The sequence below is a fragment of the Bacillus sp. P4_D3 genome (assembly GCF_056401855.1).
Map to the genome: position 1 here is coordinate 1 of NZ_JBFUIN010000009.1, position 56,338 is coordinate 56,338.

Genomic DNA, 56,338 nt, shown 5'->3' on the forward strand with positions numbered 1-56,338 from the left:
GTTATCTAGTTTTGAAGGAATATGCCTTCAATAGTTTGGTGATGATGGCAGAGAGGTCACACCCGTTCCCATACCGAACACGGAAGTTAAGCTCTCTAGCGCCGATGGTAGTTGGGACCTTGTCCCTGTGAGAGTAGGACGTCGCCAAGCAACTAAAACACGAGTCAAATGACTCGTGTTTTTTCGTGTTTCTTTTTATAATTCATAGTAATTTAAAAAATCTTTACTTAAAGAATCGTCCTTTTGATTAAAGACTGGGAAATGTGGCTAGGATAGTGAATAAGCAAAAGAGTTGCAAATTTTTTTAATACGTATATAATTAAAGTCAAAGATAGTCAAAGTCAATAAAGGTGGCGGATAAATGAGAAATATATCTGATATCATTGAGAAATATCTAAAGCAAGTTATTGACTTAAGCAATAATAATGCGATTGAAATCAAGAGGAATGAGGTCGCTGATCGATTCGATTGTGTGCCGTCTCAAATCAACTATGTAATCAATACCCGTTTTACGTTAGAAAGAGGATTCGTAGTAGAAAGTAAACGAGGTGGAGGAGGTTACATTCGCATTATAAAAGTCAAACTGCATGATGATATAGACATTATTGATCAAATGCTTCATATGATTGATCATAGCGTTGCACAAGGAAATGCAGAAAGCATGATTATACGTTTAATAGAAGAGGGTATTATAACAAATCGTGAAGCTAAACTTATGTTAAGTGTACTAGATCGTTCTGTATTATTAATGGATGTTCCTTCTCGAGATGAACTTAGGGCTCGAATATTATGCGCAATGTTAAGAACACTGAAATATAAATAAATATAACTTTTGTTAAGAATGATAACTAAGATAATGCAGTTTAATATTGTAGGGATTTTGAAAGATGACATGTGCTTTTACTAAATGGATTAAGGAAAGAGAACAATCTAGTAATGTATGAAAAGTATCATGAGATAGATCGTTCCTGTTGTAAAGGTGGGGGATAGCGATGACTTGTCAAAACTGTAATATAAGACCAGCAACTTTACATTATACAAAAGTAATCAACGAAAAAAAGGCGGAAGTTCATCTTTGCGAGCAATGTGCAGAACAAAGTGGCTATACGTCTTTCTTTCAATCACCGCAGTCTAATTTTTCATTCCATGACCTATTAGCCGGATTATTGCATGGTGAACCAGCAATGTTTGAAGAAGGGCAAGATGCATTTTCAGATACAAATATATCAAGATGTCCGAATTGTAAGATGACATATGAACAATTTACAAAAGTGGGACGCTTTGGATGTGCTTCTTGTTACGATACATTTAAGGGGCATTTAAAACCATTRTTAAAACGTCTTCACGGTGGGCATACAGATCATTGTGGAAAAATTCCTGAACGTATAGAAGGAAATATCTACTTAAAGAAAGAATTAGATGAACTAAAACTCAATCTGAAACAATATGTACAGAAAGAGGAATTTGAGAAAGCGGCTGAAGTACGAGATAAAATTCGATGTCTTGTAAATCAGCTTAGTGAGCATAGAGAGGGGGAATAGTTCTATGTCACTGGACAGAATTATGAATGAAGCGATTAGTCCATGGATGAAGGGGGATGGCCCTGATTCTGATATTGTTTTAAGTAGTCGAATTCGTTTGGCTCGTAACTTTAAAAAATATCAATTCTCTACTATGCAAAACGAGGAAGAAGCTAAACAGATTCATGAGTTATTTAAGAAGAAGTTTATAAATAAACCTGTAGAACCTTTTGGGGAGTTTGAACTATTAAAAATGAATGAATTAAATCCTCTTCAAAGGAGAGTTTTAGTTGAGAAGCATTTAATTAGTCCAAATCTTGCAGGAACAGAATACGGAGCATGCCTACTATCAGAAAGTGAACATATAAGTATCATGCTTAATGAAGAGGATCATGTTAGGATTCAGTGCCTATTTTCAGGTTTACAGTTATCAGAGGCGCTTCAAAGTGCCAATCAAATAGATAACTGGATCGAGGAACAGGTTGAATATGCTTTTGATGAATCGCTTGGATATATTACGAGTTGCCCCACTAACGTCGGTACAGGATTAAGGGCTTCGGTAATGATTCATTTGCCGGGACTGGTTTTAACGAAAAGAATTAACCGTATTATACAAGTAATTCAAAAATTAGGGCTAGTAGTAAGAGGAATATACGGTGAAGGTAGCGAAGCGTTAGGTAATATATTTCAAGTGTCAAATCAAATGACACTAGGGAAGTCAGAAGAAGATATTATTGCAGATTTAAAGAGTGTCATTCAACAAATCATCCATCAAGAAAAAATGGCTAGAGAATTAATTGTACAAAATTCAAGTATTGAGCTTGAAGATAAAGTATATCGTTCTTACGGAATACTAGCTAACAGTCGTTTAATTCAATCTGCAGAAGCAGCTACTTGCTTATCAGATGTACGACTTGGTATTGACTTAGGATATATACAAGGTATATCGAGAAATATTTTAACTGAGTTAATGGTTCTTACTCAGCCGGGCATTTTGCAACAATATGCAGGAGGACCTCTAGGACCAGAAGAAAGAGATTATCGAAGAGCAACCTTAATCCGTGAGCGATTACGAATTGAACAAAATTAAGCGCAAGTAGGAGGCGATTTCTATGATGTTTGGAAGATTTACAGAACGAGCACAGAAAGTATTAGCTTTATCTCAAGAGGAAGCAATTCGCATTGGGCATAATAATATTGGAACAGAACATATTTTACTTGGGCTTGTACGCGAAGGTGAAGGAATTGCAGCAAAAGCGTTAATTGCTCTTGGATTAAGTCCAGAGAAAGTTCAAAAAGAGGTAGAAGCATTAATTGGACGTGGAACGGAAGCTTCTCAAACAGTACATTACACACCTCGTGCTAAAAAAGTTATTGAGTTGTCTATGGACGAAGCTCGTAAATTGGGCCATTCCTACGTTGGAACAGAACATATTTTACTTGGTTTAATCCGTGAAGGTGAAGGTGTAGCAGCACGTGTTTTAAATAATTTAGGTGTAAGCCTAAACAAAGCAAGGCAACAAGTGTTACAACTTCTTGGAAGTAATGAAGCTAGTTCAGGTCACCAAGGTGGTTCATCAACAAATGCGAATACACCTACACTTGACAGTCTAGCACGTGATTTAACAGTTGTTGCACGTGAAAATCGTTTAGATCCTGTTATTGGGCGTAGTAAAGAAATTCAACGTGTAATTGAAGTGTTAAGCCGTAGAACAAAAAACAATCCAGTATTAATTGGAGAACCTGGTGTAGGTAAGACAGCAATTGCGGAAGGATTAGCACAGCAAATTGTAAATAATGAAGTTCCTGAAACTTTAAGAGATAAGCGTGTTATGACATTAGATATGGGTACAGTTGTTGCTGGAACAAAATATCGTGGTGAATTTGAGGATCGTTTAAAGAAAGTGATGGATGAGATTCGCCAAGCTGGTAACATCATTCTATTTATTGATGAGCTTCATACGTTAATTGGTGCAGGAGGGGCGGAAGGTGCAATTGATGCATCGAATATTTTAAAACCATCTTTAGCACGTGGTGAATTACAATGTATTGGTGCAACAACTTTAGACGAATATCGTAAATATATTGAAAAGGATGCGGCATTAGAAAGACGTTTCCAACCAATTCATGTTGATGAACCAAACTTAGAAGAATCAGTTCAAATTTTAAAAGGTTTACGTGACCGTTATGAGGCGCATCACCGCGTATCTATTACAGATGATGCAATCGATGCGGCTGTAAAACTTTCAGATCGTTACATTACAGACCGTTTTTTACCTGATAAAGCAATCGATTTAATTGATGAGGCTGCATCAAAAGTGCGCTTACGTTCTTATACAACACCGCCAAACTTAAAAGAGCTTGAAGTGAAGCTTGAGGAAATTAGAAAAGAAAAAGATGCAGCTGTACAGAGCCAAGAATTTGAAAAAGCTGCTTCCTTACGTGATATGGAACAACGTTTACGTGAAAAGTTAGAAGATACAAAGCGTCAGTGGAAAGAGAAACAAGGACAAGAAAACTCAGAAGTAACAGTAGAAGATATTGCAAATGTCGTTTCCACATGGACACGTATTCCAGTTTCTAAACTTGCACAAACAGAGACAGATAAATTATTAAACTTGGAATCAATTTTACATGATCGTTTAATTGGGCAGGATGAAGCAGTTGTAGCTGTGGCAAAAGCTGTTCGTCGTGCGAGAGCGGGATTAAAAGATCCGAAACGTCCAATTGGCTCATTTATTTTCCTAGGACCGACTGGTGTAGGTAAAACAGAACTAGCGAGGGCGTTAGCGGAATCTATGTTCGGTGATGAGGATGCAATGATCCGCATCGATATGTCTGAGTACATGGAAAAGCATTCTACTTCTCGCTTAGTTGGATCTCCTCCAGGATATGTTGGATATGAAGAAGGTGGACAATTAACAGAGAAAGTTCGTCGTAAGCCATATTCAGTTGTCTTATTAGATGAAGTAGAGAAAGCTCATCCGGATGTGTTTAATATTTTACTACAAGTATTAGAAGATGGCCGTTTAACAGATTCTAAAGGACGTACAGTTGATTTCCGTAATACAATTGTTATTATGACGTCTAATGTTGGTGCAGACGCATTAAAACGTAATAAACATCTTGGATTTAACGTACAAGATGAGAGCCGCGATTATTCAGATATGAAAGGTAAAGTAATGGATGAATTGAAAAAGGCATTTCGTCCAGAATTTTTAAACCGTATTGATGAAATTATCGTGTTCCATATGCTTGAGAAAAAACATATTCAAGAAATTGTAACTCTTATGGTGAATCAGTTGGTGAATCGCTTAAAAGAACAAGAGATTGAATTGCACTTAACAGAAGGAGCAATTTCAGCAATTGCTGATAAAGGATTTGATCGAGAGTACGGTGCTCGTCCGCTTCGTAGAGCAATTCAAAAACATGTAGAAGATAGACTATCAGAAGAACTGTTAAAAGGTGCTATTGAGAAAGGGCAAAAAGTTATCTTTGATATAGAAGGAGAATCATTTGTCATTCATAGTGCGGAAAAGGTAAAATAAGTATAGACAAACAAAGAGGGCTACGCGATAGCCCTCTTTCTTGTACGAGAAGGATAAACGTTTGTAGATGAAAGTGAAGTGAACTATAAAAGATATGGCTAAAAAGAAAACAAAATTCACATGTCAAGAGTGTGGTTATCAGTCGCCAAAATATATGGGGAAATGTCCTGGATGTGGTAAATGGAATACGCTTGTTGAAGAGATGGAACCAGTTGTATCATCAAGGCGCCTTAATTATGTCAATGCAATTCAATCAGAAGTAACAAAACCAAGACGCTTAACAGAGGTAGAAACAAATTCTGAGGCGCGTATTGAAACGAAATTTCAAGAGTTTAACCGTGTACTTGGTGGCGGGATTGTAGATGGATCTTTAGTACTTATTGGTGGAGACCCTGGGATTGGAAAATCAACATTGTTATTACAAATTTCATCGCAATTAGCAGATTCTTCATATGATGTACTATACATATCAGGCGAGGAGTCAGCAAAGCAGATTAAACTTCGTGCAGATCGTTTGCATGTAAAGGGTAGTAATCTATTTGTTGTAGCAGAAACTGATCTACAGCGAATTGCAGCGCACATTGAAGAGATGAATCCAGCTTTTGTTGTTATTGACTCTATTCAAACGATACATTTACCTGAAGTGACGTCAGCCCCAGGAAGTGTAGCGCAAGTACGTGAATGTACAGCGGAATTAATGAAGCTTGCAAAGACGAAAGGGATTCCTATTTTTATCGTCGGACATGTGACAAAAGAAGGGGCAATTGCAGGACCACGTATGCTAGAACATATGGTTGATGCAGTTCTTTACTTTGAAGGAGATCGTCACCATACATATCGTATTTTGCGAGCTGTGAAGAACCGTTTTGGTTCCACAAATGAAATGGGTATCTTTGAAATGAAGGAACTAGGTCTTGCAGAAGTACTAAATCCTTCTGAAATTTTCCTTGAGGAACGTCCAGTTGGAGTTGCAGGATCCACAGTGGTTGCTTCAATGGAAGGAACCAGACCGGTTTTAGTAGAAATACAAGCATTAATCTCCCCTACTAGTTTTGGAAATCCTCGAAGAATGGCGACAGGAATTGATCATAACCGCGTTTCACTTATTATGGCAGTGCTAGAAAAAAGAACAGGTTTATTGTTGCAAAATCAAGACGCATATTTAAAGGTCGCGGGTGGCTTGAAATTAGATGAACCAGCAATCGATTTAGCTGTTGCCTTAAGTATTGCTTCAAGTTTCAGAGATAAAGCTACTGCACCAACCGATGCGGTAATAGGAGAAGTAGGCCTAACTGGAGAAATAAGAAGAGTATCAAGAATTGAACAACGTGTACAAGAAGCAGCAAAATTAGGATTTCAACGTGCTATTATTCCTAGAAAAAATTTGGGAGGATGGACAATTCCAGATGGGATTGAGGTAGTAGGTGTTTCTAATTTAGGAGAGGCGCTTCGTTTGACATTAGGAGGCTAGGCTATGGAGGAAAACAAGCAACGTGTCAAAAGTATGATTAACATTCTACAGCTCGTTGCCCCAGGAACACCACTACGCGAAGGGATAGATAACGTACTTCGTGCGCAAACTGGAGGGCTAATTGTTCTTGGGTATAATGAGCAGATTAAAAGTATTGTTGATGGAGGATTTCACATTAATTGTGCATTCTCACCGGCTAGTTTATATGAATTAGCAAAAATGGATGGGGCACTTATTTTAAATGAAACTGGGAGCAAAATTTTAATTGCAAATGCACAATTAGTTCCAGATCCATCCATTGATTCTATTGAAACAGGTATGCGTCACCGAACGGCAGAGCGTGTAGCAAAGCAGACGGCTAGCCTTGTTGTGGCTATTTCACAAAGACGTAACGTAATTACACTATATCAAGGGAACTTACGTTATACACTAAAAGATATAGGTGTAATTTTAACAAAGGCAAACCAAGCTATTCAAACGTTAGAAAAATATAAAGCTGTATGGAATGATGGGATTACGAATTTGGGCATTCTAGAATTTGAAGAGGTCGTTACAATGTCCGAGGTAGTTCACGTTTTACATAGTGTTGAAATGGTACTGCGTATTAAAAATGAAATAGTGAGCTACATTCATGAGTTAGGAACGGAAGGAAGGTTAATTCGTTTACAACTTACAGAATTACTAGCCGACTTAGAAGCAGAGGCAGCGTTATTAATTAAGGATTATTATCAAGAAAAAACGCAGGATCACCATCAAATTTTGAAAAAGTTACAAGATCTTGCAAATACACAGCTTTTAGAGGATAGCGATTTAGTTAAATTGCTTGGCTATCCAGGGCAAATGAGCTTAGAAGAAAGCGTGACACCGAGGGGATACCGAATCGCAAGCAAAATTTCTCGTGTTCCACCACTTATCATTGAAAATTTAATTAATCGATTTAAAACGCTACAAGGTGTTTGTCGTGCAACTATTAATGAATTGGATGATGTGGAAGGAATTGGGGAAGTTAGGGCGAAGAAAATACGAGAGGGCCTAAAAAGAATTCAAGAGCATCTCTATATGAGTAGACACAATTAAGAATATTACATTGATTCCATAATATAACGACACTAGAACATTTTTGGTATATGATATGGTATATTGGTAAATAAAACTATTTATATAAAAAAAACACGTCCGCTTTTGCATTCGGCGTTTTGATTAGCAAAACAATGGTTAATAATGAGTAGGAGGTGGTTGGATGTTAAAAAGGATCGTACAGCTCTTCTTTTTAGTGATCGGGGGAGCGTTAGGGATTTTTCTAATCCCAAAAGTTATTAATGTATTGGACGTCGGTGCTGTTCCTTGGCTTGAGGGATCGTACGTTCGTGCAATTATTGGTGCAATTATTTTATTTTTAACAACATTTTGGCTTGTGGATTATATTGTTCAACTTATTAAACATATCGAAGAAGCCCTTGTAAAGGCACCGGTAGCGGATGTTTTATTTGGTACATTAGGGTTGATCTCTGGTCTTATTGTTGCATATTTAATTTTGATACCAATTCGTGAATTCACGATTCCAGTCATTAGTACAGTATTACAAGTGTTCTTTACTCTTTTACTTGGTTATTTAGGATTCCAAGTAGGATTTAAAAAGAGAAATGAATTGCTAGGATTATTTACATTACCCCAGCGCGGAGGTAAGAAGAAAAACAATAGCGAGAACGAAGAGGTAGAGGTAGAAAAATCTACAACTCATTGGAAAATTCTCGATACAAGTGTAATTATTGATGGACGTATTGCGGATATTTGCCAAACGAAGTTTTTAGAAGGAACAATTGTGATTCCACAATTCGTATTAGAAGAGCTTCAGCATATTGCCGATTCTTCTGATGCTTTAAAGCGTAATCGTGGTCGCAGAGGATTAGACATTTTAAATCGTATTCAAAAAGAGCTACTAATTCCGGTGGAAATTTATGAAGGCGATTTTGAGGATATCCAAGAGGTGGATAGCAAGCTTGTAAAGTTAGCTAAAATCACTGGTGGAACTGTTGTAACAAATGATTTCAACTTAAACAAAGTTTCTGAACTACAAGGAGTAACAGTGTTGAACATTAACGATTTAGCAAATGCAATTAAACCAGTCGTACTCCCTGGTGAAGAATTAAGTGTTTATGTTGTGAAAGATGGTAAAGAACAAAATCAAGGTGTTGCATACTTAGATGATGGCACGATGATTGTAGTAGAAGACGGTAGAGAATATGTCGGTTCGCAACTTAATGTACTAGTTACAAGTGTGTTGCAAACATCGGCTGGTCGTATGATTTTCGCAAAACGTAAATTATTAGAAAAAGCATTATAAGTAGAGGATTATTAATATGTATACATTAATTATTCCGGCAGCGGGTCAAGGGAAACGGATGGGTGCTGGTAAAAACAAGTTGTTCTTACTTATAAATGGAGTACCTATCATTGTGCATACATTACGTGCTTTTGAAAAAGATAAAGCATGTAAACGTATTATCATGGCAATTAACGAAGAGGAACGTCCTTATTTTGAGGAGTTAATACAGAAGTACCCGGTTGAAAAGCAGGTGCAATTTATTCAAGGCGGGGCTGAAAGACAAGATAGTGTGTATAATGCGCTTCAGTATGTGAGCGGAGTTGAGTATGTTCTCGTACACGATGGTGCGCGCCCGTTCGTAACGAATAAGATGATGCAAGATGTATTAACTGTAGCAGAGAAATATGGAGCTTCCATTTGTGCAGTGCCAGTGAAGGATACAATTAAGAAAGTAGAACAGGGTGTTGTTGTTGAAACGGTAGAACGTTCTCAGCTTAAAGCGGTTCAAACACCGCAAGGATTTTCTGTTCCTCTTTTATTAGAAGCTCATAGAAGTGCAAAGCAAAGTTGTTTTCTTGGTACAGATGATGCAAGTCTCGTAGAACGTGTCGGGAAGCAAGTAGGCGTGGTAGAGGGGAGTTACTATAATATTAAAGTGACGACTCCAGAGGATTTACTAATTGCTGAAAGTTTCCTTCATGTTCAGAAGAAATAGAAGTGATGGTATTATAGTAAAGAAAAGCTCGGCAGTTGCCGAGCTTTTCTTTATAGAGATAGCAATATAATATAGAATTCATAAAGTAGTTTAGATTGAGGAGGATGTAAAGAATGTTTCGAATTGGACAAGGTTTTGATGTACATGAATTTGCGGAAGGTAGACCGTTAATTATCGGCGGAATTACAATTCCTCATGAAAAAGGATTAATCGGTCACTCGGATGCAGATGTATTGTTACATACGATTGCTGACGCATGTCTAGGAGCAATTGCAGCAGGAGATATTGGAAAACATTTTCCTGATACAGATCCTGCCTTTAAAGATGCGGATTCAGCTGTATTGTTACAAAAGGTTTGGGAATTTGTGTGTGAACAAGGTTATGAGCTAGGGAACCTAGATTGTACAATTATTGCCCAAAAGCCAAAAATGGCACCGCATATTGAAAGCATGCGTAAACGCATTAGTGAACTACTAGAAACGTCTATTGATAATATTAATGTAAAGGCAACAACAACAGAAAAATTAGGATTTACAGGTAGAGAAGAAGGGATTGCTTCTCAAGCGGTTGTTTTATTACAGAAAAAATAGTGATTTTTAATTCGTAAGATGGATAATCACGTTTTTTTGGTGTACAATTATAGAATGTGTTGACATTAAGATTGGAAGGTGTACCAACTATGGAAAAGCAAGTGAGAGTGCGCTATGCGCCAAGTCCAACAGGACACTTACATATCGGAAATGCGCGTACGGCATTATTTAATTATTTATTTGCTCGTCATCAAGATGGTAAGTTTATTATTCGTATTGAAGATACTGATGTGAAACGTAATGTTGCTGGTGGAGAAGAAAGCCAATTAAAATACTTGAAATGGCTCGGTATGGACTGGGATGAAGGTGTTGATGTTGGTGGTGAATTTGGACCATATCGTCAAACAGAGCGTTTAGATATTTATAAAAAATTATATGAAGATTTATTAGAGCGTGATTTAGCTTACAAATGTTATATGACAGAAGAAGAGCTAGAGGCAGAGCGTGAAGGACAAATCGCTCGTGGTGAAACACCGCGTTATGCAGGAAACCACCGTGATTTAACTGAGGAGCAAATTAAAGGATTTGAGGCTGAAGGCCGTATTCCAAGTATTCGCTTCCGTGTGCCGGCTGATAGCGACTTCACGTTTAAAGATATCGTAAAAGATGAAGTTGCATTCCATTCAAATGATTTTGGTGATTTCGTTATCGTGAAAAAAGATGGAATTCCAACTTATAACTTTGCGGTAGCGGTAGATGATCACTTAATGGAGATTACACACGTACTTCGTGGTGATGATCATATTTCAAACACGCCAAAACAAATGATGATTTATGAAGCTTTCGGTTGGGATATCCCGAAGTTCGGTCATATGACTTTAATTGTAAACGAAAGCCGTAAAAAGCTAAGTAAGCGTGACGAATCTATTATTCAATTTATTGAGCAATATAAAGAGCTTGGATATCTTCCAGAAGCAATCTTTAACTTTATTGCATTACTAGGTTGGTCACCAGTAGGTGAAGAAGAAATCTTCTCTCAAGATGAGTTTATCAAAATGTTTGATGCAGCTCGTTTATCAAAATCACCTGCATTATTTGATTCTCAAAAACTAAAATGGATGAACAACCAATATATGAAAAAACAAGATTTAGATACGGTTGTTGAACTAAGCTTACCGCATTTAGTGAAAGCGGGTCGCGTAGGTGAAAACTTAAGTGAACAAGAACAAGCATGGGTTCGTGATGTAATTGCTTTATATCATGACCAAATGAGCTTTGGAGCTGAAATTGTAGAGCTTTCTGAAATGTTCTTTAAAGATCATGTTGATCATGAAGAAGAGGGACAAGAAGTATTGAAGGGTGAACAAGTACCTGAAGTACTTCGTACATTTGCCGATCAATTAGAAGCTTTAGAAGCAATGGAGCCAGCGGCAGTTAAGGCGGCTATTAAAGCAGTTCAAAAGGAAACAGGACATAAAGGTAAAAACCTATTTATGCCAATCCGTGTTGCTACTACTGGACAAACACATGGTCCAGAGCTTCCTAACGCTATTGCTCTTCTTGGAAAAGAAAAAGTTTTAAATCGTATTCAAAAAGTAATTGGTTAACATTTTCTAGGTTTAGCAATATAATAAGTATACCTAAAATCTAATAAGGAAAAGCGACGAGAAGGAGAAGTAGAAAATCAGGCTTTTTACAGAGAGAACCACCCTTAGGCTGGAAGTGGTTTATAAGCGGATTTTTGAAATGCCCCTTCGAGTCTTCTGTTGAACAGCGAAGTATTTCGCGGAACGTCTTAGGGCGCAAAGTAAACAGAAGCGGTGTAAACCGTTATCATGGATGAGTTTGAGGCTTCTTTAGCCTAAACAGAGTGGAACCGCGCTTAAAAGGCGTCTCTGTCTATATGACAGAGGCGTCTTTTTTTTATACCATGTAAATGGGTGTGAGTATAAGTTTTATCCCCTTGTATAAAGATTCAGGGAGAGTTAGGGGAGTTAGGGGAGTTAGTTCACTCGAAAAAAGCAGCCCATAAAGGGGAGGGAACATCGATGTTTAAGAGGCTTCGGGAAGATATTGAAGTCGTTTTTGAACAGGATCCAGCGGCACGAAGTTATTTCGAAGTCATTTTAACTTACTCTGGATTACATGCAGTTTGGGGCCATCGAATTGCACATGCTTTTTATAAAAGGAATTTTTTCTTTATGGCACGTTGGATTTCGCAAGTTAGTCGTTTTTTTACTGGCATTGAGATTCATCCAGGAGCAACTATTGGTCGTCGTTTTTTCATTGATCATGGAATGGGGGTTGTAATTGGCGAAACGTGTGAAATTGGCGAAAACGTAACAATTTATCAAGGTGTCACATTAGGTGGTACAGGTAAAGAAAAAGGAAAGAGGCACCCTACAATTCAGGATAATGTATTAATTGCAACAGGTGCTAAAGTACTAGGTTCTATTACTGTTGGAGAGAATTCTAAAATTGGAGCAGGATCTGTCGTGTTGAAGGAAGTTCCTGCACATTCTACAGTTGTAGGTATACCTGGCCGAGTCGTTATTCAAAATGGAGTAAAGATTGGTCAAGAATTAAATCATTCTGATCTCCCGGATCCGATTTTTGATAAATTAAAGGTTATGGAAGCAGAACTTGATAAATTGAGAAAGCAACTCGAAGTAAAGGTAGAAAGGAAGGATAAAAATGACTATTCACATTTATAATACGTTAACGCGTCAAAAAGAAGAGTTTATGCCATTAGAAGAAAATAAGGTAAAGATGTATGTGTGCGGACCTACAGTGTATAACTACATTCACATTGGGAATGCAAGACCACCTATGGTATTTGATACAGTACGCCGTTACTTAGAATATAAAGGATATGATGTGCAGTATGTATCTAACTTTACTGACGTGGATGATAAATTAATTAAGGCGGCAAATGAATTAGGTGAAGATGTGCCAACAATTGCAGATCGTTTTGTTGAAGCTTACTTTGAAGATGTAACGGCACTAGGTTGCAAGCATGCAACGGTTCATCCACGTGTAACAGAAAATATGGATATCATTATTGAATTTATTCAAGAACTTGTGAATAAAGGGTATGCATATGAATCAGAAGGTGATGTGTACTTTAAAACGAAAGAATTCGAAGGTTACGGTAAATTATCACATCAACCGATTGCAGATTTACGTCACGGTGCACGTATTGAAGTAGGAGAAAAGAAACAAGACCCTCTTGACTTTGTTTTATGGAAAGCTGCGAAAGAAGGAGAAATCTTCTGGGAAAGCCCTTGGGGGAAAGGACGTCCAGGGTGGCATATTGAATGCTCAGCAATGGCGCGTAAATATTTAGGGGATACAATTGATATTCATGCTGGTGGTCAAGATTTAGCATTTCCTCATCATGAAAATGAAATTGCGCAGTCTGAGGCGTTGACAGGAAAAACATTTGCACGTTATTGGATGCATAATGGATATATTAATATTAATAACGAGAAGATGTCTAAGTCGCTTGGAAACTTCATTTTAGTTCACGATATCATCAAACAATATAATCCACAGTTAATCAGGTTCTTTATGCTATCGGTACATTACCGTCACCCAATTAACTTTAGTGAAGATTTATTGCAAAGTACGAATAATGGACTAGAAAGAATTAAAACAGCTTACGGTAACTTAAAGCATCGTATGGAAAGTAGTACGGATTTAACGGACCATAATGAAAAATGGTTAGCTGAAATGGAAAAGTTCCAGGTTGCATTCGAAGAAGCGATGGATGATGATTTCAATACGGCTAATGCGATTACTGAATTATATAACGTAGCAAATCACGCAAATCAATATTTGTTAGAAGAACATACTTCTAAAATTGTAATTGAAGCGTATGTAAAACAACTTGAAACATTATTTAGTATTTTAGGATTAGAATTAGCGCAAGAAGAGTTGCTTGATGAAGAAATTGAAGCACTAATCCAGAAGCGTATTGAAGCTCGTCAAAATCGTGACTTCGCATTATCTGATCAAATTCGCGATGATTTAAAAGGACGTAATATTATTTTAGAAGATACCGCTCAAGGTACAAGATGGAAAAGAGGATAAGAATGATTGATGCAAAGCAATTGAACAGCTTAGCGTTAGCATATATGGGTGATGCGGTATACGAACAATATATCCGCTATCACCTCCTTCAAAAGGGGAAAGTTCGCCCTAATCAATTACATCGCTTAGGGACGAGCTTTGTTTCGGCAAAAGCACAGGCGAAAGTTGTTTATCATTTATTAGAGACGGCATTTTTGACAGAAGAGGAAGAGGCGGTATTAAGAAGAGGGCGTAATGCGAATTCGGGTACTGTTCCAAAAAATACAGATGTACAAACATATCGACACAGTACAGCCTTTGAAGCGCTAATCGGTTATCATCACTTGTTGAATAATCGTGAAAGATTGGACGAGATTGTATATAAGGCGATTGACGTTTTGGACGAAAAGGAAGGGAGCACATCATCATGAGTAGTGAATATATTATCGGACGTAACCCTGTAATTGAAGCTTTAAGAGCGGGGCGAGATATTAATAAAATTTTGGTAGCAGAAGGTGCTGCCAAAGGACAAGTGCAGATTGTACTAGCATTAGCAAAAGAGAATAAGGTTATTTTGCAACACGCACCAAAGAAGAAATTAGATCAATTGGTTGAGGGAAATCATCAAGGTGTAATTGCTCAAGTAGCTGCATATCAATATGCTGAGTTAGAGGATTTGTTTAAATTAGCAGAAAAACGCAATGAAGATCCGTTCTTCTTAATTTTAGATGAAATTGAAGACCCACATAACTTAGGTTCTATTATGCGTACTGCGGATGCAGCAGGGGCTCATGGGGTTATTATTCCAAAAAGAAGAGCGGTAGGACTTACAGCGTCAGTTGCGAAAGCGTCGACTGGGGCAATTGAATATATTCCTGTTGCACGTGTAACAAATTTATCGCGTACAATTGATGAATTAAAAGAACGCGGACTTTGGATTGCTGGTACAGATGCCAAAGGGAAAACAGATTACCGTAATTTAGATGGTAATATGCCAATCGGACTAGTAATTGGTAGTGAAGGAAAAGGTATGAGTCGTATTATTGGTGAAAAGTGTGATTTCCTAATTACTTTACCGATGGTCGGTAAAGTTACATCCTTAAATGCTTCAGTAGCCGCAAGTTTGTTAATGTATGAGGTATATCGTAAACGTCACGAAATTGGTAAATAAAAAATGAACGATATTTTAATCGTTGACGGTTACAACATTATCGGGGCTTGGGGAGACTTGAAGAAACTGCGGGATGTAGATTTACAGTCATCAAGAGACGCACTTATTGATAAGATGGCGGATTATCAAGGCTATACAGGCACAAAGGTAATGATTGTCTTTGATGCCTATACAGTCTATGGTATTGAAAAAAAGATGAAACAATCGCGGGTGGAAGTAATATTCACGAGAAAGAATCAAACTGCAGATGAAAAGATAGAACAACTTGCGATTGAGCTTAGAAATATAAATACACAAATATACGTTGCAACTTCGGATTATACGGAGCAATGGATTATATTTGCGCAAGGTGCACTTCGAAAATCTGCGCGTGAATTAGAGTTAGAAGTGCAAGCGATGGAACAACAAGTAAGAAGGTGTACAAAAGACACGAAAGAAAAGCAACCCGCCATGCGAAAGATATTTAGTGAGGATATTACAGAAAAATTAGAAAAATTAAGAAGAGGAGAGCGTTGAGGCATTGACGCTCTTTATCTTTTTACTGTATAATATTGCTAAATATATAGCGGTCGGAGGGATCAGGGTGGAAGCAGGCTTCGTAAGTGTAGGCGACGTTACATTTCGTGATTTAGAGGATGAGGCAATCGTTGAGTTAGTTCGAAAAGGTAATACTGACGCTCTAGAATATTTAATTCACAAATATAAGAACTTTGTTCGCGCGAAATCAAGATCTTATTTCTTAGTAGGTGCCGATCGAGAAGACATTGTTCAAGAAGGCATGATTGGGTTGTTTAAAGCCATTCGTGATTATAAAGGGGACAAGCTGTCTTCGTTCAAAGCATTTGCTGAACTGTGTATCACTCGACAAATTATTACCGCTATTAAAACAGCAACAAGGCAAAAACATATTCCGTTAAATTCGTATGTGTCTTTAGACAAGCCAATTTACGATGAGGAATCTGATCGAACACTATTAGATGTTATTTCGGAATCGAAAGTAACTGATCCAGAAGAGATGATTATCAGTCAGGAAGAATATACAGACATAGAATCAAAAATATCTGAATTATTAAGCGATTTAGAAAGAAAAGTGCTCTCTTTATACTTAGATGGTCGTTCCTATCAAGAAATTTCAGAACAGTTAAACAGGCACGTGAAATCTATTGATAACGCATTGCAGCGTGTAAAAAGGAAATTAGAAAGATATATGGAGATGAGAGAGAGTACAACTTTAAATTCATAGCAAGTGCCGCAGGTGTAAAATAATTCACCTGTTTTCTTTTTGTTAAGAGAGTGAAAGTCATGACATTGACATTGTCTTTTGTTGTATGATACATTTTTAGGGACAATGTTACAAGGTTGGTGTAACTAATGAGGAAAAAAGTTGTACTCTCATGTGAAGAGTGTAAAAATCGAAACTACTCTACGATGAAAGATACGAGCTCAGTAGAGCGACTTGAGATAAAGAAGTTTTGTAAAACATGCAATAAGCATACAGTTCACAAAGAAACAAAATAAATAATACACTGGAGGTCCCGTAGATGCGTTTAACGAACTTTTTCGGCGATGTAGGTCGCGAAATGAAAAAAGTAAGTTGGCCTAAAAAAGATGAATTACTCCGCTCAACAACGACTGTTATCGCGACAGTTGTGTTCTTTGCGATTTTCTTCGCAGTGGTTGATATGGGCATTTCTTCTTTAATTCGGTTAATTCTTGGTTAATTCTTGAATAAGAAGCACTTATCCATGATATAATGTTATTTATAAGAACTGTGTAAAAGCCCGGTGAACGGGTTTTTTCATTTGCGCAAAAAAATGTACGTCAGGGAGGGAAGGACGCTCGTCCTAAATGAATGGAAAAAAGTTGGTATGTTGTCCATACTTATTCTGGATATGAAAATAAAGTAAAAGCAAACCTAGAGAAACGTGTAGAATCAATGGGTATGCAAGATAAAATTTTCCGTGTTGTTGTCCCGGAAGAAGTAGAAGTAGAAATGAAAAATGGTAAAGAAAAAATAACGAAAAGAAAAGTGTTCCCAGGTTACGTATTAGTAGAACTAATCATGACTGACGATTCTTGGTATGTTGTTCGTAATACGCCAGGAGTAACAGGTTTTGTTGGTTCTTCTGGTTCAGGATCTAAACCATCGCCTCTATTGGAAGAGGAAGTTGTTACCATCATGAAGCATATGGGAATGGACAATGAAGTGGTTGATTTCGAATTTGAACTTCATGAAACAGTGCGTGTAAATGAGGGGCCATTCGCGGATTATACAGGTGCGATTGAAGAAATTGATGTGGAAAAGAAAAAAGTTAGCGTGCTTGTAGACATGTTCGGTCGCGAGACTCCGGTTGAACTTGATTTCCATCAAATTGAAAAATTATAAAATGAAACTTGAAATGAATTGTAAAAAGTGATAATATCTTTTAAGTCAGTACGTCTTCGGTAACGGAGACGTTTTTTGAAAAAGATTTTATCATTATGATAAAATATGAAGTGGGAGGGCAAATCACTGCCCAATTGACCACATCACGGACTTAAGGAGGTGTGTCTCGTGGCTAAAAAGGTAATTAAAATAGTAAAACTTCAAATTCCTGCAGGTAAAGCTAATCCAGCTCCGCCGGTTGGTCCAGCATTAGGACAAGCAGGTGTTAACATCATGGGCTTCTGTAAAGAGTTTAACGCTCGTACAGCTGATCAAGCTGGTCTTATCATCCCTGTTGAAATTACGGTATTTGAGGACCGTTCATTCACTTTCATTACTAAAACTCCTCCTGCTGCTGTTCTTCTTAAGAAAGTAGCTGGTATTGAGTCTGGTTCTGGTGAACCAAACCGTAATAAAGTGGCAACTGTTAAGCGTGATAAAGTACGCGAAATCGCTGAAACTAAAATGCCTGACCTAAACGCTGCTAGTGTAGAAGCTGCAATGCGTATGGTTGAAGGTACTGCGCGCAGTATGGGCATCGTTATCGAAGACTAATTCGATTTGTTTTTTGTAAAAAAGGTTGCGGGTCTGGAATTCCAATTCGCAACCTTTATTATCGTAAATGATTATCATTTTTAAATAAATGGATGGGCGCACATCCTCGGGGGTTCCCGGAATGAAGGCGTAAACGTGGGAGGTTATTCCGCTAAAACCACATTCAAGGAGGAAACAAACATGGCTAAAAGAGGTAAAAAGTACGTTGAAGCTGCGAAGCTTGTTGATCGTGCATCTGCTTACTCTGCAACAGAAGCAGTAGAATTAGTAAAGAAAACAAACACAGCTAAATTTGATGCAACTGTAGAAGCTGCATTCCGTTTAGGTGTTGACCCTAAGAAAGCTGACCAACAAATTCGTGGTGCAGTTGTTCTTCCACACGGTACTGGTAAAGTACAACGTGTATTAGTATTCGCTAAAGGCGAAAAAGCAAAAGAAGCAGAAGCTGCTGGCGCTGAATTCGTAGGCGATGCTGATTACATCGGTAAAATCCAAAAAGGTTGGTTCGATTTCGATGTAGTAGTAGCAACTCCTGATATGATGGGTGAAGTTGGTAAACTTGGTCGTGTATTAGGACCTAAAGGTTTAATGCCAAACCCTAAAACTGGAACAGTTACTTTCGATGTAACTAAAGCTGTTAACGAAATCAAAGCTGGTAAAGTTGAATACCGCGTTGATAAAGCTGGTAACATCCACGTTCCAATCGGTAAAGTATCTTTCGAAGATGCTAAATTAGTAGAAAACTTCAAAACAATTGCTGACACGCTACAAAAAGCTAAGCCAGCTGCTGCAAAAGGTACTTACATGAAGAACGCAACTGTTGCTTCTACAATGGGACCTGGCGTACGCGTAGACGTTTCTACACTTGCGTAAAAATTGGAAGTTGACTTCTTAAAGAAGTTTTAATATAATCATTTATGTTGTGAATTTTAATAGTGTACCGTAGACAGTAGGAGTCGATTCGACTTAATTCCCTACCTAGGTGTTAATATACGAAGCGGAATCTTTTTTCTGTGACTATATGCCTCCATGTCTACAAGTTGGGCATGGAGGTTTTTAGTGCACTTTCGGTACATCTTCTATATAATCTACAGGAGGTGTAATAACATGAGCAAAGTAATCGAAACTAAACAACAAGTTGTAACTGAAATCGCTGAAAAACTTCGCGCGAGTAAATCTACAATTGTTGTTGACTACCGTGGTTTAACAGTTTCTGAAGCAACAGAATTACGTAAAAACTTACGTGAAGCTGGCGTTGAGTTCAAAGTTTACAAAAACTCTTTAACTCGTCGTGCTGCAGAGTCTGCTGAAATGGCTGAGTTAAACGAATTCTTAACAGGACCAAACGCAATCGCGTTCAGTAACGAGGATGTAGTTGCTCCTGCGAAAGTATTAAACGACTTCGCTAAAAATCATGAAGCTTTAGAAATTAAAGCAGGCGTAATCGAAGGTAAACTTGTAACACTTGATGAGGTTAAAGCTATCGCTACTCTTCCATCACGTGAAGGCTTACTTTCTATGCTTCTTAGCGTTCTTCAAGCTCCAATCCGTAACCTTGCACTTGCTACTAAAGCAGTTGCAGATCAAAAGGAAGAGCAAGGCGCTTAATTTTTTAAAAGATAATTACTTGTTATCTATAAAACAATACAAACCTATTTAAGGGAGGATATTTACAATGACTAAAGAACAAATCATTGAAGCAGTTAAATCTATGACTGTATTAGAACTTAACGACTTAGTAAAAGCTATCGAGGAAGAATTCGGCGTAACTGCTGCTGCTCCTGTAGCTGTAGCTGGTGGCGCTGGTGAAGCTGCTGCTGAGCAAACTGAATTTGACGTAGTACTTGCAAGTGCTGGCGCTCAAAAAATCAAAGTTATCAAAGCTGTACGTGAAATCACTGGTCTTGGCTTAAAAGAAGCTAAAGAATTAGTTGACAACACTCCAAAAGCAATCAAAGAAGGCGTTACTAAAGAGGAAGCTGAAGAAATGAAAGCTAAACTTGAAGAGGTTGGCGCTGCTGTAGAAGTTAAGTAATTAACTTTTGGTGCTTTTAAAAAAAGCTCGCTCTCATGCGAGCTTTTTTTTTAACTGTAAAGAAAAGAGGTGGCCATATGGCAGACCATTATTTTTCTAACGACCCTTCTAGTAAAAGTGATCGTAAACGATGGGAATTTACACTTCGTGAATCTCGATTTACTTTTTTATCTGACCATGGGGTGTTCTCGAAAAACGAAGTGGACTTTGGTTCTCGTCTTTTAATTGAAGCGTTTCAAATGCCAGATGTTAAAGGTAATGTGTTAGACGTAGGATGTGGGTACGGTCCAATCGGTTTGTCGTTAGCGAAAGAGTTTCAAGATCGTGAAATTCACATGGTGGATGTGAATGAAAGGGCCTTGGGACTTGCAAAAGAAAATGCCGCTAATAACAGAATTGAAAATATACGTATTTTGCAAAGTAGTGTCTATGAAAATGTAGATGGCAAGTATGCTGCTATTCTATCTAATCCTCCAATTCGTGCTGGTAAAGATATCGTGCATGAGATTTTAGAAAAGGCTGTGGAGTATTTAGTTTCAGGTGGAGAATTGTGGATTGTTATTCAAAAGAAACAAGGTGCGCCATCTGCGCTTAAAAAACTAGAAGAAGCATTTTCTGAAGTTGAAGTTGTAGAAAAGAAAAAAGGATATTATATCATAAAATCAAAAAAGCGTTGACGGTTATTTTTGGCTATGTTAACATTATACAATGCCAATATATGATTTTCTGCGTTGAGAAAGATGTATATTTTTGTTTCTCTTGGAAAAGATAGTAAAATCAGCAGATTATGAAACAGAATGATGGTTTTCTTATAGAAGCCATTTTTCTTTTTTGAGCAGATAGAAAGACTCAACGTATCTATCTTTAAGAGAAAAAAACTACGCTAATAGCAGTAGTTGTATTTATTTGTGATTTTTGCACAAATTTTTTTGTGCATTTATAATACTCATGATTTGAGGGGTGAAGCAGTTGACAGGTCAACTAGTTCAATACGGACGCCACCGCCAACGAAGAAGTTATGCCCGTATTAGTGAAGTATTAGAGTTACCAAATCTTATCGAAATTCAAACCTCTTCTTATCAGTGGTTTCTTGATGAGGGTTTGCGAGAAATGTTCCAAGACATTTCTCCGATCGAAGACTTTACGGGAAATCTATCGCTTGAATTTATCGACTACAGCTTAGGTGAACCTAAATACTCTGTAGAAGAATGCAAAGAGCGTGATGTGACGTATGCAGCACCACTTCGTGTAAAAGTGCGTCTAATCAACAAGGAAACTGGTGAAGTAAAAGAACAAGATGTGTTCATGGGAGATTTCCCACTCATGACAGAGACTGGAACATTCGTAATTAACGGTGCAGAACGTGTTATCGTTTCCCAGTTAGTTCGCTCTCCAAGCGTATACTATAGTGGCAAAGTGGATAAAAACGGAAAACGTGGTTTTACTGCTACTGTAATTCCAAACCGCGGAGCTTGGTTAGAGTATGAAACAGATGCTAAGGATGTTGTATATGTGCGTATTGACCGTACGCGTAAACTTCCTGTAACTGTTTTGTTACGCGCATTAGGGTTTGGCTCTGATCAAGAAATCACCGAGCTTTTAGGTGATAACGAATACTTAAGCAATACGTTAGAAAAAGACAACACAGATAGCACAGAGAAAGCATTGCTTGAAATTTATGAGCGTCTACGCCCTGGTGAACCACCAACAGTAGAAAATGCAAAGAGCTTACTTGTGTCTCGTTTCTTTGATCCGAAGCGCTACGATTTAGCAAATGTAGGTCGCTATAAGATCAACAAAAAGCTACACATTAAAAACAGATTGTTTAACCAACGTTTAGCTGAAACACTGGTGGATCCAGAAACTGGTGAAATTTTAGCGGCAGAAGGAACAGTCTTAGATCGTCGTACACTGGATCGTATTCTACCTTACTTAGAGAAAAACATTGGATTCAAAACAGCGAAACCAATGGGTGGAGTGGTAGCAGGCGATGTTGAGCTGCAATCTATTAAGATCTATGCTCCAGAATCAGAAGGCGAACGATCTATAAACGTAATTGGGAATGCAAATATTACTCGTGATATAAAAAACATCACACCAGGTGATATTCTTGCTTCTATTAGCTACTTCTTTAACTTGCTATATAAAGTAGGGGATACAGATGATATTGACCACTTAGGAAATCGTCGTCTGCGTTCTGTAGGAGAGTTACTACAAAACCAATTCCGTATCGGTCTTTCTCGTATGGAACGTGTTGTTCGTGAGAGAATGTCGATTCAAGATACAAATGCAATTACACCACAAGCGTTAATTAACATTCGCCCGGTTATTGCATCTATTAAAGAGTTCTTCGGAAGTTCTCAGTTATCTCAGTTCATGGATCAAACAAACCCATTAGCAGAGTTAACTCACAAACGAAGACTATCTGCATTAGGACCCGGTGGTTTAACGCGTGAGCGCGCAGGCTTTGAAGTACGTGACGTTCACTACTCTCACTATGGTCGTATGTGTCCAATCGAAACACCAGAGGGACCAAACATCGGTTTGATTAACTCATTATCTTCGTTTGCGAAAGTAAATGAGTTTGGTTTCATTGAAACGCCATACCGTCGTGTTGACCCAGAAACTGGTCTTGTAACAGGGCAGGTTGATTATTTAACAGCAGATGAAGAAGATAACTATGTTGTAGCCCAAGCGAATATGAAATTATCTGAAGTAGGGGAATTCCTTGATGAAGATATCGTAGCTCGTTTCCGTGGTGAAAACATTGTCACAAATAAAGAACGCATCGACTACATGGATGTATCTCCAAAACAAGTAGTGTCGGCAGCGACAGCTTGTATTCCGTTCTTAGAAAACGATGACTCTAACCGCGCACTTATGGGAGCGAACATGCAACGTCAGGCGGTTCCGTTAATAAATCCGGAATCTCCGATTGTAGGTACAGGTATGGAGTACGTATCAGCAAAAGACTCAGGTGCTGCAGTAATCTGTAAACAGCCTGGTGTTGTTGAGCGCGTAGAAGCACGTGAAGTTTGGGTACGTCGCTATGTAGACGTTGACGGTCAAACAGTAAAAGGCGACTTAGATCGCTACAAAATGCAAAAATTCATTCGTTCTAACCAAGGAACTTGCTACAACCAACGTCCAATCGTAAGTGTTGGAGACCAAGTTGTAAAAGGTGAAATCCTTGCGGATGGTCCTTCTATGGAACTAGGTGAACTAGCTCTTGGACGTAACGTGCTTGTTGGCTTTATGACATGGGACGGTTATAACTATGAGGATGCGATCATCATGAGTGAGCGCCTTGTAAAAGATGATGTGTACACTTCTATCCATATTGAAGAATATGAATCAGAAGCTCGTGATACGAAGCTTGGACCAGAAGAAATTACACGTGATATCCCGAATGTTGGAGAAGATGCACTTCGTAATCTTGACGAGCGCGGTATTATTCGCGTCGGTGCTGAAGTAAAAGATGGAGATCTACTTGTTGGTAAAGTAACGCCAAAAGGTGTAACAGAATTAACGGCAGAAGAACGTCTATTACATGCAATCTTCGGTGAGAAAGCACGTGAAGTACGTGATACATCACTACGTGTACCACACGGTGGTGGCGGTATTATCTTAGACGTAAAAGTGTTTAACCGTGAAGATGGCGATGAATTGCCACCAGGCGTGAATCAACTTGTACGTGCATATATCGTTCAAAAGCGTAAAATTTCTGAAGGTGACAAAATGGCCGGTCGTCATGGTAACAAAGGTGTTATTTCCCGTATTTTACCGGAAGAAGATATGCCTTACTTACCAGATGGTACGCCAATCGATATCATGTTAAACCCATTGGGGGTACCATCTCGTATGAATATCGGTCAGGTATTAGAGCTTCATCTTGGTATGGCAGCAAGATACCTTGGTATTCACATTGCAACACCGGTATTCGATGGTGCTCGTGAGGAAGATGTATGGGGCACAATTGAAGAAGCTGGTATGGCAAATGACGCGAAAACAATCCTGTATGACGGACGTACTGGTGAGCCATTCGATAACCGTGTATCTGTTGGTGTCATGTATATGATCAAACTTGCGCACATGGTTGACGATAAGCTTCATGCTCGTTCTACTGGACCATACTCACTTGTAACGCAGCAACCTCTTGGAGGTAAAGCTCAGTTCGGTGGACAGCGTTTCGGTGAGATGGAGGTTTGGGCACTTGAAGCTTATGGTGCCGCTTATACTCTTCAAGAAATCTTAACAGTGAAGTCTGATGATGTTATTGGACGTGTTAAGACGTATGAAGCAATTGTTAAAGGTGAAAATGTTCCAGAACCAGGCGTTCCTGAATCATTCAAAGTATTGATTAAAGAACTGCAAAGTTTAGGTATGGACGTTAAAATGATGTCGATCAACGATACAGAAATTGAAATGCGTGATACGGAAGATGATGATCATCAATCAGCAGATAAATTGAATGTTGAAGTTGAGACAACTAAGGAATAATTGGGATAACCTGTAGACTAAAAGGGAGGTAGGCCCCTTGATAGATGTAAATAACTTTGAATATATGAAGATTGGACTTGCTTCACCTGACAAGATTCGTTCTTGGTCATACGGTGAAGTTAAGAAACCAGAAACAATTAACTATCGTACGTTAAAGCCTGAAAAAGATGGCTTGTTCTGTGAGCGTATTTTCGGACCACAAAAGGACTGGGAATGTCATTGCGGAAAATATAAACGTGTACGTTATAAAGGTGTAGTTTGTGATCGATGTGGCGTTGAAGTAACGCGTGCAAAAGTTCGTCGTGAACGTATGGGTCATATCGAATTAGCTGCTCCTGTATCTCATATTTGGTATTTCAAAGGTATCCCGAGCCGCATGGGACTTGTCTTAGACATGTCCCCTCGCGCGCTTGAAGAAGTAATTTATTTCGCTTCTTATGTTGTAACAGAAAGTGGAGATACACCACTTGATAAGAAGCAATTACTTTCTGAAAAAGAATACCGTGCATATCGTGATCGATATGGCAGTACATTCCATGCTGCTATGGGTGCAGAAGCGATTAAAAAATTACTGCAAGACATCGATTTAGATAAAGAAGTAGACTTCTTAAAAGAAGAATTAAAAACAGCACAAGGACAACGCCGTACTCGTGCTATTAAACGTCTAGAAGTATTAGAAGCATTCCGTAACTCTGGAAATCACCCATCTTGGATGATCTTAGAGGTTCTTCCAGTTATCCCACCAGAACTACGCCCGATGGTACAGTTAGATGGTGGACGTTTTGCTACTTCTGACTTAAATGACTTATATCGTCGTGTAATTAACCGTAACAACCGTTTAAAACGTCTATTGGACTTAGGTGCACCAAGCATCATCGTTCAAAACGAAAAACGTATGTTACAAGAAGCTGTAGACGCATTAATCGATAATGGTCGCCGTGGCCGTCCAGTTACTGGACCAGGTAACCGTCCATTAAAATCACTATCTCACATGCTTAAAGGTAAACAAGGACGTTTCCGTCAAAACTTATTAGGTAAACGTGTTGACTACTCTGGCCGTTCTGTAATCGTTGTAGGACCGAACTTAAAGATGTACCAATGTGGATTGCCGAAAGAAATGGCACTTGAATTGTTTAAACCTTTCGTTATGAAAGAGTTAGTTGGAAAAGGATTAGCACACAACATTAAGAGTGCTAAACGTAAAATCGAGCGTGTACACCCTGAAGTTTGGGACGTTTTAGAATCTGTGATCAAAGAGCATCCAGTACTTCTAAACCGCGCACCAACACTTCACCGTCTTGGTATCCAGGCGTTTGAACCTACACTAGTAGAGGGTCGTGCAATCCGTCTTCACCCACTTGTATGTACTGCATACAACGCGGACTTTGACGGTGACCAAATGGCGGTTCACGTTCCGTTATCATCAGAGGCACAAGCGGAAGCTCGTATTCTTATGTTAGCGGCACAAAACATCTTGAATCCAAAAGACGGAAAACCAGTTGTTACTCCATCTCAAGATATGGTATTAGGTAACTATTACTTAACACTTGAGCGCGAGGGTGCAATCGGTGAAGGTATGGTCTTCAAAGATGCAAACGAAGCAATACTTGCATACCAAAATGGATATGTACATCTGCACACACGTGTTGCAGTTGCTGCGAGTTCGGTAAATAATGTAACGTTTACTGAAGAGCAAAAGAGTAAGCTTCTATTAACAACAGTTGGTAAATTAATATTTAACGAAATCTTACCAGAGTCGTTCCCTTATATTAATGAACCAACAAACTCAAACCTTGAAAAAGAAACACCAGCGGAATATTTCGTTGAAAAAGGTGCGAACATTAAAGAAATTATTGCTAGTCGCGAAGAAGTGGCGCCATTTAGCAAGAAAATCCTTGGTAACATTATTGCGGAAGTATTCAAACGTTTCCAAATTACGGAAACATCTCGCATGCTTGACCGTATGAAAAACTTAGGATTTAAATACTCTACAAAAGCTGGTATTACAGTTGGGGTATCAGACATTCTTGTATTAGGCGAAAAAAATGAAATTCTCCATGAAGCACAAGCAAAAGTAGATAATGTAATTAAACAATTCCGTCGCGGTTTAATCACGGAAGAAGAACGTTACGATCGCGTTATCTCTATTTGGAGTAATGCAAAAGATGTTATCCAAGGAAAACTGATGAAATCCTTGAATAAACGCAACCCAATCTTCATGATGAGTGATTCCGGTGCCCGTGGTAACGCATCGAACTTTACTCAGCTTGCTGGTATGCGTGGTCTGATGGCCAATCCATCTGGTCGTATCATTGAGCTTCCGATCAAATCAAGTTTCCGTGAAGGTTTAACAGTACTTGAGTACTTCATCTCTACGCATGGTGCGCGTAAAGGTCTTGCCGATACAGCACTTAAAACTGCCGATTCTGGTTACTTAACACGTCGTCTTGTAGACGTTGCACAAGATGTAATTGTTCGTCAAGATGATTGTGGGACAGATCGTGGTTTACTAATTGGTGCGATTAAAGAGGGTAATGAAGTTATTGAGTCACTATATGATCGTCTTGTTGGACGTTTTGCGAGAAAAACTGTAAAACATCCTGAAACAGGTGAAGTATTAATTGCTGAAAATCAATTAATTACTGAAGATATTGCTCATATCGTTGAAAAGTCGGGTGTTGAAACTGTAAATATTCGTTCAGCGTTTACGTGTAATACTCGCCATGGTGTATGTAAAAAGTGTTACGGTCGTAACTTAGCAACTGGTACAGACGTAGAAGTAGGAGAGGCGGTAGGTATTATCGCAGCTCAATCTATCGGTGAGCCAGGTACACAGTTAACGATGCGTACGTTCCATACAGGTGGGGTTGCCGGAGATGATATCACACAAGGTTTACCTCGTATCCAAGAGATCTTCGAAGCTCGTAATCCGAAAGGTCAGGCAGTTATCAGTGAAATCGACGGTGTTATCGCAGCGATCAACGATGTTAAAGATCGCCAAGAAGTAGTTGTACAGGGTGAAGTTGAAGCTCGTACGTATGCTATTCCTTACGGTGCTCGTCTGAAAGTAACTCTAGGACAGCCAATTAGCCACGGTAAAGAGTTAACAGAAGGTTCTATTGATCCGAAGGAATTACTAAAAGTAACGGACATTACAGCAGTTCAAGAATACTTATTACGTGAAGTTCAAAAAGTATACCGTATGCAAGGGGTAGAAATTGGTGACAAACACGTAGAAGTAATGGTACGTCAAATGCTACGTAAAGTTCGTGTAAGTGATGCGGGTGAAACAGATGTATTACCAGGAACATTACTAGACATCCATCAGTTTACTGATGCGAATGCGAAGGTGTTACTGAAAGGTAAACAACCAGCAACAGCTAGACCAGTTCTACTTGGTATTACTAAAGCTTCACTTGAAACTGATTCGTTCTTATCTGCAGCATCGTTCCAAGAAACAACTCGTGTTCTAACAGATGCAGCAATTAAGGGTAAACGCGATGAGCTTCTAGGATTGAAAGAGAATGTTATTATCGGTAAGCTTGTTCCTGCTGGAACAGGTATGAATCGTTATCGCCAAGTGGATCTTGTAAAAACAACACAAGATAACATGAATGTAGAAAACGATGAAGTTTATGTGGAACAGTAAAATTTTCCGTCGTAAATTTTGTATAAAAACAGCTAATCCTAGTTGACATTGTATGAGACAAAATGTTACTATAATCAAGGTTGCTCCTGAACGATGCTTTGGAGGATATTTATATGTCTTATCAAAAAGTGTCAAATGCTGAAAATGTAGTCGTTGGTTATAAACGAACATTGGAAGCAATCAAAAATGGTATAGTTAAAGAAGTTGTTATTGCGGAAGATGCTGATGTGCGGTTAACCCATGTTATCATTCGTACTGCCTTGCAACATAACGTACCCATAACCAAAGTTGAATCAGTTCGTAAGCTTGGAAAAGTTTCGGGGATTCAAGTGGGAGCTTCAGCAATAGGAATAATAAGTTAAAACTGTTTTTGTGAGGAGAGAGCATTTGCTCTTCCTTGCAAAAACTTTGTTTTCAACTAATAATGAACCACCTGGATATGTGGTCATACAAACATGCGAAGGGAGGATAAACAAATGCCTACTATTAACCAATTAGTGAGAAATGGTCGTACTGATAAAGTATGGAAGTCTAAATCACCTGCGTTAAACAAAGGTTTTAATTCTTTAAAGAAAAAATCAACTGATATCTCTGCACCTCAAAAACGTGGTGTGTGTACTCGTGTTGGTACAATGACTCCGAAGAAACCGAACTCAGCGTTACGTAAATACGCTCGTGTACGTTTAACAAATGGTATTGAAGTTACAGCTTACATCCCAGGTATCGGTCATAACCTACAAGAGCATAGCGTAGTATTAATTCGCGGTGGTCGAGTAAAGGATTTACCAGGGGTACGTTACCACATCGTTCGTGGTGCGCTTGATACAGCTGGTGTTGACAAACGTATGCAAGGACGTTCTAAATATGGTACTAAGCGACCAAAACCTGCTAAAAAATAATAAACTTATAATGAAAGGAGGAACTCAATATGCCTCGTAAAGGACCTGTTGCGAAACGTGACGTGTTACCAGATCCAATGTACAATTCTAAGCTTGTAACACGCCTAATCAACAAAATGATGGTTGACGGTAAAAAAGGTAAATCTCAAACAATTCTTTATAACGCTTTCGAAATCGTTCGTGAACGTTCAGATAAAGAACCAATGGAAGTATTCGAGCAAGCTCTTAAGAACATCATGCCTGTTCTTGAAGTACGCGCTCGTCGTGTTGGTGGTGCTAACTACCAAGTTCCGGTTGAGGTTCGTCCAGAACGCCGTACAACTTTAGGTCTTCGCTGGTTAGTAAACTATGCTCGTCTTCGTGGTGAAAAAACTATGGAAGAGCGTCTAGCTTACGAAATCTTAGATGCATCTAACAACGCTGGTGCAGCTGTTAAGAAACGTGAAGACACTCATAAAATGGCAGAAGCTAACAAAGCATTTGCTCATTACCGTTGGTAGGATTCAACGTAAAATAAATGTAAGCATAAACCGCTTTATTTGTCGCTTATGGAAGTGTGGAGAGGGAGAATGCCTCTCCCTTTCGTTGGGCGCTCGTTTTACATAATGAGGGTACTGGACACTGGCATATGTAACAATATAAAGTGGCTTTTTTGCTACTTAAAATAAAATAATCCAATCCATATATGGAAGGAGCAAGACACCAAATGACTAGAGAGTTCTCTTTAGAAAACACTCGTAATATTGGTATCATGGCTCACATCGATGCTGGTAAAACAACAGCAACTGAGCGTATTCTGTATTACACAGGACGTATTCATAAAATCGGTGAAACTCATGAAGGTGCATCTCAGATGGACTGGATGGAGCAAGAGCAAGAACGTGGTATCACAATTACTTCTGCTGCAACTACAGCACAATGGAAAGGTCACCGTGTAAATATCATTGACACTCCAGGACACGTAGATTTCACAGTAGAAGTAGAACGTTCTTTACGCGTACTTGATGGCGCAGTAGCAGTACTTGATGCGCAATCTGGTGTAGAACCACAAACAGAAACTGTTTGGCGTCAGGCTACTACTTATGGTGTACCTCGTATCGTATTCGTTAACAAAATGGATAAGATTGGTGCAGATTTCTTATACTCTGTAGGAACAATCCACGATCGTTTACAAGCAAACGCACATCCAATTCAGTTACCAATCGGTGCTGAAGATGAGTTCAATGGTATCATTGACCTTGTTGAAGAGTGTGCTTACATGTACGCTAACGATTTAGGAACAGACATCGAGCGTGTCGAAATTCCTGAAGAGCACAAAGAATTAGCTGAAGAATACCGTGGAAAACTTATTGAAGCGGTAGCTGAGCTTGATGAAGAAATGATGATGAAGTACCTAGAAGGTGAAGAAATCACTGTAGAAGAGCTTAAAGCTGGTATCCGTAAGGCTACAACTTCTGTTGAATTCTTCCCAGTAATCTGTGGTTCTGCATTCAAAAATAAAGGTGTTCAAATTCTGTTAGACGCAGTTATTGACTACCTACCATCTCCATTAGATGTACCTGCTATTAAAGGTACTCTTCCGGATACGGAGGAAGCTATCGAGCGTAAGTCTAGCGATGAAGAACCATTCGCAGCTCTAGCATTCAAAATCATGACTGACCCTTATGTTGGTAAGTTAACGTTCTTCCGTGTGTATTCTGGTGTGTTAAACTCTGGATCATACGTGAAAAACTCAACTAAAGGTAAGCGTGAGCGTGTAGGTCGTATCCTACAAATGCACGCTAACAGCCGTGAAGAGATTTCAACAGTTTACGCTGGTGATATCGCTGCTGCTGTAGGTTTAAAAGATACTACTACTGGTGATACTCTTTGTGACGAGAAGAGCCTTGTTATCCTTGAGTCTATGGAATTCCCAGAGCCAGTTATCTCTGTAGCTATCGAACCAAAATCTAAAGCTGACCAAGATAAAATGGGTACAGCATTATCTAAGCTTTCTGAAGAAGATCCAACATTCCGTGCTCACACTGACCAAGAAACTGGCCAAACAATCATCGCTGGTATGGGTGAACTTCACCTTGATATCATCGTTGACCGTATGCGCCGTGAATTCAAAGTGGAAGCAAACGTTGGTGCTCCTCAGGTAGCATACCGTGAGACTTTCCGCGCTGCTGCGAAAGTTGAAGGTAAGTTCGCTCGTCAATCTGGTGGTCGTGGACAATTCGGTCACGTTTGGATTGAGTTTGAACCTAATGAAGAAGGTAAAGGATTCGAATTCCAAAACAAGGTTGTCGGTGGTGTAGTTCCACGTGAATACATCCCAGCTGTTGGAGCGGGTCTTGAAGACTCACTTAAAAATGGTGTACTAGCTGGTTATCCACTAGTTGACATTAAAGCTGCGTTAGTTGACGGATCTTACCATGATGTTGACTCCTCTGAGATGGCGTTCAAAATCGCTGCATCTATGGCGCTTAAAGCTGCGGTTTCTAAATGTAGCCCAGTAATTCTTGAGCCAATGATGAAAGTTGAAGTTGTAATTCCTGAAGAGTACATGGGTGACATTATGGGTGACGTAACATCTCGTCGTGGACGTGTAGAAGGTATGGAAGCTCGCGGTAACGCACAAGTTGTTCGCGCTATGGTTCCACTTTCTGAAATGTTCGGTTATGCAACGGCATTACGTTCTAACACTCAAGGACGCGGAACATTCTCAATGACATTTGATCATTATGAAGAAGTACCGAAGTCTGTTTCTGAAGAAATTATTAAAAAAAATAAAGGTGAATAATTGATTTTTATCGATTGTTCAAGTATAACTACTTATGTAAGCTTAGAAAGTGAGACTTAAGTTTCACTTTCTAGTCTAAATATAAAATAACCTATATAAACTAAGGAGGAATTTAGAATGGCTAAAGCTAAATTCGAACGTTCTAAACCCCATGTTAACATCGGTACAATCGGCCACGTTGACCATGGTAAAACTACATTAACTGCTGCGATCACTACAGTTCTTGCAAAAGCTGGTGGTGCTGAAGCACGCGGATACGATCAAATCGACGCTGCTCCAGAAGAAAGAGAGCGCGGAATCACAATCTCAACTGCACACGTTGAGTACGAAACTGAAACTCGTCACTATGCACACGTTGACTGCCCAGGTCATGCTGACTATGTTAAAAACATGATCACTGGTGCTGCTCAAATGGACGGCGGTATCTTAGTAGTATCTGCTGCTGATGGTCCAATGCCTCAAACACGTGAGCACATCCTTCTTTCTCGTCAAGTAGGTGTTCCTTACATCGTTGTATTCTTAAACAAATGCGACATGGTAGACGACGAAGAATTATTAGAATTAGTTGAAATGGAAGTTCGCGACCTATTATCTGAATACGGATTCCCAGGCGACGATATTCCTGTAATTAAAGGTTCTGCTCTTAAAGCTCTTCAAGGAGAAGCTGAGTGGGAAGAAAAAATCATCGAATTAATGGCTGAAGTTGATGCTTACATCCCAACTCCAGAACGTGAAACTGACAAACCATTCTTAATGCCTATCGAGGATGTATTCTCTATCACAGGTCGTGGTACAGTTGCAACTGGTCGTGTTGAGCGTGGAATCGTTAAAGTTGGTGACGTAGTAGAAATCATCGGTCTTGCTGAAGAGAATGCTAATACAACTGTAACTGGTGTAGAAATGTTCCGTAAGCTTCTTGACCAAGCTCAAGCTGGAGATAACATCGGTGCTCTACTTCGTGGGGTTGCTCGTGAAGACATCCAACGTGGACAAGTTCTTGCTAAAACTGGCTCTGTAAAAGCACACGCTAAATTCAAAGCTGAGGTTTTCGTATTATCTAAAGAAGAAGGTGGACGTCACACTCCATTCTTCGCTAACTACCGTCCACAGTTCTACTTCCGTACAACTGACGTAACTGGTATCATCCAATTACCAGAAGGTACTGAAATGGTAATGCCTGGTGACAACATCGAAATGACTATCGAACTTATCGCTCCAATCGCTATCGAAGAGGGAACTAAATTCTCTATTCGTGAAGGTGGACGTACAGTAGGTTACGGTGTAGTTGCTACAATCGTTGCTGAGTAGTCTTTAATTAGATTATTAAAAACTCAAGGGATTCTCCCTTGAGTTTTTTTATTGCTTATTACTATAGAAGAAAGAGATGCATTTTCTATTTTTGAATGAGTTTCTTCTATAGTATATAAAACGAAAGTGACACCCAAAAACTGTAAGTTAAATAAGAGTAGATGAAAACTTGATATTCTTTAAAGTGCCATGTATAATAGCAAAAGTAGAGAAAAGCAGATGCAAACAAAAAGATGCTTGCATCTAGACGAATAACATTGTATAATAGACAATGTTGGTCTTTGACTGCGATGAAGTGGAAGGTTGCTGACACACCCGGCCGCTTTGCCATGGCATGGTGTGGGGAAATTTCCATGGAGAAGGTCTATTTTAGAAATAGGCGAACGAAGGAGGGAAAATAATGGCAAAAGAAAAAATTCGTATCCGTTTAAAAGCTTATGATCACCGTATTCTTGATCAATCAGCTGAGAAAATTGTAGAAACAGCTAAGCGTTCTGGGGCAACAGTTTCTGGTCCGATCCCATTACCAACTGAGAAGACTATTTACACAATTCTTCGTGCTGTTCATAAGTACAAAGATTCTCGTGAACAATTCGAAATGCGCACGCACAAACGTTTAATCGACATCGTGAGTCCTACTCCACAAACAGTAGATTCATTAATGCGTTTAGACTTACCATCTGGTGTAGATATCGAAATCAAATTATAATTCATATAACTTAAAAATGTAGGAGGTGTAACTCATGACCAAAGGAATCTTAGGAAGAAAGATCGGTATGACTCAAGTATTTGCTGAGAACGGTGAGTTAATCCCAGTAACGGTAATCGCTGCTAATCCAAACGTTGTTCTTCAAAAGAAAACAACTGAAACTGATGGCTACAACGCAATTCAGTTAGGATTTGAAGATAAACGTGAAAAGTTAACTAACAAACCTGAACAAGGCCACACTGCTAAAGCATCTACAACTCCTAAGCGCTTCATTCGCGAAATCCGCGATGCAGACGTGGACGGATTAGAGGTTGGTCAAGAGGTAAAAGTTGAAGTTTTCGCTGCAGGTGAAATCGTTGACGTAACAGGAATTTCTAAAGGTAAAGGTTTCCAAGGTGTTATTAAACGCCACGGACAATCTCGCGGACCTATGTCTCATGGTTCTCGCTATCACCGTCGTCCAGGTTCAATGGGGCCAGTTGCTCCGAACCGTGTATTCAAAGGCAAAAAACTTGCTGGACGTATGGGTGGAGACCAAGTTACTATCCAAAACTTAGAAATCGTTCAAGTTGACACTGAGCGCAACTTATTACTAGTAAAAGGTAACGTTCCAGGTGCTAAGAAATCTCTTGTAGTTGTTCAAGGCGCTGTGAAGGTTAGCAAATAATTCACAATAGGAAGGAGGAATTCCAATGCCAAAAGTTACTGTATATAACCAAACTGGTTCACAGGTTGGTGAAATCGAATTAGCTGAAGCTATTTTCGGTATCGAACCAAATGAAGCTGTACTATTTGAAGCTGTAATGATGCAACGTGCATCTTTACGTCAAGGTACACACAAAGTAAAAACTCGCTCTGAAGTTCGCGGTGGTGGTCGTAAACCATGGCGTCAAAAAGGAACTGGACGTGCTCGTCAAGGTTCTATCCGCTCTCCTCAATGGCGTGGTGGTGGTACGGTATTCGGACCTACACCAAGAAGCTATGCGTACAAACTTCCTAAGAAAGTTCGTCGTTTAGCAATCAAATCTGCATTAGCTACTAAAGTAGTTGAGAACAACATTGTAGTTCTTGAAGACCTAGTGTTAAATGCACCAAAAACAAAAGACATGGTAGCAGTACTTAAAGGATTAACTGTTGAGAAGAAAGCTCTTATCGTAACTGCTGATGCAAACGAATCTGTAGAGTTATCTGCTCGCAATATCCCAGGAGTAACAGTAATCACTGCTGATGGCGTAAACGTGCTAGATGTGCTTCATCATGATAAGCTAATCATGACAAAAGCGGCAGTGGAAAAAGTAGAGGAGGTGCTTGCATAATGAGAGATCCTCGTGATATCATTAAGCGCCCAGTTATCACTGAACGTTCTATGGAAATGATGGCTGAAAAAAAATACACGTTCGACGTGGACGTTAAATCTAATAAAACAGAAGTTAAAGACGCGATAGAAGCGATCTTTGGTGTTAATGTAGACAAAGTAAATATCATGAACTACAAGCCGAAAGCAAAACGCGTTGGTCGTCACGCTGGTTTTACTAGCCGTCGTCGTAAAGCAATCGTTAAGCTAACTGCTGACAGCAAAGAAATCGAAATCTTCCAAGGCGTTTAATTCTTACTAAAGAAGGAGGGAAATTGAGATGGGAATTAAAAAGTATAATCCAACTACTAACGGTCGTCGTAATATGACTACGAATGATTTCGCTGAAATCACGACCGACAGACCGGAAAAGTCTTTACTTGCTCCTTTAAGCAAAAAGGCTGGTCGTAATAACCAAGGTAAAATTACTGTACGTCATCAAGGTGGCGGACATAAGCGTCAATACCGTATCATCGACTTTAAGCGTAACAAAGATGGAATTCCAGGACGCGTTGCTACGATCGAATATGATCCAAACCGCTCTGCGAATATCGCATTAATTAATTACGTTGACGGTGAAAAACGTTACATTCTTGCTCCTAAAACTTTAGAAGTAGGTATGGAAGTTGTGTCTGGCCCTGAAGCTGACATTAAAATCGGTAACGCATTACCATTAATCAACATTCCAGTAGGTACTGTTGTTCATAACATCGAGCTTAAGCCTGGTCGTGGCGGACAATTAGTTCGTTCTGCTGGTACATCTGCTCAAGTACTTGGTAAAGAAGGAAAATACGTACTTGTACGTTTAACTTCTGGTGAAGTACGTTTAGTATTATCTGCTTGTCGCGCTTCAATCGGTCAAGTTGGTAACGAACAACACGAACTTATCAAAATCGGTAAAGCAGGTCGCTCTCGCTGGTTAGGTAAGCGTCCAACAGTTCGTGGTTCTGTAATGAACCCGGTTGATCACCCACACGGTGGTGGTGAAGGTCGCTCTCCAATCGGACGTAAGTCTCCAATGTCTCCATGGGGTAAACCAACTCTTGGATTCAAGACTCGTAAGAAAAACAAAGCGTCTGATAAATTTATCGTTCGTCGTCGTAAAAAATAATGGGATTGTAGTACGGTTCGCTTCAAGAACCGTACGCCAATCACGAAGGGAGGCACCAAAATGGCTCGTAGCTTAAAAAAAGGACCATTTGTCGATGATCACTTAATGAACAAAATGGAAAAATTAGTTGCATCTGAGCAAAAACAAGTTGTTAAAACTTGGTCTCGCCGTTCAACAATCTTCCCTCAGTTCATCGGACATACAATTGCTGTATATGATGGTCGTAAACACGTACCTGTGTACATCACTGAGGATATGGTTGGCCATAAGTTAGGTGAATTCGCACCAACTCGTACGTATAAAGGTCACCTTGCTGACGATAAGAAAACTAGAAGATAATGAGAGGAGGCACTTCAATGCAAGCTAAAGCAGTAGTGAGAACAGTTCGTATTGCTCCTCGTAAGGTTCGTTTAGTAGTAGACTTAATCCGAGGTAAGCAAGTGGGTGAAGCGATTGCTATCCTTAACCACACACCAAAAACTGCTTCTCCAGTTGTAGAAAAAGTTTTAAAATCTGCAATCGCAAATGCAGAGCACAATTATGAGATGGATATTAACAACCTAGTTGTTGAAAAAGTCTTCGTTGACGAAGGTCCAACGTTGAAACGTTTCCGTCCACGTGCAATGGGTCGTGCAAGCCAAATTAACAAACGCACAAGCCACATCACAGTTGTGGTATCAGAAAAGAAGGAGGGATAATCGATGGGTCAGAAGGTTAATCCAATTGGTCTTCGTGTCGGTATTATCCGCGACTGGGAATCTCGTTGGTTCGCTGAGAAAGATTATGCTACGTTATTACATGAAGACATCAAAATCCGTGAGTACATTACTGTACGCTTAAAAGATTCTGCTGTTGCTAAAGTAGAAATCGAACGTGCAGCAAATCGTGTAAATGTTACAATTCACACTGCGAAACCTGGTATGGTAATTGGTAAAGGTGGTACTGAAGTTGAAGCACTTCGTAAAGCTCTTAACCAATTAACAGGCAAGCGTGTACACATCAACATTTTAGAAGTTAAGAGAGCTGATCTTAACGCTAAATTAGTAGGCGAAAACATCGCTCGTCAATTAGAAAACCGTGTATCATTCCGTCGTGCACAAAAGCAAGTTATTCAACGTGCTATGCGTGCAGGAGCAAAAGGTATTAAAACACAGGTTTCTGGTCGTCTTGGCGGAGCTGATATCGCTCGTGCAGAATCTTACAGTGAAGGAACTGTTCCACTTCATACACTTCGCGCTGATATTGACTATGCAGCAGTTGAAGCTGATACAACATACGGTAAATTAGGCGTAAAAGTATGGATCTACCGTGGAGAAGTCCTTCCTACAAAAAAGAAAGCTTCTGAGGAAGGAGGAAAATAATATGTTAATGCCTAAACGCGTAAAATATCGTAGAGAGCATCGTGGTAAAATGCGTGGTCGTGCAAAAGGTGGAACTGAAATCGCTTTTGGTGAATTCGGTTTACAAGCACTAGCTGCTTCATGGATTACAAACCGTCAAATCGAAGCTGCTCGTCGTGCAATGACTCGTCACATGAAACGTGGCGGTAAAGTATGGATTAAAATTTTCCCTTCTAAACCTTACACTGCAAAACCTCTAGAAGTACGTATGGGTTCCGGTAAAGGGGCACCAGAAGGCTGGGTAGCAGTAGTAAAACCTGGGAAAATTATGTTTGAAATTGCGGGTGTATCTGAAGAGGTAGCACGCGAAGCATTACGTCTTGCAGCTCACAAATTACCAGTGAAATGTAAATTCGTAAAACGTGAAGTAAATGGTGGTGAATCTAATGAAAACTAATGATATTCGTGAATTAACCACTGCCGAAATCGAAACAAAAGTTAAAGCTTTAAAGGAAGAGTTGTTTAATCTTCGCTTCCAACTTGCTACAGGACAATTAGAGAATCCAACTCGCATCCGTGAAGTACGTAAAGCGATTGCTCGTATGAAAACTGTAGTTTGTGAAAGAGAGATCGGAATTAATCGATAAATTGAGGGGAGGTTTGCATAGTGAGCGAACGTAACCAACGCAAAGTTTATACTGGTCGTGTTGTTTCTGACAAAATGGACAAAACGATTACAGTTTTAGTTGAAACTTACAAAACTCATTCCTTGTACGGAAAACGTGTTAAGTATTCTAAAAAGTATAAAGCCCATGATGAGCAAAACCAAGCGAAACTTGGCGATATCGTTAAAATCATGGAAACTCGCCCGCTTTCTGCTACTAAGCGTTTCCGTTTAGTTGAAATCGTTGAAGAAGCGGTTGTTATCTAAATAGACGAATCGGAATTTTTAGTCCGAAGGGAGGTTTCATAACATGATCCAACAAGAATCTCGTTTGAAAGTTGCTGACAACTCTGGTGCCCGCGAACTTTTAACAATTAAAGTATTAGGCGGCTCTGGTCGTAAATATGCTTATATTGGTGATATTATCGTTGCTACGGTAAAACAAGCAACACCAGGTGGCGTTGTTAAAAAAGGTGACGTTGTTAAGGCAGTAGTGGTACGTACGAAGAGCGGAGCTCGTCGTCCGGACGGTTCTTACATTAAATTTGATGAAAACGCAGCGGTTATCATCAAAGACGATAAGAGCCCACGTGGTACTCGTATCTTCGGACCAGTAGCTCGTGAATTACGTGATAGCAACTTCATGAAGATCGTTTCTTTAGCTCCAGAAGTTCTATAATTTAAGGTATTGCCTTGCTAAGGAGGTGCAGAATTAAGATGCATGTAAAAAAAGGTGATAAAGTTCAGGTAATCACTGGTAAAGACAAAGGAAAACAAGGTGTTATCCTTGTGGCTTTCCCAAAGCAAAACCGTGTTATCGTTGAGGGTGTTAACATCGTTAAAAAACACTCTAAGCCATCTCAATTAAATCCACAAGGTGGAATTATTACGAAAGAAGCACCTATTCACGTTTCTAATGTTATGGTATTAGATCCGAAAACAGGCGAACCTACTCGCGTAGGCTTCAAAGTAGAAGATGGTAAAAAAGTGCGTATTGCAAAAAAATCTGGTGAATTATTAGATAAATAATTTTCTTAAGAAAGGAGGTCACTTCATTGAATCGCCTTAAAGAGAAGTTCCAAAAGGAAATTACTCCTGCTCTAATGAGCAAGTTTAACTATAAATCTGTGATGGAAGTACCGAAAATCGAAAAGATCGTAATCAACACTGGTGTTGGTGACGCGGTATCTAACTCAAAAGCTTTAGACAATGCAGTAGAAGAATTAACTCAAATCGCAGGTCAAAAACCTGTTGTAACTCGCGCTAAAAAATCAATCGCTGGTTTCCGTCTTCGTGAAGGTATGCCAATCGGTGCGAAAGTAACTTTACGCGGTCAGCAAATGTATGAGTTCTTCGACAAATTAGTATCAGTTTCTTTACCACGTGTACGTGATTTCCGTGGTGTTTCTAAGAAATCATTTGATGGTCGTGGGAACTACACATTAGGTGTTAAAGAGCAACTAATTTTTCCTGAGATTGATTATGATAAAGTAAGTAAAGTCCGAGGTATGGACATCGTAATCGTTACTACAGCGAAAACTGATGAAGAAGCTCGTGAACTTTTAACACAATTCGGTATGCCATTCCAAAAATAATGGAAGCCAACGCTAAGTAGAGGAGGCGAAAACGTGGCTAAAAAATCTATGATCGCGAAACAAAAGCGTACTCCTAAGTTTAAAGTACAAGAGTATACACGTTGCGAACGCTGCGGTCGTCCGCATTCTGTATACCGCAAATTTAAGCTTTGCCGTATTTGTTTCCGTGAACTTGCATATAAAGGTCAAATTCCTGGTGTTAAAAAAGCTAGTTGGTAAAACCCACAAATGGGAAGGAGGTAAAACACATGGTGATGACAGATCCAATTGCAGACATGCTTACTCGCATCCGTAATGCGAACATGGTACGTCATGAGAAATTAGAGGTTCCTGCTTCTAAAATCAAAAAAGAGATCGCTGATCTTTTAAAACGTGAAGGTTTCATTCGTGATGTAGAATACATCGGGGATAACAAACAAGGTATCCTTCGTATTTTCCTGAAATATGGTGCAAACAATGAACGTGTAATCACTGGATTAAAACGTATCAGTAAACCTGGCTTACGCGTTTACGCAAAAGCTGATGAAGTACCTCGTGTACTTAACGGATTAGGTATCGCTCTTGTTTCTACATCTAAGGGAGTAATGACGGACAAAGACGCTCGTCAATTACAAACTGGTGGAGAAGTAGTAGCATACGTTTGGTAATATATATTTAAAACGAACGGAGGTGTGACCACATGTCTCGTATTGGTAAAAAGATTCTTGAAATCCCTGCAGGTGTTACTATTACAGTTGCAGAAGACAATACTGTAACAGTAAAAGGCCCTAAAGGTGAATTAACTCGTACTTTCAAAACTGATATGTCTATCAAAATTGAAGAAAATACACTAACAGTTGAGCGTCCATCTGAACAGAAGGAACACCGTGCATTACACGGTACAACTCGTGCTTTAATCGGAAACATGGTTGAAGGTGTAACTACAGGTTTTGCACGCGGACTTGAATTAGTCGGTGTTGGTTACCGTGCTCAAAAACAAGGTGATAAACTTGTTTTAAGCGTAGGTTATTCTCATCCAGTAGAAATGACTCCAGAAGCAGGACTTGAAGTTGAAGTACCTGTACCAACTAAAATCGTAATTAAAGGTATCGACAAGCAACGTGTTGGCGAATTTGCTGCTAACATCCGTGCTGTACGTGCTCCTGAACCATATAAAGGTAAAGGTATTCGTTACGAAGGCGAAGTTGTTCGTCGTAAAGAAGGTAAAACTGCTAAGTAAACCCGTTAGGTGAAAGAAAGGAGTGACAAGAATGATCACTAAAGCTGCTAAAAATGCGACTCGTAAGAAAAGACATGCACGTGTACGTGCTAAACTTACTGGTACTGCAGAACGTCCACGTTTAAACGTGTACCGTTCTAACCAACATATTTACGCTCAAGTTATTGATGATGTAAATGGTGTAACATTAGTAAGTGCATCTACTCTTGATAAAGACCTTGCTCTTAACGGTACTAGCAATACTGAAGCTGCTACGAAAGTTGGAGAATCAGTTGCTAAGCGTGCTGTAGAGAAAGGCGTTAAAGAAGTAGTATTTGATCGCGGTGGTTACTTATACCATGGCCGTGTTAAAGCTCTAGCTGAAGCTGCTCGTGAGGCTGGATTACAATTTTAATGGTCAAAGGAGGGAAAATTGATGCAACGCATTGACCCAAGTAAATTAGAACTTGAAGAACGTGTAGTTACGATAAATCGTGTCGCGAAAGTTGTTAAGGGTGGTCGTCGTTTCCGCTTTGCTGCACTAGTTGTAGTTGGCGATAAAAACGGTCATGTTGGATTCGGTACTGGTAAAGCACAAGAGGTACCAGACGCAATCCGTAAAGCTATCGAAGACGCTAAGAAAAACCTAATCGCAGTACCATTAGTTGGTACAACAATTCCACACACAATCAACGGTCATTTTGGAGCTGGTGAAGTATTCTTAAAACCTGCTGCTGAGGGTACTGGTGTTATTGCTGGTGGACCTGTTCGTGCGGTACTAGAATTAGCTGGTGTACAAGATATTCTTTCGAAATCTCTTGGTACTAACACACCAATCAACATGATTCGCGCTACTGTGAACGGATTAAGCGAACTTAAGCGCGCTGAAGATGTTGCAAAATTACGCGGTAAATCTGTAGAAGAGCTACTAGGTTAAGGAGGGAAAACAAATGGCGAAAAAGTTAGAAATTACCCTCACTCGTAGTGTAATTGGTCGTCCACAAGATCAACGTGCGACGGTAGAAGCTTTAGGTCTTAAAAAGTTGAATTCAACTGTAGTTAAGGAAGAAACTCCTGCTATTCTTGGTATGATCAACAAAGTTTCTCACCTTATAACTGTAAAAGAAGCTTAAGGATAACTCATTAATATAAGGAGGTGCCTGGGAATGAAACTTCATGAATTAAAACCTGCAGAAGGTTCTCGTAAAGTACGTAACCGTGTCGGTCGTGGTATCGGTTCTGGTAACGGTAAAACTGCTGGTAGAGGTCATAAAGGACAAAACGCACGTTCTGGCGGCGGTGTTCGTCTTGGCTTCGAAGGTGGTCAAACTCCACTATTCCGTCGTTTACCAAAACGCGGCTTCACAAACATTAACCGTAAAGAGTTTACTATTGTAAACTTATCAACGTTAAATCGTTTTGAAGATGGTACAGAAGTAACACCTGAATTATTGCTGGAAACTGGCGTTATCAGCAAATTAAACGACGGTGTTAAAATTCTTGCAAGCGGAGCAGTAGAGAAAAAATTAACTGTTAAAGCGCACAAGTTCTCTTCAAGTGCTAAAGAAGCAATTGAAGCAGCTGGCGGATCAGTTGAGGTGATCTAATGTTTCGTACAATCTCCAACTTTATGCGCGTTGCTGAGATAAGACGTAAAATATTATTCACTTTAGCGATGTTAGTCGTATTCAGAATTGGCACGTTTATCCCAGTGCCATTTACAAATGGAGACGTACTGAAAGCACAAGATCAATTAAATGCCTTAGGTATCCTAAATACATTTGGCGGTGGCGCCTTGAAGAACTTCTCCATCTTCGCGATGGGAATCATGCCGTATATTACAGCATCCATCATCGTGCAATTATTGCAGATGGATGTTGTTCCTAAATTTTCGGAATGGTCGAAGCAAGGCGAAATGGGCCGTCGTAAACTAACGCAATTCACGCGTTACTTTACAATTGTTCTTGCGTTTATTCAGGGGTTTGGTATGTCAATCGGTTTTAACGGTATGGTAGGTGGGCAATTAATTTTGAATCCAGGTTGGAGCACTTATTTATACATTGCTACGGTACTGACTGCTGGTACTGCATTTTTAATGTGGTTAGGTGAACAGATTACATCTAAAGGTGTAGGTAATGGTATTTCCATTCTTATCTTTGGTGGTATTGCCGCAGCGATCCCAAGTGTTATATCTCAAGTGTATCAACAACAGTTTCAAAATATCGGAGATCAATTGTTCATGAGTATCGTTAAAGTTGCATTGATTTTACTAGCTGTGCTAGCAGTTATTGTTGGTGTTATTTTCATTCAACAGGCTGTTAGAAAGATCCCAATTCAATACGCGAAGCGTGTAACAGGAGGGAATGGGAATCATGCTGGAGCACAAAACACTCATTTACCACTTAAGGTAAATAGTGCGGGTGTTATTCCAGTCATTTTTGCTGTTTCATTCTTAATTACGCCTCCAACTATTGCACAGTTCTTCCCGAAACATGATGTATCGCAGTGGATTATTGCAAACTTTAACTATTCTCACCCAGTGGGAATGATCATATATGTTGCGCTCATTGTGGCCTTCACATACTTCTATGCATTTGTTCAGGTTAATCCAGAGCAAATGTCAGAGAATCTAAACAAGCAAGGTGGATATGTTCCAGGTATTCGTCCGGGTAAGAATACAGAACAATATCTAACAAAAATCTTGTATCGTTTGACCTTTGTGGGATCAATTTTCCTAGCAGCGATTGCAATCTTACCAGTTATCTTTACGAAATTGGGAAATCTTCCTCCATCTGCACAGATTGGCGGAACGAGTATGTTAATCGTTGTCGGCGTTGCTTTAGAAACAATGAAGCAGCTAGAAAGCCAATTAGTAAAACGCCATTACAAAGGGTTTATCAAGCAGTGAGTAAGTGGGAAGAATTATCTTCCCTACATGCTCATGTACTGAGGGGGAACAAGGATGAACTTAATTTTAATGGGGCTTCCTGGTGCTGGTAAAGGTACACAAGCCGAACAGATTGTTGCCAAGTATAACATCCCTCACATCTCAACGGGAGATATGTTCCGTGCAGCTATGAAGGCTGAAACTGAACTTGGTTTACAAGCAAAATCTTTTATTGATAAAGGTGCGCTTGTTCCAGATGAAGTTACAATCGGAATTGTTCGTGAACGTTTAAGTCAAGAAGACTGTATTAAAGGATTCTTATTAGATGGTTTCCCACGAACTGTTGCACAAGCATCAGCTCTTGAAGAGATTATGAAAGATCTTGGCAAAAAAATCGATTATGTTTTAAACATTAATGTGGATTCAGGGTTGTTATTAACACGCCTTACAGGTCGTCGCATTTGTAAAGAGTGTGGTGCGACTTACCACTTAGAATTCAATCCGCCAGCAAAAGCTGATGTGTGCGATAAATGTGGTGGCGAATTATATCAACGCTCTGATGACAACGAGGAAACTGTAGCAAATCGTTTAGATGTAAATATTAAGCAAACAAAACCTTTGCTTGATTTCTACGGGGAGCTTGGTTACTTAGAAAGCATTAATGGTGAGCAAGATATCAATAAAGTATTTGCTGATATCGATGTTCTCATCGGGTGCTTAGCGTAATGATCATCTGCAAAACTCCTCGCGAGATAGAAATCATGCGAGAAGCTGGCAGGATCGTTGCTTTAACTCATCAAGAGTTGAAACAACATATTACTCCAGGAATTACAACGAAAGAGCTCAATCAAATAGCGGAAAAGACGATTCGAAAATATGGTGCTACGCCATCTTTTAAAGGATATAACGGATTTCCGGGGAGCATATGTGCTTCTGTAAATGAAGAGCTTGTACACGGGATTCCAGGGAAGCGTAAGCTCGAAGAGGGCGATATCATCAGTATCGATATTGGTGCGAAATACAATGGGTACCATGGAGATTCTGCATGGACATATCCAGTTGGAAACATTTCTGAATCTGTTCAAAAGTTACTTGATGTCACAGAAAAATCGTTGTATCTTGGTCTAGAACAAGTAAAACCAGGCGAAAGATTATCAAATATCTCACATGCGGTTCAAACCCATGCTGAAGAGAATGGATTCTCGATCGTTAGGGAGTATGTTGGTCACGGAATCGGGCAAGACTTACATGAGGACCCTCAAATCCCGCACTATGGTCCACCAAATAGAGGCCCTAGATTAAAGCCGGGAATGGTCATCTGTGTTGAGCCGATGGTGAATCAAGGAAGACGATATGTAAAAACACTATCTGATGACTGGACAGTGGTAACGGTAGATGGTAAATGGTGTGCCCACTTTGAGCACACGATTGCTCTTACAGAAGCAGGATACGAAATCCTTACCACTTTATAAGTAGCTGGCTCTCCGGGATTTCAGAGCAGTGTAAAATGTTACTGATTTGAAGAAGGGAGAACTATTGAATGGCTAAAGATGATGTAATTGAAGTCGAAGGTACCGTTCTTGAAACGTTGCCAAATGCTATGTTCAAAGTAGAATTAGAGAATGGGCATGTCGTATTGGCTCACGTTTCTGGTAAAATCCGTATGAACTTTATTCGTATTTTACCAGGAGACAAAGTTACGGTAGAATTATCTCCGTACGATTTAAATCGTGGTCGTATTACGTACCGTTTTAAATAATATAGCACTCCGTAATCTTTAAGGAGGTTCGAGACATGAAAGTAAGACCGTCAGTTAAACCAATCTGCGAAAAATGTAAAGTTATTCGTAGACGTGGAAAAGTAATGGTTATTTGTGAAAACCCTAAACATAAACAAAAACAAGGTTAATCAGAAGGAGGTGCATTCATAATGGCACGTATCGCAGGTGTAGATATTCCTCGTGACAAGCGCGTTGTTATTTCTTTAACTTACGTATTCGGCATTGGTCGCCCAACTGCTGAAAAAATTCTTACAGAAGCTGGTATTTCTTCGGAAGCACGAGTTCGTGATTTATCGGAAGATGAATTAGGACGTATCCGTGATATCATCGATCGTATTAAAGTTGAGGGAGACCTTCGTCGTGAAGTATCTCTTAACATTAAACGTCTAATGGAGATCGGTTCTTACCGTGGTCTTCGTCACCGTCGTGGTTTACCAGTTCGTGGTCAAAACTCTAAAAACAATGCTCGTACACGTAAAGGTCCACGTCGTACAGTAGCAAATAAAAAGAAATAATAAGTAAAGGAGGTTGAACTAACAATGGCACGTAAAACAAACACTCGTAAAAAACGTGTGAAAAAGAATATTGAAGCTGGTATAGCTCATATTCGTTCTACTTTCAACAACACAATCGTAACACTTACAGATACTCACGGTAACGCACTTTCTTGGTCTAGTGCTGGTGCACTTGGTTTCCGTGGATCTCGTAAATCTACTCCATTCGCTGCGCAAATGGCTGCTGAAGCTGCTTCTAAAGTTGCAATGGAGCATGGTTTAAAAACTTTAGAGGTTACTGTTAAAGGTCCTGGTGCTGGTCGTGAAGCTGCAATTCGTGCTCTTCAAGCGGCAGGTCTAGAAGTAACAGCAATTAGAGATGTTACTCCAGTTCCTCATAATGGATGTCGTCCACCAAAACGTCGTCGTGTGTAATTTTTCTGTATAGAATTTTCCCTTTTGTCTATAATGGATATGATGCATTATCGAGAAATTTCGTACAGAAACATCGCTTGTTGTGCACAATCGGGAACTGCCTAAGGGGGACTTTCGGTTAAACAGAGGTTTTTCCTTTGTTTAACCGGGGTTTCGACGTTTTGAAGGAGGGTTTAGTTAATGATTGAAATCGAAAAACCGAAAATCGAAACGGTTGAACTTAACGAAGATGCTAAGTATGGCAAATTCGTGATTGAACCGCTTGAGCGTGGATATGGTACTACTTTGGGTAACTCCTTACGTCGTATTCTTTTATCCTCACTCCCTGGTGCCGCTGTAACTGCTATCCAAATCGATGGCGTTTTACACGAATTTTCAACAGTAGAGGGCGTAGTAGAGGATGTTACTACGATGATCTTAAACTTGAAAAAGTTAGCTCTTAAAATCTACTCTGAAGAAGAGAAGACGTTGGAAATCGATGTACAGGGCGAAGGTATTGTCACAGCTGCTGATATTACTCACGATAGTGATGTTGAAATCTTAAATCCAGATTTACACATTGCAACGTTAGCAAAAAATGCGCATTTCCGCATGCGTTTAACTGCAAAGCGTGGCCGTGGGTATACGCCAGCTGTTGCAAATAAAAGCGAAGATCAACCAATAGGAGTAATTCCTATTGATTCTATTTATACTCCAGTATCACGTGTGACTTACCAAGTGGAAAAGACACGTGTCGGACAAGTGGCTAATTATGATAAGCTTACGCTTGATGTATGGACGGATGGAAGCATCGGGCCAAAAGAAGCTATCTCTTTAGGTGCCAAAATCTTAACTGAGCATTTAAATATCTTTGTTGGTTTAACTGACGAAGCACAAAATGCTGAGATTATGGTCGAGAAGGAAGAAGATCAAAAAGAAAAAGTTCTTGAGATGACTATCGAAGAACTAGATCTTTCTGTTCGTTCTTATAATTGCCTAAAACGTGCAGGAATTAATACTGTACAAGAGCTTGCGAACAAAACAGAAGAAGATATGATGAAAGTTCGTAACTTAGGACGTAAATCCCTAGAAGAAGTTAAACATAAACTTGAGGAATTAGGTTTAGGTTTACGTAAAGACGACTGAGGATTTAAACCCATCAACAAAGGAGGGAACTACGAATGGCATACAGAAAATTAGGCCGTACAAGTGCGCAACGTAAAGCTATGTTACGTGATTTAGCTACTGATTTAATTATMAACGAGCGCATCCAAACGACAGAAACTCGTGCAAAAGAACTTCGTTCTGTAGTGGAAAAAATGATCACTTTAGGTAAACGCGGAGATCTTCATGCTCGTCGTCAAGCAGCAGCTTTCATCCGTAATGAGGTTGCTAACGCTGAGACTGGTCAAGATGCACTTCAAAAATTATTCGCTGATGTAGCTCCACGCTATGCTGAGCGCCAAGGCGGATACACTCGTATTGCAAAAATTGGTCCACGTCGCGGAGACGCAGCACCAATGGTAATTATCGAGTTAGTATAATGATGATTAAAAGGGCAGGACAGTTCTTTTCAAGTAACTGGTCATGGCCCTTTTTTTTTAAGTATAAAAAAATAGGCTAACTTGGCGGAAGAAAGGGTGCCTTGTATTGAAAAAAGAGAAACTTCGGACAGAAAATATATCATTTCAATATCCTGGGGCAGCCTCTTATGCATTAAAAGATGTTTCGTTTTCCTTATATGAAGGAGAATGGGTATCTGTTATTGGACAAAATGGTTCAGGGAAGTCTACACTTGCAAAATTATTGAATGGCTTATTTTTACCGGAATCAGGGACAATTACTTTAAATGATACAATGATTTTATCAGAGGAAACAGTATGGGATGTTCGAAAGCAAATTGGGATGGTATTTCAAAATCCAGATAATCAATTTGTTGGAACGACAGTACAAGATGACGTTGTATTCGGCCTAGAGAACATCGGAATGCCAAGGGAGCAGATGATAGAAAGACTAGAACAAGCTCTGCAACTTGTCCGTATGGAAGATTTTTTAAATGAAGAACCCCATTCGTTATCTGGTGGACAAAAGCAGCGAGTCGCAATAGCGGGTGTTCTAGCACTTCAGCCATCTATTTTAATACTAGATGAAGCAACTTCAATGTTAGACCCTCAGGGGAGACGTGAAGTAGTAGAAACGGTCAGACAACTTGTTAATCAAAAGGGTATTACGGTGTTATCGATTACGCACGATTTAGAAGAAGCGGCACAGTCAGACCGTATTATTATTTTGAACAAGGGAGAAATATTAGAGGAAGGTACTCCAGAGAAAATTTTCAAATCCTCTCATATGCTCCAAGAGATTGGATTAGATGTACCTTTTTCGGTGAAAATAGCAGAATTATTAAAAAGAAATGAAATTCACTTGCAAAATACGCATCTTACAATGGAAAGCTTGGTGAACGAACTTTGGAGATTACATTCCAAAAAGTAGAACATCGTTATCAATATAAAACTCCATTTGAAAGACGCGCACTTTATGATGTAGACGTGTCGTTTCCAAGTGGGGGCTATTATGCCATTATCGGTCATACTGGTTCAGGTAAGTCGACGATGATTCAACATTTAAATGGTTTATTGCAGCCGACAAATGGTACGGTTCAAATTGGTGAACATTTAATTTCAGCAGGGAAGAAAGAGAAGAAACTTAAGCCGCTACGAAAAAAAGTAGGGGTTGTCTTTCAGTTTCCAGAACATCAACTATTTGAAGAAACAGTTGAAAAGGACATTTGTTTTGGGCCTACTAATTTTGGTGTATCTGAAGAAGAGGCGAAACAAAAGGCGAAAGATGCAATCCAGCTTGTTGGATTGGACATAGAGTTATTAGCACGTTCTCCGTTTGAATTAAGCGGTGGGCAAATGAGGCGTGTTGCAATCGCAGGTGTACTTGCGATGGAACCCGAAGTGCTTGTATTAGATGAACCTACAGCAGGGCTTGATCCGAAAGGACAGCACGAGCTCATGGAGATGTTTTACAATTTGCATAAGGAGCAGGGGCTTACAGTCATTCTTGTTACCCATAATATGGAGGATGCCGCTAAGTATGCAGATCAAATAGTGGTCATGCATAAAGGAACGGTCTTTTTGCAAGGAAGAGCAGAGGAAGTATTTTCACATGCTGATGAATTAGAACAAATCGGTGTGGATCTTCCAATGTCTTTAAAGTATAAACGTGCAATTGAAGAGAAGTTTGGTATTTCAATTTCGAAGGCTACCTTATCTTTAGAGGATCTTACTCATGAAGTTGTGCAGGTGTTACGAAAAGGTGGTCATGAATCATGCAGCAGTTGATTATTGGGAGATACATTCCAGGTCAGTCACTCATTCATCAACTTGATCCTCGTACGAAGCTGTTGATTGTCTTTTTATATGTATTTGTTGTTTTCTTAGCAAATAATGCGATTTCATATGGATTTTTATTTTTATATGCACTCATTGCTTTATTTTTTGCAAAAGTGCCGATTCGTTATGTACTTTCGGGCTTAAAACCAATTTTATGGATTTTTCTTTTTACATTTTTCCTGCATATTTTTACAAATAAAGAAGGGGAAGTACTATTCCAGCTTGGTTGGTTTTCGATACATGAAAAAGGATTAGAGCAAGGGATCTACATTTCTATACGATTTTTCGTTATTATTTTAATGACGACATTATTAACGTTAACAACGACACCAATTGAGATTACAGATGGTTTAGAGACGTTATTAAAGCCGTTGAAGCGTATGAAAGTTCCTGTTCATGAAATCGCATTAATGATGTCAATTTCTCTTCGATTTATCCCCACATTAATGGATGAAACGAGTAAAATTATGAAAGCGCAGGCGTCACGTGGTATTGATTTTGCTGGAGGACCGATAAAAGATAGGATGAAAGCTATTATCTCACTACTCGTTCCACTATTTATCAGTGCTTTTAAGCGTGCAGAGGACTTAGCGATTGCGATGGAATCTCGTGGATATAAAAGTGGCGAAGGACGTACTAAATTTAGGCAACTACGCTGGAAAATAAGTGATACAGTAACAATTGTAAGCTTACTTTGTTTAGCTTGTATTTTGGCATGGGTGCGGTCGTAATGGAGAATAGAGAAATGGAAAGAATAAAATGTACAGTTGCATATGATGGCATTCATTTTTGTGGTTACCAAATTCAACCACAGCATCGTACTGTTCAACAAGAAATAGAGAAAGCATTGCAGAAGTTGCATAAAGGAGAACTTGTTCGTGTGCAGGCATCAGGCAGAACGGATTCTACCGTTCACGCCAAAGGACAAGTGATACACTTTGATACACCTTTGTCTCTTGAAGAGTGGCAATGGAGTAATGCTTTAAATACAATGTTGCCAGATGATATTATTATCAGGCAGGTAGAGAAGAAAACAGAAGAATTTCATGCACGTTACGGTGTCGAGAAAAAAGAATATCGCTATCGTGTATTATTATCAAAGACTGCAGATGTATTCCGTAGAAATTACGTATATCAATATCCATATCCGCTCGAAATAAACTCTATAAGAAAAGCGATTCCTTATTTTATTGGAACGCATGACTTTACTTCTTTTTGTTCGGCAAAAACTGACAAAAAAGATAAAGTGCGAACAATTTATGAAATCGAATTAATTGAGCAAGACGATGAATTAATTTTTCGCTTTGTAGGTAATGGATTTTTATATAATATGGTCAGAATTATTGTTGGTACGTTACTTAGCGTAGGCCAAGGAAAGCTTGATTCTGATAGTATTCCAGAGATTTTAGCGAAACAAAATCGCCAGTTTGCTGGAAAGATGGCTCCAGGTCATGGACTTTACTTATGGCAGGTAAACTATAACAACTAATCCTGGTGTAACATTTGCTTGACATTAGAAACTCAAAAGTATATCATAACATATGGTATTGTTTCTAAAACCACGATTAGCCCCGGAAGGAAATCGTGTTTAAGATAAACAATAGATTTTTTCTATGGAAAAGATAACGAGGAGGGAAACACATGCGTACGACTTTTATGGCAAAAGCTAACGAAGTTGAGCGTAAATGGTATGTGGTTGATGCTGAAGGTCAAACTTTAGGTCGCCTATCTACTGAAGTAGCATCCATTTTACGTGGTAAACACAAACCTACATTTACACCACACGTTGACACGGGTGATCATGTAATTATTATTAACGCTGAGAAAATTCATTTAACAGGTAATAAATTAAACGATAAAATTTACTACCGTCACACTAACCACCCAGGTGGACTTAAGCAAAGAACAGCTCTAGAAATGCGTACAAACTACCCTGTACAAATGTTAGAGCTTGCAATTAAAGGCATGCTTCCAAAAGGACGTTTAGGACGTCAAGTGTCTAAGAAATTAAACGTGTATGCTGGAGCAGAGCATCCACACCAAGCACAACAACCAGAAGTTTACGAACTTCGCGGATAATTAATTAAAGGAGGGCTTACTTTGGCACAGGTTCAATACTATGGCACTGGACGTCGTAAGAGTTCAGTAGCGCGCGTACGCCTAGTTCCAGGCGAAGGACGCGTTATTATTAACGGTCGTGATTTTGAAAACTATATCCCATTTGCTGCATTACGTGAAGTAGTGAAACAACCTCTAGTTGCAACAGAAACTTTAGGTAACTACAATGTACTTGTAAACGTAAATGGTGGTGGATACACTGGTCAAGCTGGTGCTATTCGTCACGGTATTTCTCGCGCTTTATTAAAAGCTGATCCAGAATACCGTCTAACATTAAAACGTGCAGGTCTATTAACTCGTGACGCACGTATGAAAGAGCGTAAAAAATACGGTCTTAAAGGCGCACGTCGTGCACCTCAGTTCTCAAAACGTTAATTTTTGTGAACTTCAAACCCCAACCATTTTGGTTGGGGTTTTTTTATGTTTAATTCTTCTTTTGTAATTTTTTTAGCTTGGAATATTTTAGTGCTATCGTCCTGCGTATGCTTCTTCTTTAGAAGCTTAGACTAATACGTATTAGGGAGGTTTATAAGTACTATGAATGTCATTGTCAGCTTACAAGAAAAACAAAAAGAAAAGCAGTTAAAATACGAGCGGAAAATGCTGCGAGAATTATCATTAAAAACATTGCGTTCAAATATTCGTGATGCCTTTCAGATGCAAGAACTTCATCGTCAGTATGAAGATTATTGTATTGAACTAGGGATAGAATCTTATTTATTAGGAGCGAGATACAGTAAATTTGGTTATCATGGTGAATCATTCTTTGATGTGAAATATAGGGCTTTAGAAGAAGAACAACAATTAACTGAAACGTTATTTCAATTTTTAACGAGTATGACTATACGTGAAATTAAGTTGCAAGACGAGGAATTGCTTTTTGAATCTTGCCAGCAGTTTATCGGCTTGTGGTGGCAGGAAGGGTATGAAAAAGGCGAAAGAAGATATCGATTAAAGCTACACTAAGACAAGCATAAACTTTCCTCTTGTCCCATATAAGTAATTAGAGGGACTAGCTGGAGGAGGAAAGGTATGAAGAGAATTCGAATTATCTCTTTTGCGCTCGCTGCGGTTGTTTTGTTTTTTTTAGTTAAACAAGAATTTCAAATTACAAAATCGTGGCGAGCTTGGAATTTACCCTTATCAGGGAAAGTGATTGTACTAGATGCTGGGCATGGTGGGCCAGACGGAGGGGCTGTTGGTGGAAAGGATATTGTAGAAAAAGATATTACGCTTGAGATTACAAAAAAGGTACAAGATTATTTACAAGAACAAGGTGCTTTAGTTATTTTAACGCGTGAAGGAGATTATGATTTAGCTAATAAAGATACAAAGTCATATAGTAGACGTAAAGCAGAGGATTTAAAAAAGCGTGTTGAGATCATTAATAAGCCTGATGTAGACTTTTTTGCGAGTATTCATTTAAATGCCCTAACTAGTAGTGGATCTAAGGGCGCACAAACGTTCTACTACCGTTCTTCGATTGAAAACGAACGGGCTGCGAAATTTATACAAGCTGAATTGAGAACAAGCTTAGAAAATACGAATCGTTCTGCTAAAACAATTCCTCACGTGTATTTATTGAAGTATGCCAAAAAACCAGGTGCTTTAATTGAGGCTGGCTTTTTATCGAACGTGAATGAAAGATATATGTTAAATTCGGAGAAATACCAGCAAAAAGTAGCGGCTGCAATATATCGTGGTATATTACGTTATTTTACGGAAAAAGGAAATCCTCCAGAATAAGGAGGATTTTTCGAGTTTCTCTCGTTAACGAAGTTTTCCGAAAATATGTTATACTGGAAATGTAAACGCATTTATTTCAAAAATAAAGAGAGATAAATTTAATTAACATTACGTTATTTTTCATACAGGGGGCTGGGCTAATTATGGTAACAAAAGAGCAGGTAGTGGAAGCATTGGAAGGGATTGTAGATCCGTTTATACATAAAACGTTAAAAGAAACAAATGCAATTAAAGAGGTAACAGTCAAGCCTGAGAAGGAACATGTAAGTGTTAAAATTGCAATTGTAAAGACAGGTACAGCGGAACAAATGCAGTTGCAGTCTGGAATTGTAAAGTTAGTAAAAGAACTTGGAGCAACAACAGTTGGACTTCGTTTTGCAGAATTTACAGAAGAGGAATTAGCTCAGTTTGCACCAACGCAAGAGGAAGAGAAAAGTGAATCCTTATTATCACCGAACTCAAATACAACATTTTTAGCAGTAGCAAGTGGAAAAGGTGGAGTAGGGAAATCGACTGTTTCAGTTAACCTTGCAATTGCTTTAGCTCGTTTAGGAAAAAAGGTTGGTATCATTGATGCGGATATTTATGGTTTTAGTGTACCGGATATGATGGGTATAGAAAAACGCCCAATTGTAAGAGGTGATAAGATAATACCAGTGGAGCGTCTAGGTGTGAAAGTAATCTCAATGGGATTCTTTGTAGAAGATAACGCACCTGTTATTTGGAGAGGACCGATGCTTGGGAAAATGTTAAATCACTTTTTCACAGAAGTAGAATGGGGTGATTTAGATTACTTAGTATTGGATCTACCACCAGGTACGGGTGATGTTGCTTTAGATGTGCATTCGATGTTGCCGGCTTGTAAAGAGATTATTGTAACAACGCCGCATCCAACAGCGGCATTTGTAGCAGCGCGCGCTGGAGCCATGGCTTTACGTACAGAACATAGTATTCTTGGTGTTGTTGAAAATATGGCGTATTTTGAAAGTAAAGCAACTGGTGAAAAAGAGTATGTGTTTGGAAGAGGTGGAGGAGATAAACTAGCTACGGAACTCCAAACGGATGTACTTGGCCGAATTCCACTTCAACAACCTGATTGGAATAAAGAGGACTTTGCGCCGTCAGTATATGAAGATACACATACAACGGGTCTTATTTATCGTACGATAGCTGAGACAGTTATTGATAAAACAGCTGTTACACAAAAATAAAGTAGTAATGAGTGGACAATATATACATTGTCCGCTCATTACTATAATTTTTATTGTTGTTCTTTGTTCCCATCTTGAGAACCACCTTCACCACCTGCGCCTTTCTTATCAGACCCACCTTTTTCGGCTTTTTGTACACCTTTACTAATGATGTCAATCATCTTAGCTTGGAAGATTGGACTTTCGGCAGTTTCGGTTAGTACTTGCTGTAAATATTGACGATATTCTTTACTCTTCATTGTTTGTAACATAATTTTCTCTACTTCAGGATTTTTCATAATCTCTATAACACCTGATTGGTATTCAGGATCTTTTAGTAAAGTTTTCATTAAGTTCGTTTGTTCTTTTCCCATACTTTTAGCAAATTTCGATGAGAACTCAGGGTCTTTAAAGAGCTTTTCCCAGAATTGTTGCCCTTTTTCAGATACCATCGCATCTTCAATCGTTTTCTTTACTACTGTTTCATCTAGTATGAGGGCTTGTTTCATTTTTTCATCAGTTAATACATCTTGGATCGCCTTTTTTCCTTGATCGGTTTTTAAAATATCAACAATCATTTTTTTTGTTTGATCATAATCAAGTTCGGATTTTGCTTCTTTTTCTTGTGCACATGCCACTAGTGCTATAAATAGAAAAGAAGAAATCAAAACGAGCAGCATCCGTTTCATAAGTTGGAGCTCCTTTCAGCAAAGTTCTCTTTTTTTAATATAAATCTCTTTAAGGAATTTATACATTAACATGGCTAGCTTTTTGAAATTGTCATTGATACAATTCAATTAGAAATATAAGAATAATGGGGGATGTGTTG

The 56,338-nt window shown here is 39.1% G+C and carries 72 protein-coding genes, 1 rRNA gene and 2 other annotated features (1 of these 75 cut by a window edge); of the genes, 72 read left to right on the forward strand and 1 reads right to left on the reverse strand.

The features are described 5' to 3' along the window. The first annotated feature begins 34 nt into the window (after positions 1–34). From rrf to AC1DTM_RS03560, 71 genes are all read left to right on the forward strand, one after another. Positions 35–150: ribosomal RNA gene (gene rrf, locus AC1DTM_RS03210) — 5S ribosomal RNA — on the forward strand. 211 nt (positions 151–361) lie between these two features. After that, positions 362–823, forward strand: coding sequence for a transcriptional regulator CtsR (gene ctsR, locus AC1DTM_RS03215; RefSeq protein ID WP_002029353.1), 462 nt, complete (start codon positions 362–364; stop codon positions 821–823). Positions 824–992: 169 nt separating this feature from the next. Beyond that, positions 993–1,541, forward strand: a complete 549-nt coding sequence (locus tag AC1DTM_RS03220; RefSeq protein WP_078174995.1) for a UvrB/UvrC motif-containing protein — start codon at positions 993–995, stop codon at positions 1,539–1,541. Between the two features lie 4 nt (positions 1,542–1,545). Then, complete coding sequence (locus tag AC1DTM_RS03225) at positions 1,546–2,610, forward strand: protein arginine kinase (protein ID WP_002091490.1); 1,065 nt, start codon at positions 1,546–1,548, stop codon at positions 2,608–2,610. A gap of 22 nt (positions 2,611–2,632) precedes the next feature. Beyond that, complete coding sequence (clpC, locus tag AC1DTM_RS03230) at positions 2,633–5,068, forward strand: ATP-dependent protease ATP-binding subunit ClpC (RefSeq protein WP_002063405.1); 2,436 nt, start codon at positions 2,633–2,635, stop codon at positions 5,066–5,068. Positions 5,069–5,162: 94 nt separating this feature from the next. Then, positions 5,163–6,539, forward strand: coding sequence for a DNA repair protein RadA (radA, locus tag AC1DTM_RS03235; protein WP_002159617.1), 1,377 nt, complete (start codon positions 5,163–5,165; stop codon positions 6,537–6,539). Between the two features lie 3 nt (positions 6,540–6,542). Continuing rightward, the gene (gene disA, locus AC1DTM_RS03240) at positions 6,543–7,616 is read left to right on the forward strand and encodes a DNA integrity scanning diadenylate cyclase DisA (RefSeq protein WP_000392162.1); all 1,074 of its coding nucleotides are present in this window, start codon (positions 6,543–6,545) and stop codon (positions 7,614–7,616) included. 163 nt (positions 7,617–7,779) lie between these two features. Then, positions 7,780–8,883 carry a PIN/TRAM domain-containing protein gene (locus AC1DTM_RS03245; RefSeq protein ID WP_016103294.1) on the forward strand — a complete coding sequence of 368 codons (1,104 nt, stop codon included), beginning with the start codon at positions 7,780–7,782 and terminating at the stop codon, positions 8,881–8,883. 16 nt (positions 8,884–8,899) lie between these two features. Further along, a complete protein-coding gene (gene ispD / locus AC1DTM_RS03250) occupies positions 8,900–9,580 on the forward strand; it encodes a 2-C-methyl-D-erythritol 4-phosphate cytidylyltransferase (protein WP_016103295.1) in 681 nt (226 codons plus the stop codon). A gap of 113 nt (positions 9,581–9,693) precedes the next feature. Further along, positions 9,694–10,170, forward strand: coding sequence for a 2-C-methyl-D-erythritol 2,4-cyclodiphosphate synthase (gene ispF, locus AC1DTM_RS03255; protein WP_002159614.1), 477 nt, complete (start codon positions 9,694–9,696; stop codon positions 10,168–10,170). Positions 10,171–10,259: 89 nt separating this feature from the next. Next, positions 10,260–11,717, forward strand: a complete 1,458-nt coding sequence (gltX, locus tag AC1DTM_RS03260; RefSeq protein ID WP_016103296.1) for a glutamate--tRNA ligase — start codon at positions 10,260–10,262, stop codon at positions 11,715–11,717. A gap of 47 nt (positions 11,718–11,764) precedes the next feature. Continuing rightward, positions 11,765–12,010 (forward strand) — a binding site (T-box leader). Positions 12,011–12,158: 148 nt separating this feature from the next. Beyond that, positions 12,159–12,824, forward strand: a complete 666-nt coding sequence (gene cysE / locus AC1DTM_RS03265) for a serine O-acetyltransferase (RefSeq protein WP_016103297.1) — start codon at positions 12,159–12,161, stop codon at positions 12,822–12,824. After that, a complete protein-coding gene (gene cysS / locus AC1DTM_RS03270) occupies positions 12,805–14,202 on the forward strand; it encodes a cysteine--tRNA ligase (protein ID WP_016103298.1) in 1,398 nt (465 codons plus the stop codon). Before cysE ends, cysS begins: the two co-directional genes overlap by 20 nt. A gap of 2 nt (positions 14,203–14,204) precedes the next feature. Continuing rightward, on the forward strand, positions 14,205–14,612 hold the full coding sequence (locus tag AC1DTM_RS03275; RefSeq protein WP_002159611.1) for a Mini-ribonuclease 3: 408 nt from the start codon (positions 14,205–14,207) through the stop codon (positions 14,610–14,612). Next, positions 14,609–15,352: a 23S rRNA (guanosine(2251)-2'-O)-methyltransferase RlmB gene (gene rlmB / locus AC1DTM_RS03280; protein ID WP_016103299.1), complete on the forward strand. Its 744-nt coding sequence runs from the start codon at positions 14,609–14,611 to the stop codon at positions 15,350–15,352. The genes AC1DTM_RS03275 and rlmB overlap by 4 nt, the downstream gene beginning before the upstream one ends. A gap of 3 nt (positions 15,353–15,355) precedes the next feature. Beyond that, on the forward strand, positions 15,356–15,868 hold the full coding sequence (locus AC1DTM_RS03285) for an NYN domain-containing protein (protein WP_002009801.1): 513 nt from the start codon (positions 15,356–15,358) through the stop codon (positions 15,866–15,868). 67 nt (positions 15,869–15,935) lie between these two features. After that, entirely contained in the window at positions 15,936–16,595 is a 660-nt protein-coding gene (locus tag AC1DTM_RS03290) for an RNA polymerase factor sigma-70 (protein WP_002009799.1), read from the forward strand. Between the two features lie 128 nt (positions 16,596–16,723). Then, positions 16,724–16,870: a 50S ribosomal protein L33 gene (gene rpmG / locus AC1DTM_RS03295; protein ID WP_012260172.1), complete on the forward strand. Its 147-nt coding sequence runs from the start codon at positions 16,724–16,726 to the stop codon at positions 16,868–16,870. A 23-nt stretch (positions 16,871–16,893) separates the two neighbouring features. Further along, the gene (secE, locus tag AC1DTM_RS03300) at positions 16,894–17,073 is read left to right on the forward strand and encodes a preprotein translocase subunit SecE (protein ID WP_002009797.1); all 180 of its coding nucleotides are present in this window, start codon (positions 16,894–16,896) and stop codon (positions 17,071–17,073) included. Between the two features lie 131 nt (positions 17,074–17,204). Next, positions 17,205–17,738: a transcription termination/antitermination protein NusG gene (gene nusG, locus AC1DTM_RS03305; protein WP_002009795.1), complete on the forward strand. Its 534-nt coding sequence runs from the start codon at positions 17,205–17,207 to the stop codon at positions 17,736–17,738. Between the two features lie 168 nt (positions 17,739–17,906). Next, a complete protein-coding gene (rplK, locus tag AC1DTM_RS03310) occupies positions 17,907–18,332 on the forward strand; it encodes a 50S ribosomal protein L11 (protein ID WP_002159610.1) in 426 nt (141 codons plus the stop codon). A gap of 180 nt (positions 18,333–18,512) precedes the next feature. After that, entirely contained in the window at positions 18,513–19,205 is a 693-nt protein-coding gene (rplA, locus tag AC1DTM_RS03315) for a 50S ribosomal protein L1 (RefSeq protein ID WP_002009792.1), read from the forward strand. A gap of 49 nt (positions 19,206–19,254) precedes the next feature. Further along, positions 19,255–19,400, forward strand: a sequence feature (ribosomal protein L10 leader region). A gap of 39 nt (positions 19,401–19,439) precedes the next feature. Then, on the forward strand, positions 19,440–19,940 hold the full coding sequence (rplJ, locus tag AC1DTM_RS03320) for a 50S ribosomal protein L10 (RefSeq protein WP_002009790.1): 501 nt from the start codon (positions 19,440–19,442) through the stop codon (positions 19,938–19,940). 67 nt (positions 19,941–20,007) lie between these two features. Next, the gene (gene rplL, locus AC1DTM_RS03325; protein ID WP_002009788.1) at positions 20,008–20,367 is read left to right on the forward strand and encodes a 50S ribosomal protein L7/L12; all 360 of its coding nucleotides are present in this window, start codon (positions 20,008–20,010) and stop codon (positions 20,365–20,367) included. 77 nt (positions 20,368–20,444) lie between these two features. Beyond that, a complete protein-coding gene (locus AC1DTM_RS03330) occupies positions 20,445–21,044 on the forward strand; it encodes a class I SAM-dependent methyltransferase (RefSeq protein WP_016103300.1) in 600 nt (199 codons plus the stop codon). Positions 21,045–21,336: 292 nt separating this feature from the next. Next, a complete protein-coding gene (rpoB, locus tag AC1DTM_RS03335) occupies positions 21,337–24,867 on the forward strand; it encodes a DNA-directed RNA polymerase subunit beta (RefSeq protein WP_002159608.1) in 3,531 nt (1,176 codons plus the stop codon). A 37-nt stretch (positions 24,868–24,904) separates the two neighbouring features. Further along, positions 24,905–28,516 (forward strand): DNA-directed RNA polymerase subunit beta', encoded by a 3,612-nt coding sequence (gene rpoC / locus AC1DTM_RS03340; protein ID WP_002091510.1) that lies wholly within the window; start codon positions 24,905–24,907, stop codon positions 28,514–28,516. Positions 28,517–28,629: 113 nt separating this feature from the next. Next, positions 28,630–28,878 carry a ribosomal L7Ae/L30e/S12e/Gadd45 family protein gene (locus AC1DTM_RS03345; protein WP_088098626.1) on the forward strand — a complete coding sequence of 83 codons (249 nt, stop codon included), beginning with the start codon at positions 28,630–28,632 and terminating at the stop codon, positions 28,876–28,878. A 114-nt stretch (positions 28,879–28,992) separates the two neighbouring features. Beyond that, positions 28,993–29,415 carry a 30S ribosomal protein S12 gene (rpsL, locus tag AC1DTM_RS03350; RefSeq protein ID WP_001142341.1) on the forward strand — a complete coding sequence of 141 codons (423 nt, stop codon included), beginning with the start codon at positions 28,993–28,995 and terminating at the stop codon, positions 29,413–29,415. A gap of 29 nt (positions 29,416–29,444) precedes the next feature. Continuing rightward, positions 29,445–29,915, forward strand: a complete 471-nt coding sequence (gene rpsG / locus AC1DTM_RS03355; RefSeq protein ID WP_002063416.1) for a 30S ribosomal protein S7 — start codon at positions 29,445–29,447, stop codon at positions 29,913–29,915. A gap of 206 nt (positions 29,916–30,121) precedes the next feature. After that, entirely contained in the window at positions 30,122–32,200 is a 2,079-nt protein-coding gene (fusA, locus tag AC1DTM_RS03360) for an elongation factor G (RefSeq protein ID WP_002159606.1), read from the forward strand. 117 nt (positions 32,201–32,317) lie between these two features. Continuing rightward, positions 32,318–33,508, forward strand: coding sequence for an elongation factor Tu (tuf, locus tag AC1DTM_RS03365; protein WP_002159605.1), 1,191 nt, complete (start codon positions 32,318–32,320; stop codon positions 33,506–33,508). A gap of 400 nt (positions 33,509–33,908) precedes the next feature. Further along, the gene (rpsJ, locus tag AC1DTM_RS03370) at positions 33,909–34,217 is read left to right on the forward strand and encodes a 30S ribosomal protein S10 (protein ID WP_001040595.1); all 309 of its coding nucleotides are present in this window, start codon (positions 33,909–33,911) and stop codon (positions 34,215–34,217) included. A 34-nt stretch (positions 34,218–34,251) separates the two neighbouring features. Then, positions 34,252–34,884, forward strand: a complete 633-nt coding sequence (rplC, locus tag AC1DTM_RS03375; protein WP_000160209.1) for a 50S ribosomal protein L3 — start codon at positions 34,252–34,254, stop codon at positions 34,882–34,884. A 25-nt stretch (positions 34,885–34,909) separates the two neighbouring features. Continuing rightward, positions 34,910–35,533 (forward strand): 50S ribosomal protein L4, encoded by a 624-nt coding sequence (gene rplD / locus AC1DTM_RS03380; RefSeq protein ID WP_001127261.1) that lies wholly within the window; start codon positions 34,910–34,912, stop codon positions 35,531–35,533. After that, entirely contained in the window at positions 35,533–35,823 is a 291-nt protein-coding gene (gene rplW / locus AC1DTM_RS03385; RefSeq protein WP_001205557.1) for a 50S ribosomal protein L23, read from the forward strand. Before rplD ends, rplW begins: the two co-directional genes overlap by 1 nt. 28 nt (positions 35,824–35,851) lie before the next feature. Further along, complete coding sequence (rplB, locus tag AC1DTM_RS03390) at positions 35,852–36,682, forward strand: 50S ribosomal protein L2 (protein WP_002159604.1); 831 nt, start codon at positions 35,852–35,854, stop codon at positions 36,680–36,682. Between the two features lie 60 nt (positions 36,683–36,742). After that, on the forward strand, positions 36,743–37,021 hold the full coding sequence (rpsS, locus tag AC1DTM_RS03395) for a 30S ribosomal protein S19 (RefSeq protein WP_000124452.1): 279 nt from the start codon (positions 36,743–36,745) through the stop codon (positions 37,019–37,021). A 17-nt stretch (positions 37,022–37,038) separates the two neighbouring features. After that, complete coding sequence (rplV, locus tag AC1DTM_RS03400) at positions 37,039–37,380, forward strand: 50S ribosomal protein L22 (RefSeq protein ID WP_002009773.1); 342 nt, start codon at positions 37,039–37,041, stop codon at positions 37,378–37,380. A gap of 3 nt (positions 37,381–37,383) precedes the next feature. Continuing rightward, on the forward strand, positions 37,384–38,043 hold the full coding sequence (gene rpsC, locus AC1DTM_RS03405) for a 30S ribosomal protein S3 (RefSeq protein ID WP_002009771.1): 660 nt from the start codon (positions 37,384–37,386) through the stop codon (positions 38,041–38,043). 1 nt (position 38,044) lies between these two features. Further along, positions 38,045–38,479 (forward strand): 50S ribosomal protein L16, encoded by a 435-nt coding sequence (gene rplP, locus AC1DTM_RS03410; RefSeq protein WP_002159603.1) that lies wholly within the window; start codon positions 38,045–38,047, stop codon positions 38,477–38,479. Further along, positions 38,469–38,669, forward strand: coding sequence for a 50S ribosomal protein L29 (rpmC, locus tag AC1DTM_RS03415; protein ID WP_002091523.1), 201 nt, complete (start codon positions 38,469–38,471; stop codon positions 38,667–38,669). The genes rplP and rpmC overlap by 11 nt, the downstream gene beginning before the upstream one ends. Positions 38,670–38,689: 20 nt before the next feature. After that, entirely contained in the window at positions 38,690–38,953 is a 264-nt protein-coding gene (gene rpsQ, locus AC1DTM_RS03420) for a 30S ribosomal protein S17 (protein ID WP_002091526.1), read from the forward strand. 43 nt (positions 38,954–38,996) lie between these two features. Further along, complete coding sequence (gene rplN / locus AC1DTM_RS03425) at positions 38,997–39,365, forward strand: 50S ribosomal protein L14 (RefSeq protein ID WP_002063420.1); 369 nt, start codon at positions 38,997–38,999, stop codon at positions 39,363–39,365. Between the two features lie 38 nt (positions 39,366–39,403). Further along, entirely contained in the window at positions 39,404–39,715 is a 312-nt protein-coding gene (rplX, locus tag AC1DTM_RS03430) for a 50S ribosomal protein L24 (protein ID WP_000558201.1), read from the forward strand. Between the two features lie 26 nt (positions 39,716–39,741). Next, positions 39,742–40,281 carry a 50S ribosomal protein L5 gene (rplE, locus tag AC1DTM_RS03435; RefSeq protein WP_002091528.1) on the forward strand — a complete coding sequence of 180 codons (540 nt, stop codon included), beginning with the start codon at positions 39,742–39,744 and terminating at the stop codon, positions 40,279–40,281. A 33-nt stretch (positions 40,282–40,314) separates the two neighbouring features. Further along, the gene (rpsN, locus tag AC1DTM_RS03440; protein ID WP_001085700.1) at positions 40,315–40,500 is read left to right on the forward strand and encodes a 30S ribosomal protein S14; all 186 of its coding nucleotides are present in this window, start codon (positions 40,315–40,317) and stop codon (positions 40,498–40,500) included. A 29-nt stretch (positions 40,501–40,529) separates the two neighbouring features. After that, entirely contained in the window at positions 40,530–40,928 is a 399-nt protein-coding gene (gene rpsH / locus AC1DTM_RS03445; protein ID WP_002091529.1) for a 30S ribosomal protein S8, read from the forward strand. 32 nt (positions 40,929–40,960) lie between these two features. After that, a complete protein-coding gene (gene rplF / locus AC1DTM_RS03450; RefSeq protein WP_002063425.1) occupies positions 40,961–41,500 on the forward strand; it encodes a 50S ribosomal protein L6 in 540 nt (179 codons plus the stop codon). A 31-nt stretch (positions 41,501–41,531) separates the two neighbouring features. Continuing rightward, positions 41,532–41,894, forward strand: a complete 363-nt coding sequence (gene rplR, locus AC1DTM_RS03455; protein ID WP_002009761.1) for a 50S ribosomal protein L18 — start codon at positions 41,532–41,534, stop codon at positions 41,892–41,894. Positions 41,895–41,915: 21 nt separating this feature from the next. Further along, entirely contained in the window at positions 41,916–42,416 is a 501-nt protein-coding gene (gene rpsE, locus AC1DTM_RS03460) for a 30S ribosomal protein S5 (RefSeq protein WP_002063426.1), read from the forward strand. A 13-nt stretch (positions 42,417–42,429) separates the two neighbouring features. Then, positions 42,430–42,612, forward strand: a complete 183-nt coding sequence (rpmD, locus tag AC1DTM_RS03465; RefSeq protein WP_001085231.1) for a 50S ribosomal protein L30 — start codon at positions 42,430–42,432, stop codon at positions 42,610–42,612. 33 nt (positions 42,613–42,645) lie between these two features. Further along, positions 42,646–43,086, forward strand: a complete 441-nt coding sequence (gene rplO / locus AC1DTM_RS03470) for a 50S ribosomal protein L15 (RefSeq protein WP_002009754.1) — start codon at positions 42,646–42,648, stop codon at positions 43,084–43,086. After that, positions 43,086–44,387, forward strand: coding sequence for a preprotein translocase subunit SecY (gene secY, locus AC1DTM_RS03475; protein ID WP_002091534.1), 1,302 nt, complete (start codon positions 43,086–43,088; stop codon positions 44,385–44,387). Before rplO ends, secY begins: the two co-directional genes overlap by 1 nt. Positions 44,388–44,441: 54 nt before the next feature. Further along, the gene (locus AC1DTM_RS03480) at positions 44,442–45,092 is read left to right on the forward strand and encodes an adenylate kinase (protein WP_002091536.1); all 651 of its coding nucleotides are present in this window, start codon (positions 44,442–44,444) and stop codon (positions 45,090–45,092) included. Further along, positions 45,092–45,838, forward strand: a complete 747-nt coding sequence (gene map, locus AC1DTM_RS03485) for a type I methionyl aminopeptidase (protein ID WP_002091537.1) — start codon at positions 45,092–45,094, stop codon at positions 45,836–45,838. Before AC1DTM_RS03480 ends, map begins: the two co-directional genes overlap by 1 nt. Positions 45,839–45,906: 68 nt before the next feature. After that, the gene (gene infA, locus AC1DTM_RS03490; protein ID WP_001029884.1) at positions 45,907–46,125 is read left to right on the forward strand and encodes a translation initiation factor IF-1; all 219 of its coding nucleotides are present in this window, start codon (positions 45,907–45,909) and stop codon (positions 46,123–46,125) included. Positions 46,126–46,160: 35 nt separating this feature from the next. Beyond that, positions 46,161–46,274 (forward strand): 50S ribosomal protein L36, encoded by a 114-nt coding sequence (gene rpmJ / locus AC1DTM_RS03495; protein ID WP_000868344.1) that lies wholly within the window; start codon positions 46,161–46,163, stop codon positions 46,272–46,274. 21 nt (positions 46,275–46,295) lie between these two features. After that, positions 46,296–46,661 (forward strand): 30S ribosomal protein S13, encoded by a 366-nt coding sequence (rpsM, locus tag AC1DTM_RS03500; protein ID WP_002159602.1) that lies wholly within the window; start codon positions 46,296–46,298, stop codon positions 46,659–46,661. A 24-nt stretch (positions 46,662–46,685) separates the two neighbouring features. Beyond that, complete coding sequence (rpsK, locus tag AC1DTM_RS03505) at positions 46,686–47,075, forward strand: 30S ribosomal protein S11 (RefSeq protein WP_002009745.1); 390 nt, start codon at positions 46,686–46,688, stop codon at positions 47,073–47,075. A gap of 180 nt (positions 47,076–47,255) precedes the next feature. Continuing rightward, complete coding sequence (locus AC1DTM_RS03510) at positions 47,256–48,200, forward strand: DNA-directed RNA polymerase subunit alpha (protein WP_002091540.1); 945 nt, start codon at positions 47,256–47,258, stop codon at positions 48,198–48,200. A 35-nt stretch (positions 48,201–48,235) separates the two neighbouring features. Beyond that, positions 48,236–48,598, forward strand: a complete 363-nt coding sequence (gene rplQ, locus AC1DTM_RS03515; protein WP_000331490.1) for a 50S ribosomal protein L17 — start codon at positions 48,236–48,238, stop codon at positions 48,596–48,598. Positions 48,599–48,704: 106 nt separating this feature from the next. Beyond that, positions 48,705–49,547, forward strand: a complete 843-nt coding sequence (locus AC1DTM_RS03520; protein WP_002091544.1) for an energy-coupling factor ABC transporter ATP-binding protein — start codon at positions 48,705–48,707, stop codon at positions 49,545–49,547. After that, positions 49,523–50,404 carry an energy-coupling factor ABC transporter ATP-binding protein gene (locus AC1DTM_RS03525; protein ID WP_002113327.1) on the forward strand — a complete coding sequence of 294 codons (882 nt, stop codon included), beginning with the start codon at positions 49,523–49,525 and terminating at the stop codon, positions 50,402–50,404. The genes AC1DTM_RS03520 and AC1DTM_RS03525 overlap by 25 nt, the downstream gene beginning before the upstream one ends. Beyond that, a complete protein-coding gene (locus AC1DTM_RS03530; RefSeq protein ID WP_002091546.1) occupies positions 50,392–51,186 on the forward strand; it encodes an energy-coupling factor transporter transmembrane component T family protein in 795 nt (264 codons plus the stop codon). The genes AC1DTM_RS03525 and AC1DTM_RS03530 overlap by 13 nt, the downstream gene beginning before the upstream one ends. Positions 51,187–51,200: 14 nt before the next feature. After that, complete coding sequence (gene truA / locus AC1DTM_RS03535; protein ID WP_088098627.1) at positions 51,201–51,944, forward strand: tRNA pseudouridine(38-40) synthase TruA; 744 nt, start codon at positions 51,201–51,203, stop codon at positions 51,942–51,944. Between the two features lie 152 nt (positions 51,945–52,096). Next, positions 52,097–52,534, forward strand: a complete 438-nt coding sequence (rplM, locus tag AC1DTM_RS03540; protein ID WP_002029337.1) for a 50S ribosomal protein L13 — start codon at positions 52,097–52,099, stop codon at positions 52,532–52,534. Positions 52,535–52,555: 21 nt separating this feature from the next. Continuing rightward, complete coding sequence (rpsI, locus tag AC1DTM_RS03545) at positions 52,556–52,948, forward strand: 30S ribosomal protein S9 (protein WP_002009728.1); 393 nt, start codon at positions 52,556–52,558, stop codon at positions 52,946–52,948. Positions 52,949–53,110: 162 nt separating this feature from the next. Then, complete coding sequence (locus tag AC1DTM_RS03550; RefSeq protein ID WP_002113330.1) at positions 53,111–53,539, forward strand: DUF2521 family protein; 429 nt, start codon at positions 53,111–53,113, stop codon at positions 53,537–53,539. 66 nt (positions 53,540–53,605) lie between these two features. After that, the gene (cwlD, locus tag AC1DTM_RS03555; RefSeq protein ID WP_002113331.1) at positions 53,606–54,319 is read left to right on the forward strand and encodes an N-acetylmuramoyl-L-alanine amidase CwlD; all 714 of its coding nucleotides are present in this window, start codon (positions 53,606–53,608) and stop codon (positions 54,317–54,319) included. A 143-nt stretch (positions 54,320–54,462) separates the two neighbouring features. After that, complete coding sequence (locus AC1DTM_RS03560; RefSeq protein WP_002159599.1) at positions 54,463–55,530, forward strand: Mrp/NBP35 family ATP-binding protein; 1,068 nt, start codon at positions 54,463–54,465, stop codon at positions 55,528–55,530. A gap of 50 nt (positions 55,531–55,580) precedes the next feature. On the opposite strand, the gene gerD is transcribed toward AC1DTM_RS03560, so the two are convergent. Then, positions 55,581–56,198 carry a spore germination protein GerD gene (gene gerD / locus AC1DTM_RS03565; protein WP_016103303.1) on the reverse strand — a complete coding sequence of 206 codons (618 nt, stop codon included), beginning with the start codon at positions 56,196–56,198 and terminating at the stop codon, positions 55,581–55,583. A gap of 139 nt (positions 56,199–56,337) precedes the next feature. Between gerD and kbaA the strand changes: the two genes are divergently transcribed. After that, position 56,338, forward strand: partial view of a KinB signaling pathway activation protein KbaA gene (gene kbaA / locus AC1DTM_RS03570; protein WP_016103304.1) — a 1-nt sliver only. The gene runs 611 nt beyond the window's last position; a 1-nt sliver of its 612-nt coding sequence is all that appears in the window; its start codon straddles the right edge of the window (only 1 of its three bases is visible, at position 56,338); its stop codon lies off the right edge, out of view.

Bases quoted from the DNA above. Each gene is read 5' to 3' on its own strand.
- ctsR (WP_002029353.1), top strand. From the start codon at position 362: ATGAGAAATATATCTGATATCATTGAGAAATATCTAAAGCAAGTTATT.
- AC1DTM_RS03225 (WP_002091490.1), top strand. From the start codon at position 1,546: ATGTCACTGGACAGAATTATGAATGAAGCGATTAGTCCATGGATGAAG.
- clpC (WP_002063405.1), top strand. From the start codon at position 2,633: ATGATGTTTGGAAGATTTACAGAACGAGCACAGAAAGTATTAGCTTTA.
- radA (WP_002159617.1), top strand. From the start codon at position 5,163: ATGGCTAAAAAGAAAACAAAATTCACATGTCAAGAGTGTGGTTATCAG.
- disA (WP_000392162.1), top strand. From the start codon at position 6,543: ATGGAGGAAAACAAGCAACGTGTCAAAAGTATGATTAACATTCTACAG.
- AC1DTM_RS03245 (WP_016103294.1), top strand. From the start codon at position 7,780: ATGTTAAAAAGGATCGTACAGCTCTTCTTTTTAGTGATCGGGGGAGCG.
- ispD (WP_016103295.1), top strand. From the start codon at position 8,900: ATGTATACATTAATTATTCCGGCAGCGGGTCAAGGGAAACGGATGGGT.
- ispF (WP_002159614.1), top strand. From the start codon at position 9,694: ATGTTTCGAATTGGACAAGGTTTTGATGTACATGAATTTGCGGAAGGT.
- gltX (WP_016103296.1), top strand. From the start codon at position 10,260: ATGGAAAAGCAAGTGAGAGTGCGCTATGCGCCAAGTCCAACAGGACAC.
- cysE (WP_016103297.1), top strand. From the start codon at position 12,159: ATGTTTAAGAGGCTTCGGGAAGATATTGAAGTCGTTTTTGAACAGGAT.
- cysS (WP_016103298.1), top strand. From the start codon at position 12,805: ATGACTATTCACATTTATAATACGTTAACGCGTCAAAAAGAAGAGTTT.
- AC1DTM_RS03275 (WP_002159611.1), top strand. From the start codon at position 14,205: ATGATTGATGCAAAGCAATTGAACAGCTTAGCGTTAGCATATATGGGT.
- rlmB (WP_016103299.1), top strand. From the start codon at position 14,609: ATGAGTAGTGAATATATTATCGGACGTAACCCTGTAATTGAAGCTTTA.
- AC1DTM_RS03285 (WP_002009801.1), top strand. From the start codon at position 15,356: ATGAACGATATTTTAATCGTTGACGGTTACAACATTATCGGGGCTTGG.
- rpmG (WP_012260172.1), top strand. From the start codon at position 16,724: ATGAGGAAAAAAGTTGTACTCTCATGTGAAGAGTGTAAAAATCGAAAC.
- secE (WP_002009797.1), top strand. From the start codon at position 16,894: ATGCGTTTAACGAACTTTTTCGGCGATGTAGGTCGCGAAATGAAAAAA.
- nusG (WP_002009795.1), top strand. From the start codon at position 17,205: ATGGAAAAAAGTTGGTATGTTGTCCATACTTATTCTGGATATGAAAAT.
- rplA (WP_002009792.1), top strand. From the start codon at position 18,513: ATGGCTAAAAGAGGTAAAAAGTACGTTGAAGCTGCGAAGCTTGTTGAT.
- rplJ (WP_002009790.1), top strand. From the start codon at position 19,440: ATGAGCAAAGTAATCGAAACTAAACAACAAGTTGTAACTGAAATCGCT.
- rplL (WP_002009788.1), top strand. From the start codon at position 20,008: ATGACTAAAGAACAAATCATTGAAGCAGTTAAATCTATGACTGTATTA.
- AC1DTM_RS03330 (WP_016103300.1), top strand. From the start codon at position 20,445: ATGGCAGACCATTATTTTTCTAACGACCCTTCTAGTAAAAGTGATCGT.
- AC1DTM_RS03345 (WP_088098626.1), top strand. From the start codon at position 28,630: ATGTCTTATCAAAAAGTGTCAAATGCTGAAAATGTAGTCGTTGGTTAT.
- rpsL (WP_001142341.1), top strand. From the start codon at position 28,993: ATGCCTACTATTAACCAATTAGTGAGAAATGGTCGTACTGATAAAGTA.
- rpsG (WP_002063416.1), top strand. From the start codon at position 29,445: ATGCCTCGTAAAGGACCTGTTGCGAAACGTGACGTGTTACCAGATCCA.
- fusA (WP_002159606.1), top strand. From the start codon at position 30,122: ATGACTAGAGAGTTCTCTTTAGAAAACACTCGTAATATTGGTATCATG.
- tuf (WP_002159605.1), top strand. From the start codon at position 32,318: ATGGCTAAAGCTAAATTCGAACGTTCTAAACCCCATGTTAACATCGGT.
- rpsJ (WP_001040595.1), top strand. From the start codon at position 33,909: ATGGCAAAAGAAAAAATTCGTATCCGTTTAAAAGCTTATGATCACCGT.
- rplC (WP_000160209.1), top strand. From the start codon at position 34,252: ATGACCAAAGGAATCTTAGGAAGAAAGATCGGTATGACTCAAGTATTT.
- rplD (WP_001127261.1), top strand. From the start codon at position 34,910: ATGCCAAAAGTTACTGTATATAACCAAACTGGTTCACAGGTTGGTGAA.
- rplW (WP_001205557.1), top strand. From the start codon at position 35,533: ATGAGAGATCCTCGTGATATCATTAAGCGCCCAGTTATCACTGAACGT.
- rplB (WP_002159604.1), top strand. From the start codon at position 35,852: ATGGGAATTAAAAAGTATAATCCAACTACTAACGGTCGTCGTAATATG.
- rpsS (WP_000124452.1), top strand. From the start codon at position 36,743: ATGGCTCGTAGCTTAAAAAAAGGACCATTTGTCGATGATCACTTAATG.
- rplV (WP_002009773.1), top strand. From the start codon at position 37,039: ATGCAAGCTAAAGCAGTAGTGAGAACAGTTCGTATTGCTCCTCGTAAG.
- rpsC (WP_002009771.1), top strand. From the start codon at position 37,384: ATGGGTCAGAAGGTTAATCCAATTGGTCTTCGTGTCGGTATTATCCGC.
- rplP (WP_002159603.1), top strand. From the start codon at position 38,045: ATGTTAATGCCTAAACGCGTAAAATATCGTAGAGAGCATCGTGGTAAA.
- rpmC (WP_002091523.1), top strand. From the start codon at position 38,469: ATGAAAACTAATGATATTCGTGAATTAACCACTGCCGAAATCGAAACA.
- rplN (WP_002063420.1), top strand. From the start codon at position 38,997: ATGATCCAACAAGAATCTCGTTTGAAAGTTGCTGACAACTCTGGTGCC.
- rplX (WP_000558201.1), top strand. From the start codon at position 39,404: ATGCATGTAAAAAAAGGTGATAAAGTTCAGGTAATCACTGGTAAAGAC.
- rpsH (WP_002091529.1), top strand. From the start codon at position 40,530: ATGGTGATGACAGATCCAATTGCAGACATGCTTACTCGCATCCGTAAT.
- rplF (WP_002063425.1), top strand. From the start codon at position 40,961: ATGTCTCGTATTGGTAAAAAGATTCTTGAAATCCCTGCAGGTGTTACT.
- rplR (WP_002009761.1), top strand. From the start codon at position 41,532: ATGATCACTAAAGCTGCTAAAAATGCGACTCGTAAGAAAAGACATGCA.
- rpsE (WP_002063426.1), top strand. From the start codon at position 41,916: ATGCAACGCATTGACCCAAGTAAATTAGAACTTGAAGAACGTGTAGTT.
- rpmD (WP_001085231.1), top strand. From the start codon at position 42,430: ATGGCGAAAAAGTTAGAAATTACCCTCACTCGTAGTGTAATTGGTCGT.
- rplO (WP_002009754.1), top strand. From the start codon at position 42,646: ATGAAACTTCATGAATTAAAACCTGCAGAAGGTTCTCGTAAAGTACGT.
- secY (WP_002091534.1), top strand. From the start codon at position 43,086: ATGTTTCGTACAATCTCCAACTTTATGCGCGTTGCTGAGATAAGACGT.
- AC1DTM_RS03480 (WP_002091536.1), top strand. From the start codon at position 44,442: ATGAACTTAATTTTAATGGGGCTTCCTGGTGCTGGTAAAGGTACACAA.
- map (WP_002091537.1), top strand. From the start codon at position 45,092: ATGATCATCTGCAAAACTCCTCGCGAGATAGAAATCATGCGAGAAGCT.
- infA (WP_001029884.1), top strand. From the start codon at position 45,907: ATGGCTAAAGATGATGTAATTGAAGTCGAAGGTACCGTTCTTGAAACG.
- rpmJ (WP_000868344.1), top strand. From the start codon at position 46,161: ATGAAAGTAAGACCGTCAGTTAAACCAATCTGCGAAAAATGTAAAGTT.
- rpsM (WP_002159602.1), top strand. From the start codon at position 46,296: ATGGCACGTATCGCAGGTGTAGATATTCCTCGTGACAAGCGCGTTGTT.
- rpsK (WP_002009745.1), top strand. From the start codon at position 46,686: ATGGCACGTAAAACAAACACTCGTAAAAAACGTGTGAAAAAGAATATT.
- AC1DTM_RS03510 (WP_002091540.1), top strand. From the start codon at position 47,256: ATGATTGAAATCGAAAAACCGAAAATCGAAACGGTTGAACTTAACGAA.
- AC1DTM_RS03530 (WP_002091546.1), top strand. From the start codon at position 50,392: ATGCAGCAGTTGATTATTGGGAGATACATTCCAGGTCAGTCACTCATT.
- truA (WP_088098627.1), top strand. From the start codon at position 51,201: ATGGAAAGAATAAAATGTACAGTTGCATATGATGGCATTCATTTTTGT.
- rplM (WP_002029337.1), top strand. From the start codon at position 52,097: ATGCGTACGACTTTTATGGCAAAAGCTAACGAAGTTGAGCGTAAATGG.
- AC1DTM_RS03550 (WP_002113330.1), top strand. From the start codon at position 53,111: ATGAATGTCATTGTCAGCTTACAAGAAAAACAAAAAGAAAAGCAGTTA.
- cwlD (WP_002113331.1), top strand. From the start codon at position 53,606: ATGAAGAGAATTCGAATTATCTCTTTTGCGCTCGCTGCGGTTGTTTTG.
- AC1DTM_RS03560 (WP_002159599.1), top strand. From the start codon at position 54,463: ATGGTAACAAAAGAGCAGGTAGTGGAAGCATTGGAAGGGATTGTAGAT.
- gerD (WP_016103303.1), bottom strand. From the start codon at position 56,198: ATGAAACGGATGCTGCTCGTTTTGATTTCTTCTTTTCTATTTATAGCA.